The sequence below is a fragment of the Parabacteroides sp. B2-S-102 genome (assembly GCF_023656665.1).
Taxonomy (GTDB): Bacteria; Bacteroidota; Bacteroidia; order Bacteroidales; family Tannerellaceae; genus Parabacteroides; species Parabacteroides distasonis.
Window position 1 is genome coordinate 1 of sequence record NZ_JAMOKM010000015.1, and the last position, 57324, is coordinate 57324.

59 protein-coding genes, 2 tRNA genes and 3 pseudogenes (1 of these 64 only partly in view) are annotated in these 57324 nt (G+C 47.3%); 43 read left to right on the forward strand and 21 right to left on the reverse strand.

The features are described 5' to 3' along the window. Nucleotides 1-118: 118 nt before the first annotated feature. The 10 genes and pseudogenes from NBH07_RS16445 to NBH07_RS16490 all read left to right on the forward strand — a co-directional run. Nucleotides 119-1888, forward strand: a pseudogene (locus NBH07_RS16445) (helicase-related protein); the annotation flags it as partial. A gap of 662 nt (nt 1889-2550) precedes the next feature. Beyond that, complete coding sequence (gene tet(Q) / locus NBH07_RS16450; RefSeq protein WP_032595419.1) at nt 2551-4497, forward strand: tetracycline resistance ribosomal protection protein Tet(Q); 1947 nt, start codon at nt 2551-2553, stop codon at nt 4495-4497. Beyond that, the gene (locus tag NBH07_RS16455; protein WP_005809248.1) at nt 4494-5615 is read left to right on the forward strand and encodes an efflux RND transporter periplasmic adaptor subunit; all 1122 of its coding nucleotides are present in this window, start codon (nt 4494-4496) and stop codon (nt 5613-5615) included. The genes tet(Q) and NBH07_RS16455 overlap by 4 nt, the downstream gene beginning before the upstream one ends. After that, entirely contained in the window at nt 5612-8725 is a 3114-nt protein-coding gene (locus NBH07_RS16460; protein ID WP_005809243.1) for an efflux RND transporter permease subunit, read from the forward strand. The genes NBH07_RS16455 and NBH07_RS16460 overlap by 4 nt, the downstream gene beginning before the upstream one ends. Next, nucleotides 8726-10084, forward strand: coding sequence for an efflux transporter outer membrane subunit (locus NBH07_RS16465; protein ID WP_005809240.1), 1359 nt, complete (start codon nt 8726-8728; stop codon nt 10082-10084). It abuts the gene before it with no gap. Between the two features lie 121 nt (nt 10085-10205). Next, a pseudogene (locus tag NBH07_RS16470) lies at nt 10206-10433 on the forward strand (hypothetical protein); the annotation flags it as partial. A 2-nt stretch (nt 10434-10435) separates the two neighbouring features. Continuing rightward, nucleotides 10436-11479: an ABC transporter permease gene (locus NBH07_RS16475; RefSeq protein ID WP_005809236.1), complete on the forward strand. Its 1044-nt coding sequence runs from the start codon at nt 10436-10438 to the stop codon at nt 11477-11479. Beyond that, nucleotides 11479-11730 (forward strand): efflux RND transporter periplasmic adaptor subunit, encoded by a 252-nt coding sequence (locus tag NBH07_RS16480; RefSeq protein WP_005809234.1) that lies wholly within the window; start codon nt 11479-11481, stop codon nt 11728-11730. Before NBH07_RS16475 ends, NBH07_RS16480 begins: the two co-directional genes overlap by 1 nt. Nucleotides 11731-12031: 301 nt before the next feature. Further along, nucleotides 12032-12454, forward strand: a complete 423-nt coding sequence (locus NBH07_RS16485) for a dihydrofolate reductase family protein (protein WP_004291474.1) — start codon at nt 12032-12034, stop codon at nt 12452-12454. Nucleotides 12455-12692: 238 nt separating this feature from the next. Further along, nucleotides 12693-13298, forward strand: a complete 606-nt coding sequence (locus NBH07_RS16490; RefSeq protein ID WP_032543186.1) for an RteC domain-containing protein — start codon at nt 12693-12695, stop codon at nt 13296-13298. Nucleotides 13299-13379: 81 nt separating this feature from the next. On the opposite strand, the gene mobC is transcribed toward NBH07_RS16490, so the two are convergent. Genes mobC through mobA form a run of 3 tightly spaced genes read right to left on the reverse strand, consistent with a single transcriptional unit; the run spans nt 13380 to nt 17074 of the window. Continuing rightward, a complete protein-coding gene (mobC, locus tag NBH07_RS16495) occupies nt 13380-15389 on the reverse strand; it encodes a conjugal transfer protein MobC (RefSeq protein WP_032543187.1) in 2010 nt (669 codons plus the stop codon). Between the two features lie 30 nt (nt 15390-15419). Beyond that, nucleotides 15420-16667, reverse strand: coding sequence for a conjugal transfer protein MobB (gene mobB, locus NBH07_RS16500; protein WP_032543188.1), 1248 nt, complete (start codon nt 16665-16667; stop codon nt 15420-15422). Then, on the reverse strand, nt 16646-17074 hold the full coding sequence (mobA, locus tag NBH07_RS16505) for a conjugal transfer protein MobA (RefSeq protein ID WP_005809224.1): 429 nt from the start codon (nt 17072-17074) through the stop codon (nt 16646-16648). Before mobA ends, mobB begins: the two co-directional genes overlap by 22 nt. A 421-nt stretch (nt 17075-17495) precedes the next feature. Here mobA and NBH07_RS16510 point away from each other — a divergent pair, with 421 nt between their 5' ends. The 3 genes from NBH07_RS16510 to NBH07_RS16520 all read left to right on the forward strand — a co-directional run bounded on the left by NBH07_RS16510 (nt 17496) and on the right by NBH07_RS16520 (nt 18988). Next, nucleotides 17496-17699: a hypothetical protein gene (locus NBH07_RS16510; RefSeq protein WP_032538122.1), complete on the forward strand. Its 204-nt coding sequence runs from the start codon at nt 17496-17498 to the stop codon at nt 17697-17699. An 84-nt stretch (nt 17700-17783) separates the two neighbouring features. After that, nucleotides 17784-18545: a ParA family protein gene (locus tag NBH07_RS16515; protein ID WP_005809222.1), complete on the forward strand. Its 762-nt coding sequence runs from the start codon at nt 17784-17786 to the stop codon at nt 18543-18545. Between the two features lie 2 nt (nt 18546-18547). Further along, the gene (locus NBH07_RS16520) at nt 18548-18988 is read left to right on the forward strand and encodes a DUF3408 domain-containing protein (RefSeq protein ID WP_032538179.1); all 441 of its coding nucleotides are present in this window, start codon (nt 18548-18550) and stop codon (nt 18986-18988) included. 2 nt (nt 18989-18990) lie between these two features. Here the strand turns inward: NBH07_RS16520 and NBH07_RS16525 are convergent. After that, nucleotides 18991-19098 (reverse strand): annotated as a pseudogene (locus NBH07_RS16525) (IS110 family transposase); the annotation flags it as partial. A gap of 216 nt (nt 19099-19314) precedes the next feature. On the opposite strand from NBH07_RS16525, the gene NBH07_RS16530 reads away from it, so the two are divergent. From NBH07_RS16530 to metK, 19 genes are all read left to right on the forward strand, one after another. Then, the gene (locus NBH07_RS16530) at nt 19315-19668 is read left to right on the forward strand and encodes a DUF3408 domain-containing protein (RefSeq protein WP_005809216.1); all 354 of its coding nucleotides are present in this window, start codon (nt 19315-19317) and stop codon (nt 19666-19668) included. After that, a complete protein-coding gene (locus NBH07_RS16535) occupies nt 19649-19930 on the forward strand; it encodes a DUF3408 domain-containing protein (RefSeq protein ID WP_255419346.1) in 282 nt (93 codons plus the stop codon). Before NBH07_RS16530 ends, NBH07_RS16535 begins: the two co-directional genes overlap by 20 nt. Then, nucleotides 19927-20643 (forward strand): hypothetical protein, encoded by a 717-nt coding sequence (locus tag NBH07_RS16540; RefSeq protein ID WP_005809212.1) that lies wholly within the window; start codon nt 19927-19929, stop codon nt 20641-20643. The genes NBH07_RS16535 and NBH07_RS16540 overlap by 4 nt, the downstream gene beginning before the upstream one ends. A gap of 200 nt (nt 20644-20843) precedes the next feature. Beyond that, entirely contained in the window at nt 20844-21155 is a 312-nt protein-coding gene (locus NBH07_RS16545) for a DUF4134 domain-containing protein (protein ID WP_005809211.1), read from the forward strand. Nucleotides 21156-21165: 10 nt separating this feature from the next. Next, a complete protein-coding gene (locus NBH07_RS16550; protein WP_005809208.1) occupies nt 21166-21498 on the forward strand; it encodes a DUF4133 domain-containing protein in 333 nt (110 codons plus the stop codon). Beyond that, on the forward strand, nt 21495-23996 hold the full coding sequence (locus tag NBH07_RS16555; protein WP_005809205.1) for a TraG family conjugative transposon ATPase: 2502 nt from the start codon (nt 21495-21497) through the stop codon (nt 23994-23996). The genes NBH07_RS16550 and NBH07_RS16555 overlap by 4 nt, the downstream gene beginning before the upstream one ends. Nucleotides 23997-24029: 33 nt before the next feature. Further along, nucleotides 24030-24413 (forward strand): DUF3876 domain-containing protein, encoded by a 384-nt coding sequence (locus NBH07_RS16560; RefSeq protein ID WP_005809203.1) that lies wholly within the window; start codon nt 24030-24032, stop codon nt 24411-24413. A gap of 26 nt (nt 24414-24439) precedes the next feature. Continuing rightward, nucleotides 24440-25069, forward strand: coding sequence for a DUF4141 domain-containing protein (locus NBH07_RS16565; RefSeq protein WP_005809201.1), 630 nt, complete (start codon nt 24440-24442; stop codon nt 25067-25069). Between the two features lie 3 nt (nt 25070-25072). Continuing rightward, nucleotides 25073-26077, forward strand: a complete 1005-nt coding sequence (gene traJ / locus NBH07_RS16570; RefSeq protein WP_005809199.1) for a conjugative transposon protein TraJ — start codon at nt 25073-25075, stop codon at nt 26075-26077. A 31-nt stretch (nt 26078-26108) separates the two neighbouring features. Next, nucleotides 26109-26732, forward strand: a complete 624-nt coding sequence (traK, locus tag NBH07_RS16575) for a conjugative transposon protein TraK (protein WP_004308925.1) — start codon at nt 26109-26111, stop codon at nt 26730-26732. 6 nt (nt 26733-26738) lie between these two features. Next, a complete protein-coding gene (locus NBH07_RS16580) occupies nt 26739-27047 on the forward strand; it encodes a TraL conjugative transposon family protein (RefSeq protein ID WP_005809197.1) in 309 nt (102 codons plus the stop codon). Continuing rightward, on the forward strand, nt 27028-28446 hold the full coding sequence (gene traM, locus NBH07_RS16585) for a conjugative transposon protein TraM (protein WP_005809196.1): 1419 nt from the start codon (nt 27028-27030) through the stop codon (nt 28444-28446). Before NBH07_RS16580 ends, traM begins: the two co-directional genes overlap by 20 nt. A 54-nt stretch (nt 28447-28500) precedes the next feature. Continuing rightward, complete coding sequence (traN, locus tag NBH07_RS16590) at nt 28501-29559, forward strand: conjugative transposon protein TraN (RefSeq protein WP_005809194.1); 1059 nt, start codon at nt 28501-28503, stop codon at nt 29557-29559. A gap of 2 nt (nt 29560-29561) precedes the next feature. Next, on the forward strand, nt 29562-30137 hold the full coding sequence (locus NBH07_RS16595) for a conjugal transfer protein TraO (RefSeq protein WP_005809192.1): 576 nt from the start codon (nt 29562-29564) through the stop codon (nt 30135-30137). 8 nt (nt 30138-30145) lie between these two features. Continuing rightward, entirely contained in the window at nt 30146-31036 is an 891-nt protein-coding gene (locus tag NBH07_RS16600) for a DUF8464 domain-containing protein (protein ID WP_005809191.1), read from the forward strand. A gap of 11 nt (nt 31037-31047) precedes the next feature. Further along, the gene (locus NBH07_RS16605) at nt 31048-31554 is read left to right on the forward strand and encodes a DUF3872 domain-containing protein (protein WP_005809189.1); all 507 of its coding nucleotides are present in this window, start codon (nt 31048-31050) and stop codon (nt 31552-31554) included. Next, nucleotides 31551-32078, forward strand: coding sequence for a glycoside hydrolase family protein (locus NBH07_RS16610; protein ID WP_005809187.1), 528 nt, complete (start codon nt 31551-31553; stop codon nt 32076-32078). The genes NBH07_RS16605 and NBH07_RS16610 overlap by 4 nt, the downstream gene beginning before the upstream one ends. Nucleotides 32079-32238: 160 nt before the next feature. Beyond that, nucleotides 32239-33030 carry a hypothetical protein gene (locus tag NBH07_RS16615; RefSeq protein WP_005809185.1) on the forward strand — a complete coding sequence of 264 codons (792 nt, stop codon included), beginning with the start codon at nt 32239-32241 and terminating at the stop codon, nt 33028-33030. Then, on the forward strand, nt 33017-34075 hold the full coding sequence (gene metK / locus NBH07_RS16620; RefSeq protein ID WP_250833560.1) for a methionine adenosyltransferase: 1059 nt from the start codon (nt 33017-33019) through the stop codon (nt 34073-34075). The genes NBH07_RS16615 and metK overlap by 14 nt, the downstream gene beginning before the upstream one ends. 102 nt (nt 34076-34177) lie before the next feature. On the opposite strand, the gene NBH07_RS16625 is transcribed toward metK, so the two are convergent. From NBH07_RS16625 to panC, 11 genes are all read right to left on the reverse strand, one after another. Next, on the reverse strand, nt 34178-34486 hold the full coding sequence (locus NBH07_RS16625; protein ID WP_008645427.1) for a hypothetical protein: 309 nt from the start codon (nt 34484-34486) through the stop codon (nt 34178-34180). A gap of 53 nt (nt 34487-34539) precedes the next feature. Then, nucleotides 34540-34845: a DUF6956 domain-containing protein gene (locus NBH07_RS16630; protein ID WP_080594362.1), complete on the reverse strand. Its 306-nt coding sequence runs from the start codon at nt 34843-34845 to the stop codon at nt 34540-34542. Next, the gene (locus tag NBH07_RS16635; RefSeq protein ID WP_005809176.1) at nt 34785-35015 is read right to left on the reverse strand and encodes a DUF3873 domain-containing protein; all 231 of its coding nucleotides are present in this window, start codon (nt 35013-35015) and stop codon (nt 34785-34787) included. Before NBH07_RS16635 ends, NBH07_RS16630 begins: the two co-directional genes overlap by 61 nt. 21 nt (nt 35016-35036) lie before the next feature. Continuing rightward, nucleotides 35037-35294, reverse strand: a complete 258-nt coding sequence (locus NBH07_RS16640; protein ID WP_005809172.1) for a DUF8466 domain-containing protein — start codon at nt 35292-35294, stop codon at nt 35037-35039. Between the two features lie 24 nt (nt 35295-35318). Beyond that, nucleotides 35319-36602 (reverse strand): PcfJ domain-containing protein, encoded by a 1284-nt coding sequence (locus tag NBH07_RS16645; RefSeq protein WP_036872219.1) that lies wholly within the window; start codon nt 36600-36602, stop codon nt 35319-35321. Further along, complete coding sequence (locus tag NBH07_RS16650) at nt 36599-37027, reverse strand: PcfK-like family protein (RefSeq protein WP_005809166.1); 429 nt, start codon at nt 37025-37027, stop codon at nt 36599-36601. The genes NBH07_RS16645 and NBH07_RS16650 overlap by 4 nt, the downstream gene beginning before the upstream one ends. Nucleotides 37028-37043: 16 nt before the next feature. Beyond that, complete coding sequence (locus NBH07_RS16655) at nt 37044-37259, reverse strand: hypothetical protein (RefSeq protein WP_005809164.1); 216 nt, start codon at nt 37257-37259, stop codon at nt 37044-37046. 7 nt (nt 37260-37266) lie between these two features. Beyond that, nucleotides 37267-37602, reverse strand: a complete 336-nt coding sequence (locus tag NBH07_RS16660; RefSeq protein ID WP_005809162.1) for a hypothetical protein — start codon at nt 37600-37602, stop codon at nt 37267-37269. 1121 nt (nt 37603-38723) lie between these two features. Further along, a complete protein-coding gene (locus tag NBH07_RS16665) occupies nt 38724-40046 on the reverse strand; it encodes an MATE family efflux transporter (RefSeq protein ID WP_009018584.1) in 1323 nt (440 codons plus the stop codon). Between the two features lie 98 nt (nt 40047-40144). Beyond that, entirely contained in the window at nt 40145-40495 is a 351-nt protein-coding gene (gene panD, locus NBH07_RS16670) for an aspartate 1-decarboxylase (RefSeq protein ID WP_005861624.1), read from the reverse strand. Between the two features lie 13 nt (nt 40496-40508). After that, entirely contained in the window at nt 40509-41348 is an 840-nt protein-coding gene (gene panC, locus NBH07_RS16675; protein WP_009018585.1) for a pantoate--beta-alanine ligase, read from the reverse strand. Nucleotides 41349-41448: 100 nt separating this feature from the next. Here panC and NBH07_RS16680 point away from each other — a divergent pair, with 100 nt between their 5' ends. After that, nucleotides 41449-42273, forward strand: coding sequence for a glycogen/starch synthase (locus tag NBH07_RS16680; RefSeq protein WP_005865855.1), 825 nt, complete (start codon nt 41449-41451; stop codon nt 42271-42273). A gap of 11 nt (nt 42274-42284) precedes the next feature. After that, on the forward strand, nt 42285-43661 hold the full coding sequence (locus tag NBH07_RS16685; RefSeq protein WP_005861618.1) for a DUF4270 domain-containing protein: 1377 nt from the start codon (nt 42285-42287) through the stop codon (nt 43659-43661). A gap of 139 nt (nt 43662-43800) precedes the next feature. Here the strand turns inward: NBH07_RS16685 and NBH07_RS16690 are convergent, their stop codons facing one another. The 3 genes from NBH07_RS16690 to NBH07_RS16700 are packed head-to-tail and all read right to left on the reverse strand — an operon-like array spanning nt 43801 to nt 48346. Next, entirely contained in the window at nt 43801-45093 is a 1293-nt protein-coding gene (locus tag NBH07_RS16690) for a glycoside hydrolase family 57 protein (protein WP_005861616.1), read from the reverse strand. A 35-nt stretch (nt 45094-45128) separates the two neighbouring features. After that, on the reverse strand, nt 45129-46397 hold the full coding sequence (locus tag NBH07_RS16695; RefSeq protein ID WP_005861614.1) for a glycosyltransferase: 1269 nt from the start codon (nt 46395-46397) through the stop codon (nt 45129-45131). 14 nt (nt 46398-46411) lie between these two features. Beyond that, entirely contained in the window at nt 46412-48346 is a 1935-nt protein-coding gene (locus tag NBH07_RS16700) for a glycogen debranching enzyme N-terminal domain-containing protein (protein ID WP_005861612.1), read from the reverse strand. A 406-nt stretch (nt 48347-48752) separates the two neighbouring features. On the opposite strand from NBH07_RS16700, the gene NBH07_RS16705 reads away from it, so the two are divergent. From NBH07_RS16705 to NBH07_RS16720, 4 genes are all read left to right on the forward strand, one after another. Continuing rightward, nucleotides 48753-50852, forward strand: a complete 2100-nt coding sequence (locus tag NBH07_RS16705) for a M3 family metallopeptidase (protein WP_009018586.1) — start codon at nt 48753-48755, stop codon at nt 50850-50852. A gap of 80 nt (nt 50853-50932) precedes the next feature. Beyond that, nucleotides 50933-51367: a deoxycytidylate deaminase gene (locus tag NBH07_RS16710; RefSeq protein WP_008778036.1), complete on the forward strand. Its 435-nt coding sequence runs from the start codon at nt 50933-50935 to the stop codon at nt 51365-51367. 13 nt (nt 51368-51380) lie between these two features. Next, a complete protein-coding gene (locus tag NBH07_RS16715; RefSeq protein WP_008780784.1) occupies nt 51381-53114 on the forward strand; it encodes a S41 family peptidase in 1734 nt (577 codons plus the stop codon). Beyond that, nucleotides 53059-53574, forward strand: a complete 516-nt coding sequence (locus NBH07_RS16720; RefSeq protein ID WP_039849021.1) for a 5-formyltetrahydrofolate cyclo-ligase — start codon at nt 53059-53061, stop codon at nt 53572-53574. The genes NBH07_RS16715 and NBH07_RS16720 overlap by 56 nt, the downstream gene beginning before the upstream one ends. Before the next feature lie 109 nt (nt 53575-53683). On the opposite strand, the gene NBH07_RS16725 is transcribed toward NBH07_RS16720, so the two are convergent. Then, the gene (locus NBH07_RS16725) at nt 53684-53977 is read right to left on the reverse strand and encodes a DciA family protein (protein WP_005865842.1); all 294 of its coding nucleotides are present in this window, start codon (nt 53975-53977) and stop codon (nt 53684-53686) included. Nucleotides 53978-53979: 2 nt separating this feature from the next. After that, nucleotides 53980-55077 carry a DNA replication/repair protein RecF gene (gene recF, locus NBH07_RS16730; protein WP_009018588.1) on the reverse strand — a complete coding sequence of 366 codons (1098 nt, stop codon included), beginning with the start codon at nt 55075-55077 and terminating at the stop codon, nt 53980-53982. 148 nt (nt 55078-55225) lie between these two features. Here recF and NBH07_RS16735 point away from each other — a divergent pair, with 148 nt between their 5' ends. The 5 genes from NBH07_RS16735 to NBH07_RS16755 all read left to right on the forward strand — a co-directional run bounded on the left by NBH07_RS16735 (nt 55226) and on the right by NBH07_RS16755 (nt 57184). Then, complete coding sequence (locus tag NBH07_RS16735) at nt 55226-55909, forward strand: tetratricopeptide repeat protein (protein WP_005861596.1); 684 nt, start codon at nt 55226-55228, stop codon at nt 55907-55909. A 76-nt stretch (nt 55910-55985) separates the two neighbouring features. Continuing rightward, a complete protein-coding gene (gene ribH / locus NBH07_RS16740; protein ID WP_008774114.1) occupies nt 55986-56468 on the forward strand; it encodes a 6,7-dimethyl-8-ribityllumazine synthase in 483 nt (160 codons plus the stop codon). Nucleotides 56469-56522: 54 nt separating this feature from the next. Then, nucleotides 56523-56605 (forward strand) — tRNA-Tyr (locus NBH07_RS16745). Between the two features lie 60 nt (nt 56606-56665). Continuing rightward, a tRNA-Gly gene (locus NBH07_RS16750) sits at nt 56666-56738 on the forward strand. Between the two features lie 113 nt (nt 56739-56851). Beyond that, nucleotides 56852-57184: a hypothetical protein gene (locus NBH07_RS16755; RefSeq protein WP_008774115.1), complete on the forward strand. Its 333-nt coding sequence runs from the start codon at nt 56852-56854 to the stop codon at nt 57182-57184. 9 nt (nt 57185-57193) lie between these two features. Here NBH07_RS16755 and NBH07_RS16760 read toward each other — a convergent pair whose 3' ends face one another. Beyond that, a protein-coding gene (locus NBH07_RS16760; RefSeq protein ID WP_005861590.1) for a hypothetical protein crosses the window boundary here: on the reverse strand, nt 57194-57324 show its 3' portion. 70 nt of this gene lie beyond the right edge of the window; the window shows 131 of its 201 coding nt (coding positions 71-201); its start codon lies off the right edge, out of view; its stop codon occupies nt 57194-57196.

Below are 57324 nucleotides of genomic sequence, written 5' to 3' on the forward strand. Positions count from 1 at the left end.
GAGACTTTGCAGAATAAAGAAAGGGAAAGAAACTCGCTCGTTTCTTAGTCGTTCACCTTATCAGATTATATATTCTGCTTTTTATTAGTAATCAGTCGATTACATTCACCCCCATTACTTTTATGCGGAAATCACGGACTACCGCACGGCGGAGGATGTGGGCGTGGACCGTCCCAACAAAAACGAGATACTGCACCACATACCGCCCACGCCGGAGCAGGAGGACTTCATACAGAAGCTGATGCAATTCGCCAAGACGGGCGACGCCACCCTGTTGGGCAGACTGCCGCTTTCGGAAACGGAGGAAAAGGCGAAGATGCTTATCGCCACGGACTATGCCCGGAAGATGGCACTCGACATGCGCATGATAGACCCGCATTACGAAGACCACCCCGACAACAAGGCGAGCCACTGTGCCAAAATAATCGCGGAGTATTATCAAAAATACGACGCGCAGAAAGGCACGCAGTTCGTTTTCTCTGACTTGGGGACTTACCAGCCGGGCGATGGGTGGAACGTCTATTCGGAAATCAAGCGCAAACTGACGGAGGACTACGGCATACCGCCAAGCGAGGTGCGCTTCATTCAGGAGTGCAAGACCGACAAGGCTCGGAAGGCGGTGATAGATGCCATGAACGCCGGGACGGTGCGTGTGCTGTTCGGCTCCACCTCCATGCTCGGAACGGGTGTGAACGCACAGAAACGGTGTGTGGCAATTCATCATCTCGATACGCCGTGGCGACCGTCCGACTTGCAACAGCGTGACGGACGCGGAGTTAGGGCAGGTAATGAGATTGCCAAACATTTCGCCGGGAACAACGTGGATGTAATCATCTACGCGGTGGAGAAGTCACTGGACAGCTACAAGTTCAACCTCCTGCACTGCAAGCAGACTTTCATAAGCCAGCTCAAAAGCGGTGCGATGGGTGCGCGTACCATCGACGAGGGGGCAATGGACGAAAAATCGGGCATGAATTTCTCGGAATACATGGCGTTGCTCTCCGGCAATACCGACCTGTTGGACAAGGCGAAACTGGAAAAGCGGATCGCATCGCTCGAAGGGGAACGCAAGTCGTTCAACAAGGGCAAGCGTGATTCGGAGTTCAAGCTGGAGTCAAAGACCGGCGAGTTGCGCAACAACACGGCTTTCATAGATGCCATGACGGAGGACTGGAACCGCTTCCTGTCGGTGGTGCAGACCGACAAGGAGGGCAACCGCCTTAATATAATAAAGGTGGACGGAGTGGATTCCGCCGATGAGAAGGTCATCGGAAAGCGTTTGCAGGAGATAGCCAAGAATGCCACGACCGGAGGGTTGTACACGCAGGTCGGTGAACTTTACGGTTTTCCGATAAAGGTGGTGAGCGAAAGGATACTCAAAGAGGGATTGGAGTTCACCGACAACCGCTTCGTGGTCGAGGGGAACTACAAGTACACCTACAACAACGGGCATCTGGCGATGGCTGACCCGTTGGCCGCCGCCCGCAACTTCCTCAACGCGATGGAGAGGATACCCTCCATCATCGACCAGTACAAGGCGAAGAACGAGGTGCTGGAGATGGAGATACCGCAGTTACAGGAGATAGCGGGTAAGGTGTGGAAGAAGGAGGACGAGCTGAAGCAGTTGAAGTCCGAACTTGCCGCCCTTGACCGAAAAATTCAGCTGGAGCTTGCGCCACCCACGCCCGAAGTCGCAGAAAAGGAGAATGAAGGGCAACAGCTCAAGCCGGAAGCGGAAGATGTGAGGAACAGGCAGGCGCAATATCCCGAAAATGCACCGCCGCAGATACGCAGTCCGGCGGATAGTATCGTTGCCAACCATGTCATAATCGGGCGTCCGGGACTGTATGCCAAGGAGGAAACCCGGTCCAAAGGATTGAAAATATAACCTAAGGAATTTTATCTGAAGTATTAATAAGGGCTATCCCAAAAGGTCTAAAAGTAAATTTTATCCTTTCTGCAAGTATCTGTAGGATGGCAACTGCATTTTTTTTCTTTTTGGGCAGCCCTTATTAAAATTTATTCTTATTTTAGGTTATATACATTCATGTCCATTTATGTAAAAAATCCTGCTGACCTTGTTTATGTCTTGTCAGTCACCATTTGCAAAACCATATTTGACCCTCAAAGAGGCTGAATTTGATAAGCAACTTGCTACATACTCATAATAAGGAGCTAAATAGAACACGAATGGGAAATACTCAAATGCCAAACTAAAGAAGATATTGGCCAAAATAAACGTTATACCGAGAGAGAAACTTGATTTTTTTCAACTTCCTAAAACGTTGTTGTTCAAACATTTCTACTTATTTGTACTTACCAGTTGAACCTACGCTTCCCTAATAAAATGTCTATGGTAAAAAAAGTTAAAAAATCCTCCCACTTTTGTTAGATATATTTTTTTTGTGTAATTTTGCAATCGTTATGCGGCAGTAATAATATACATATTAATACGAGTTAGTAATCCTGTAGTTCTCACATGCTACGAGGAGGTATTAAAAGGTGCGTTTCGACAATGCATCTATTGTAGTATATTATTGCTTAATCCAAATGAATATTATAAATTTAGGAATTCTTGCTCACATTGATGCAGGAAAAACTTCCGTAACCGAGAATCTGCTGTTTGCCAGTGGAGCAACGGAAAAGTGCGGCCGTGTGGATAATGGTGACACCATAACAGACTCTATGGATATAGAGAAACGTAGAGGAATTACTGTTCGGGCTTCTACGACATCTATTATCTGGAATGGAGTGAAATGCAATATCATTGACACTCCGGGACACATGGATTTTATTGCGGAAGTGGAGCGGACATTCAAAATGCTTGATGGAGCAGTCCTCATCTTATCCGCAAAGGAAGGCATACAAGCGCAAACAAAGTTGCTGTTCAATACTTTACAAAAACTGCAAATCCCGACAATTATATTTATCAATAAAATTGACCGTGACGGTGTGAATTTAGAGCGTTTGTATCTGGATATAAAAACAAATCTGTCTCAAGATGTCCTGTTTATGCAAACTGTTGTCGATGGATTGGTTTATCCGATTTGCTCCCAAACATATATAAAGGAAGAATACAAAGAATTTGTATGCAACCATGACGACAATATATTAGAACGATATTTGGCGGATAGCGAAATTTCACCGGCTGATTATTGGAATACGATAATCGATCTTGTGGCAAAAGCCAAAGTCTATCCGGTACTACATGGATCAGCAATGTTCAATATCGGTATCAATGAGTTGTTGGACGCCATCTCTTCTTTTATACTTCCTCCAGAATCAGTCTCAAACAGACTTTCAGCTTATCTCTATAAGATAGAGCATGACCCCAAAGGACATAAAAGAAGTTTTCTAAAAATAATTGACGGAAGTCTGAGACTTCGAGACATTGTAAGAATCAACGATTCGGAAAAATTCATCAAGATTAAAAATCTAAAGACTATTTATCAGGGCAGAGAGATAAATGTTGATGAAGTGGGTGCCAATGATATCGCGATTGTAGAAGATATAGAAGATTTTCGAATCGGAGATTATTTAGGTGCTAAACCTTGTTTGATTCAAGGATTATCTCATCAGCATCCCGCTCTCAAATCCTCCGTCCGGCCAAATAAGCCCGAAGAGAGAAGCAAGGTGATATCCGCTCTGAATACATTGTGGATTGAAGACCCGTCTTTGTCCTTTTCCATAAACTCATATAGTGATGAATTGGAAATCTCGTTATATGGTTTGACCCAAAAGGAAATCATACAGACATTGCTGGAAGAACGATTTTCCGTAAAGGTCCATTTTGATGAGATCAAGACTATCTACAAAGAACGACCTATAAAAAAGGTCAATAAGATTATTCAGATCGAAGTACCACCCAACCCTTACTGGGCCACAATAGGGCTGACTCTTGAACCCTTACCGTTAGGGGCAGGGTTGCAAATCGAAAGTGACATCTCCTATGGTTATCTGAACCATTCTTTTCAAAATGCCGTTTTTGAAGGGATTCGTATGTCTTGCCAATCTGGTTTACATGGATGGGAAGTGACAGATCTGAAAGTAACTTTTACTCAAGCCGAGTATTATAGCCCGGTAAGTACACCTGCTGATTTCAGACAGCTGACCCCTTATGTCTTCAGGCTGGCTTTGCAACAGTCAGGTGTGGACATTCTCGAACCGATGCTCTGTTTTGAGTTGCAGATACCCCAAGTAGCGAGTTCCAAAGCTATTACAGATTTGCAAAAACTGATGTCTGAGATTGAAGACATCAGTTGTAATAATGAGTGGTGTCATATTAAAGGGAAAGTTCCATTAAATACAAGTAAAGACTATGCCTCAGAAGTAAGTTCGTACACTAAGGGCTTAGGCATTTTTATGGTTAAGCCATGTGGGTATCAAATAACAAAAGACGGTTATTCTGATAATATCCGCATGAACGAAAAAGATAAACTTTTATTCATGTTCCAAAAATCAATTTATGAATTAATACAAAACAAGAAGAAAATATGAACAAGCAATTCATTATCACGAATTTCGCCGCATTTGCTCTCATGCTGTTCCTGCCGACCGGATGCAGGCAGGCGGACGGCAAGCAGGATGCGGTGCAGAGTTATCGGGTCATAAAGGTCGCGGCAAGTCCGGTGGAAATCTCCGAGTCCTATTCCGCCGCCATACGCGGACGGCAGGATGTGGACATCCTGCCGCAAATATCCGGGCGCATTATCCGTCTGAAAGTGAAAGAGGGTGAACGGGTGAAGACCGGTCAAGTATTGGCTGTAATTGACCAAGTGCCCTATCGGGCGGCATTACGCACGGCGCAGGCCAATGTCAGCGCGGCACAGGCAAAAGTGGAAACGGCAAGAATCGAGCTGCGGGGCAAGCAGGCATTGTTTGACGAGAAGGTCATATCCGACTACGAGCTTTCTCTCGCCCGGAACCAACTGGCAGTGGCGTGTGCTGAACTCGAACAGGCAAAGGCACAAGAATCGGATGCACGCAACAATCTCTCCTATACGGAAATCAAAAGCCCGAGCAACGGAGTAGTAGGCACATTGCCCTATCGCATCGGTGCGCTTGTCGGTCCCAATATGGCACAGCCTTTCACGGTCGTGTCCGACAATGCGGAGATGTATGCCTATTTCTCCATTTCGGAGAATATGCTACGGCGATATTCGGCTCGCTATGGCTCGATTGACAGCATGATAGCCGGGACGCCGGAAGTGGGCCTGCAACTCAACGACGGCAGCCTGTACAAGGCGAAAGGACGTATTGAAACCGTAAGCGGCGTGGTGGATCCTGTTACCGGAACGGTACAAATCAAAGCCCTGTTCCCCAATCCCGACCGCGAACTGTTGAGTGGCAGCATCGGCAATGTCATCCTTCAAAACCCGAAAACGGAGGCCGTAACCATTCCCATGACCGCCACCGTGGAACTGCAGGACAAGATTATCGCTTACCGTCTGAAAAACGGACAGGCGGAAGCCGCCTATCTCACGGTGGACCGCCTGAACGACGGCAACCGGTTTATCGTAAAAGAAGGTCTTTCGGTCGGTGACACCATTGTCGCCGAAGGCGTGGGACTGGTGAGAGAAGGCATGAGCATAACCCCTAAAAACGAAACGAAATGAACCTGCGATTTTTTATAGACCGCCCGGTGTTTTCGGGCGTTATCTCGGTGGTGATTGTACTGTTGGGCATGATTTCCATGTTTTCCTTGCCGGTGGAACAATACCCCGACATCGCACCTCCGACCATCAACGTATTCGCAACTTATCCGGGAGCAAACGCTGAAACCGTGCAGAAGGCAGTGATAACCCCTCTGGAAGAAGCCATCAACGGAGTGGAAGACATGACCTATATGACTTCCACGGCATCGAATACGGGAGATGCTTCCATCAACATCTATTTCAAACAGGGAACCAACGCGGACATGGCGGCGGTAAACGTGCAGAACCGCGTGAACGGCGCACTGAGCCAACTTCCGGCGGAAGCCACCAAGACCGGTGTCACCACTGAAAAGCAGCAGAATGCCGAACTGATGACTTTCGCGCTCTATTCGCCCGATGACCGCTTCGACCAGACCTTCCTGAGCAATTACGTGAAAATCAATGTCGAGCCGAGGCTGAAACGTATCAGCGGCGTGGGAAAGGCACAGTTGTTCGGTTCCAACTACAGCATGCGACTTTGGCTGCGTCCCGACAAGATGGCGCAATACGGGCTTATCCCCGATGACATCTCTGCCGTACTTGCACGACAGAACATCGAGGCCGCCACCGGCTCCTTCGGTGCCAATCATCCTACCGCCAATGAATACACGATGAAATACCGCGGACGCTTGTCCGGAGCGGAAGAGTTCGGTGAGCTGGTCGTCAAGTCACTGCCGGGCGGCAATGTGCTTCGGTTGAAAGAGGTTGCCGATGTGGAACTGGGCGATGAATACTACAACTATTCCTCCGAGGTGAACGGGCATCCGGCAGCTATGATGCTCATCAACCAGAAAGCCGGGTCCAATGCATCAAGCACCATCAAGGAGATTCACGAAGTGCTTGACGACCTTAGCCGGGACTTGCCCGAAGGGACGGAATTCGTGGTGCTTACCGATACCAACAAGTTCCTGTATGCCTCCATCCACTCTGTCCTCCGCACCTTATTGGAAGCGATACTTCTGGTCATCGTGGTGGTGTATGTGTTCTTGCAGGACATCAAGTCAACGCTTATCCCTACCATATCCATCTTCGTTTCCATCATCGGCACATTTGCCGTGATGTCCATGATTGGATTCTCCATCAACCTGCTCACCCTGTTCGCGCTTGTGCTTGCCATCGGAACCGTGGTCGATGATGCCATTGTGGTGGTGGAAGCGGTGCAGGCGAAGTTCGATGAGGGCTATCAATCAGCAGTTCTCGCGGCTGATGATGCCATGAAAGGCGTTTCGTCGGCTATCCTGACCTCTACCATAATCTTTATGGCAGTGTTTTTCCCCGTAGCCATGATGGGCGGGACTTCGGGAGCGTTCTACACGCAGTTCGGTATCACGATGGCTGTTGCCGTGGGAATCTCGGCAGTCAATGCCTTCACACTCTCACCGGCACTTTGCGCGCTGCTGCTGAAACCCTATATCGATGAGCAGGGCAACACTAAGAACAATTTTGCAGCCCGTTTCCGTAAAGCGTTCAATGCCGTCTTCGACAGTCTGAGCCGACGCTATGTACGTGGAGTGATGTTCATTATCCATCGCCGATGGCTGTTGTGGAGCATCATAGGCATTTCTTTCGGGTTGCTGGTGCTGCTGGTCAATGTCACAAAGACGGGACTTATTCCCGAAGAGGACACCGGGACGGTCATGGTGAGCATGAACACGAAGCCCGGCACATCCATGGCTCAGACAAGTAAGGTGATGGAGCGTATCAACAGCCGTCTCGACAGCATCGGCGAGATTGAATACAGCGGTGCGGTAGCCGGTTTCTCTTTCAGCGGTTCCGGTCCCTCGCAGGCGATGTATTTCGTGACACTCAAAGACTGGGAGGATCGTAAGGGAGAGGGGCAGTCGGTGAATGATGTCATCGGAAAGATTTATGCCGCCACTTCAGATATTCCCGATGCCACGGTGTTCGCCATGTCGCCTCCGATGATTGCCGGGTACGGCATGGGAAACGGTTTCGAGCTTTATTTGCAGGACAAGGCGGGCGGAAACATCGCCGCTTTCAAGGAAGAGGCGGACAAGTTTGTCGAAGCCTTGTCGCAACGACCCGAAATCGGCGAAGTCTATTCCTCCTTTGCCACGGACTATCCGCAATACTGGGTGGATATCGATGCCGCCAAATGTGAGCAGTCGGGTGTGTCGCCCGCAGATGTGCTTTCCACATTGTCGGGCTATTATACCGGACAATATGTTTCCGACTTTAACCGGTTCTCCAAGCTCTACCATGTGACCATGCAGGCTCCGGCGGAATATCGTGTGAATGCGGAATCCCTGCACCACATGTATGTGCGCGCCTCCGATGGCGGCATGTCGCCTTTGAGCCGGTTCGTGCGCCTGACCAAGACCAACGGCCCGTCAGACCTCACCCGTTTCAACCTGTTCAACGCCATCTCGATTAGCGGGTCGCCGGCGCAGGGTTACAGTTCAGGGCAGGTGCTCGAAGCCATCGGCGAGACGGCACGTGAAGTGCTTCCGTCAAATTACACATACGAGTTTGGCGGCATTTCGCGTGAGGAAAGCAAGACGACCAACAATGCCACGCTTATATTCCTGCTCTGCATGGTTCTGGTCTATCTGATTCTGTGCGCCTTGTATGAGAGCGTGTTCATACCCTTCGCGGTTCTGTTGTCGGTGCCTTGCGGACTAATGGGCAGTTTCCTGTTTGCGTGGCTCTTCGGTCTGGAGAACAACATCTACATGCAGACCGGATTAATCATGATTATCGGCCTGCTTGCCAAGACCGCCATCCTGCTTACCGAATACGCCGGCAAGCGGCGGTCGGAAGGCATGACGCTGGCACAGGCAGCATACAGTGCGGCAAAAGTCCGCCTGCGCCCTATATTGATGACTGTGCTGTCCATGGTGTTCGGTCTTGTCCCGCTGATGATGGCGCACGGAGTGGGTGCCAACGGCAGCCGTTCGCTTGCCACAGGTGTAATCGGTGGAATGATTGTCGGTACTTTGGCTCTGTTGTTCCTTGTGCCGTCATTGTTTATTGTATTCCAATATATTCAAGAACGTGTTAAGCATAATTAAATGAAGAAGACAGTAATATATATCATATTGTCAGGATGGATGTTTGCCGGTTGTGGCACATACAGCCGGTATCATCGTCCTGACCTCTCAACGGAGAATCTGTATCGGGACGTACCGGCGGACATTGATACAACGACCATCGCGTCCCTGTCGTGGCGGGAAATGTTTACCGACCCGAAACTCCAGTCCTTGATTGAAACCGGACTTGAACGGAACACAGACCTCAATGTGGCACGGTTACGCGTGGAAGCGACAGAAGCCGTCCTGATGACTGCCAGACTATCATATCTTCCATCACTGGGACTGACTGCCGAAGGTAATGCCAATAAACATGACGGAGCAACGGCAAAGACATATAATGTGGGAGCGTCGGCAAGCTGGGAACTGGACATCTTCGGCAAACTTACGGCGGCAAAGCGTGGTGCAGCCGCCGCGTTACAAGGAAGCCGTGCCTACCGGCAGGCCGTACAGACACAGCTTGTCGCCACTATTGCAGACAGTTACTACACCCTTGCCATGCTTGACGCACAAATGGCAATAAGTAACCGGACTTTGGAGAACTGGCGGACTACCGTACGTACTCTTGAAGCGTTGAAAAAAGTGGGGAAATCAAACGAAGCCGGCGTATTGCAGGCAAAGGCGAACGTGATGCGACTCGAAGCATCCCTGTTATCCATACGCAAGAGTATTTCCGAAACAGAAAATGCCCTGTCTGCGATACTTGCCATGCCGTCACACTCGATTGGACGAAGTAATCTGGCCGAGGCTGCTTTCCCCGATACTGTCTCGATTGGAGTCCCTTTGCAACTGCTTTCCAACCGTCCCGACGTGCGTCAGGCTGAAATGGAACTGGCGCAGGCGTTCTACGCCACCAATGCGGCTCGTGCCGCCTTCTATCCCAATATTACCCTCTCGGGGACTCTTGGATGGACTAATAACGGCGGTGGCGTAATCGTAAATCCCGGACAATGGTTGCTCAATGCCATCGGTTCCCTGACACAGCCCTTATTCAACCGGGGCACAAACATCGCCAACTTGAAGATAGCCAAAAGCCGTCAGGAAGAAGCCAAACTGTTGTTCCGGCAATCATTGCTGAACGCTGGAAAAGAAGTGAACGATGCTCTGACTGCATGGCAGACGGCAAAATCGCAAATTGAAATCAATGCTCGACAGGTTGAAACATTATGCGATGCTGTGCGAAAGACAGAATCGCTTATGCGTCATTCCAATGCCACCTATCTGGAAGTGTTGACCGCCCAACAGTCTCTTCTCGAAGCGGAAGTGCAACAGCTACAAACTCGTTTTGAACGCATACAAAGTGTAATCAAACTTTATCATGTGTTGGGAGGAGGAATGTAACTGCAATAAATAGAAAAATTTGAAATTATTATTAGTGTTATTCATCTCGGATATTTTTCGTGATTCTGCCGCATGTAGATATTGTACGAAAGCAATATTTGGATTGTAAAATATCAAGCCAATGAAAATACTTTTGCAGCATAAAATATTTATAGGATACTTTCTTTTAATGGCGATCATTGGCAGCATGGTCGCTATTGTTCTGCACGAGCGTAGTCGTGTACAGAAAATAGAGAATGAATCAATCGCTATTTTTCAAACCCAGCACAATATCAATACCACACACCGCTATGTGACCACGTTAGTAACTTATGGTGAATCCGTCATGGTATGGAATGATGAGGATTCTGGGTGAAGTATAAGAATATCAGAGAAGGGGAACAATTGCATTTCGATTTGCATTTTCTTAACCGCATAAAGAAACAGTTCCCGGGGATAAAAGCTATTTCGCCTGAAATAACAGGACCTTATTCGCAAGTGATGAATAAAGCTAAAAGCGGACTTTTTAAGATTATAGGAATCAATGAAAACTATATGGGAATTAAGATACTTAAAATCAACGAAGATGGACGATATTTTAATAAAGGAGATGACGAGAATACCCGTAATGTTACCATTATCGGCGAAAATGTCAGTACGACCTTATTTAATAATCAAAAAGCGTTGGGTAAGTCGATCAACATTGCCGGTATTGATTTTAAGGTGATAGGCGTACTAAAGAATGATGATATTTTCAGCGCTTCGGAAATCAATTCGGTATATGTGCCCTTCTCAAGTTACATAAACTGTATTGACAATAAGACTCCATTGCGCGCTTTCTGTTTATATCTGAACAAAGAAGTTGATTCCAAGCGATTTGAGAATGAGCTGAGAGCCTTCATCGCTAATAAATACCAATTTGCTTATTCTGATAAGCAAGCCTTACAGATAATCAATTTTGAGACACAAACATCTGCTTTTGAGGGACTCTTTGATGGATTGAAAATGTTTATCTGGATCGTAGGAATTTGTTTTCTGATAAGTGGTATTGTTGGAGTAAGCAACATCATGTTTGTCGTGATCAAAGAAAGGAGTAGCGAAATAGGCATCCGTAAGGCTGTAGGAGCAACTCCTAAATCCATTCTTGTGTTAATGCTGACGGAATCTGTCATCATAACTGTAATCTCCGGTATCATCGGATTGATATCAGGTGCAGCTATTCTTGAGATTATAAATTGGTTGCTCGAAAGCGCCCGTCACGCGACAATGATAAAGCATGCAGAAATAGATATAAATGTAGCTGTTCTCGCTTTGGTTATCTTGATTTTGTCCGGTGTCATTGCCGGAGCATTTCCGGCTATGAAAGCATCTGTTATACAACCCATTGACGCCATTAGAAACGAAAATATAGGATAATGAAGACATTTAAGATTATATTAATTTGCATCTTTTCCGCCACACTGGCATTTGTTGCTTTTCGTTCTTCGCTAAGAGGTACAAAGGCAATTTACGAAACTACACAACCACAATATCGCGAGATCAAAGAGGAAATAAACATATCCGGCAATGTTTTTCCGATGAAGGAGATCGAAATAAAATCGCAGATATCGGGAGTCCTGGACAAGATTAATGTTTCGATAGGAGATAAAGTGCGCATAGGAGATTAAATATAAATTCAAGCAATCATAGCCCGTAATTCACTGAATTTGGCTATCTTTGCATAACATTTGAGAAAAACGGCGATTGGCAGGAGCTTTTCGCCGCCAACATATAGGATAAGACCGCAAGGCGTTTCAAGCGAAAATCTGGTAAATTGGAACTACGGAGACGATTGCGTGATGCTTATGCTATGCTTACGCATAGCGTGCATTCACGTACTCTCCGTAAAGGCTTTACCAGAGCCATCGCTTGAAGGTAGTGTGAATTGCACGCTACTTTTTTACCCTTGCCTAACGAAAGGAAACGATTATGGGTAAAGTTCAGATTCTCGCCGTACTGACGATGGACGGATGTCTTTCTTCAGAGTTATATGATAAAGCACATCAGGATTTGTGCCTTGACCGTTGCGGTCTTGATGAAATCAGGAAGAAAGCCTTTTACCGTGTGACACCGGACTATTCCATTTCAATGCTGCACGAATGGAGAAAAGACTGCACAAACATCCGTTACCTCGCGGAAGCCACACCGGACACGGCAGACTATATAAACGGACTGCTGCGGATGCACGCTGTGGATGAAATCATACTATACACCGTTCCTTTCATATCCGGAAGCGGACGACATTTTTTTAAGTCGGCTCTGCCAGAGCAACACTGGACGCTTTCCTCTTTGAAAAGCTATCCCAACGGTGTATGTCGCATTATCTATATCCTTGATAAAAAAGCAAGATAGCCAAAATGTGCGGCAAGCATACATTTCTATTTTCAGGAATAGAATAAATGTTCCGATTACAAACAATTTAAGTCGGAGATAATTTGTCCTTGTGAAAAAATACTGAATTTTATACCTCTGAAATCCAGCACTTTGTAAAATTGAGTGTTGGATTTTTTATTTTCTGCCGCGTTTTTTGCCAATTATATTCATGTGCGCACGCAGAAAACAAAGTGTAATTTTCAAAATTGACAGAACCATGAATTATTTCTTGCTGGCGGAAACCGACTTTTTCCGCCTGATAAACGAAGCCGGCGACTGCAATATGGAAACGGCATACACGGCTTTCGCCACCCAAGTGATCGAACTGTGCAACGGCGGCATGGACATGAACCTTACCGTCATCGCGCTTGCCTACATCGAAATCGAGTTGCAGCACCATCCCGTACGTAATCTGTCAGAAGAAAAAAGAGAGATTGCCGCCTACGTCAGCAAGGCTCTGTCTTTCGTAAGAAAGATGCAGAAATTCCTTGCCACGCCCCAAGTGCCACCACTAATATCCGCCAACAACGCAACAGAAACCACCGCCAGCCTTCTTCAATGGACGGGCAATGCCATCGACCTCGTGGAACTTATCTACGGCATAGACGTGATGGGCTGCATCAACAACGGCAATATGCCGCTCAAACAGCTCGCCCCACTTCTCTATAAGATATTCGGGGTTGATTCTAAAGACTGCTACCGCTTCTACACTGATATCAAACGCCGGAAGAACGAAAGCCGCACCTACTTCCTTGACAAAATGCAGGAAAAACTGAACGAGAAGATGCTCCGTGACGAAGAGATGGAGCGTATGAGAAGATAGACTAAGAATCCCTAAAGAATAACGGGCGGAGCAAGTTTGATACTTTGTTCCGCCCGCTTTCATTGCCTCACGTCAGCCCGGTTATTTCTGCTGTAACAGGTGTTTCAGATTGTCGTCGTTGGCAATCCGCTCCAGTTCCTCCTGAACAATCTGCTTGACTTCCTCCTTGATGCGCCTGTAATTCGCCTGCACCGTTTCCTTCATGTGGTCGTTGCCATCCTCGTCCGTGAAGTCGGTAATGACGGGTATCTTCTTGTAGGCTTTTTCCTCGCGTTTCACCTTCTCTGCATCCACGACAATCTCGCAGTGAAAAATCTTCTGTTCAATGCGCTCGTTGAAGTTATCGGACACAGAACCGACAAACATTCCCTGCGTCAAGCCGGAAATCTTGCTGGGCGGGATAAGCGCGTCCATCTGCGTATTGATAGAGGTGGAAACGTCCTGCCGGTTGATGGAAATGGACTGCCGTTTCTGCAAGACCTTTCCGAAGCGTTCGGATAGCGTCTTGGCGGTTTCACCCACCACCTGCCCGGAGAAGATATTACCGACGGTGTTCATCACGACTTTAGCTTCCTTATCGCCATAGTCGCGCACCAACTGGCTGAAATCCTGAAAGCCCAGACACACGGCAACCTTGTTGCTTCGTGCGGTGGCAATAAGGTTGTCCAGCCCCTTGAAATATATCGTCGGTAGTTCATCTATAATGACCGACGACTTCAGCATCCCCTTCTTGTTGATGAGCTTTACGATACGGGAGTTATACAGACCGAGAGCCGCACCATAAATATTCTGACGGTCGGGATTGTTACCCACGCACAGGATTTTCGGCTCTTCGGGATTGTTGATATCCAGCGTAAACTCGCTGTCCGACATTACCCAATAGAGTTGCGGGGAAATCATGCGCGAGAGCGGAATTTTCGCCGATGCTATCTGCCCTTGAAGCTGCTCAGCCGCCCCACCGAGCCAAGCATCCATGAATGGTGAGAGGTAGTTTTCAAGTTCGGGATATGAAGAAAGAATCGGGAAAATATCCTCGTAACGGCGGTTCAGGAACTCAATGGCATGGGGAAACGTGCAATACTTACCACCCTTATAGATTTTGAGATACCATATAATACTGGCAAACAAGATAATAGGTGATTCCACGAAGAAGTCACCCTGCTTCTGCACCCACGTTTTATTGAGATTGAGCATAATCGTGTACGCACTCTCGTAAGCGTCTGTAATATCCTCCATGAAATCCGGGTGAATGGGATTGCACCGATGAGAGCGTCGCGGGTCGTCGAAGTTGATCACATAGAACTTCGGCTTTACCTTGTAGCCGTCCGGGTGGTTCAGCAAATGGTTGTAGGCAATAGTAGATAGGTCGGGATACTTGAAATCGTAGATGTATTGACTAAAGCCCTTTTCAATCTGTTGCTTGATAAAATTGTTTACCACGGCATAGGACTTGCCGCTGCCCGGCGTACCCAACACGATGGACGCACGGAAGGGATTAACTACATTGATCCAACCGTTGTTCCAGCGTTTCCTGTAATAGAAACGTGTCGGCAGATTGACCGAATACTCACTTTCTATGAGCCGTGTTTCCTGCATGAAACTCTCGTTCTCGTTGTTGAATACATCGTCCATGAGGTTGTGCTTCAACAGGCGGCTCATCCACAGACCACCCATCAACAGGCAGACATAGCCCGTTCCAATGGTAAGGACATACAGTCCCGTCACCGCTTCAAGCGGCAGCGGCAGGGGCAGCAACCACCAGTTCAGGAAAAACAGCACGAACCCGACGGCAAATGCTGTCCAGATTCTCCCCCAAGTGATTTTCTCACCCTTGACACCCTTCGTACCCAGACAGGACAAGGCAAGCAAAAGGACGGAAAACAGCTTCGTGTAGAGAATGGAATGGAACAGCCCCGCCGTGCGGTCGAAGTTCAGAAGGATTTTGTCCACCACGCCGATGTTCACGCCCCACAGCCGGATGGCTTCGTAGCAGAACCAGTACACGTTCATGACCACTAAAATGATACTCACGGCACGCAGAAAATCCATGATTTTCGCCAATGCCCTCAAATCGTCTTCTTGTTGTGACATACATTGATTTTTTAATTGTTGATACTCTGATTACATACCCAAGCCCTTGCGTTTTTTCTTCTTTTTGCGCTTCATCGCCCGGATGAAGGCTTCCTCTTCAGCGTCCACTGCCGGACCTTCGGGGGCAAACAGGTTCATGCCGCTGGAATGGCTTTCGTATTCCCCTCCGGAATATCCTTGCCTGTTCTCCAGTTCCTCCACCGGAACGGAGAGCGGAATCGGCGGCTGTCCGGCATAAGGCAGCGTGAAGTGTTCCTGCAAGGCGTTGGCAGAAAGTTCCTTGCCCATGCGTGAGCCGTTTAACACGCAGCCCGTGCGGTGGTCGATGAACGTGGCTCCATAGATGCGCCCTTCCTCCGTGTAGCGTAGCACGGTGTCGATGCCCTTCCTTTTGAGCGTGGCAACAAACTTCTCCTTGTCATACGTGCCTTCCAGCACGGAAAAGACGGTGCGTTTCGTCATGTCAGCAAGTTTCCTGTCCTTAATCTCCTGCTTGGAACGGGCAAACTTCTTCTGTACGGCTTCATAGCCGACGGACTTCCCGAACAGTGAGGACTTGAAAGGATTACCGACCTTGTTACCCTTATCGTCCGTGACGGAATAGACCAGCCCGTGATACTCACGTCCGCGCACATTGCCATGCGCTTCCTCCACCGTCATATTATATAAGGAAAGAAGGGCGCGGTATTCGCCCATCGTCTGAAACTTGTATCTGCGGTTCAGTTCTCTAATCAGATTCCCCGCCTGCTTCTTCACGTCGCCCGCAGAAGCGTCCACTTTGCGCAGCGGCGTATCAAGACGGCGGTTCTTGCGTTCCGCGTCGTGCAGCCCGTATTTCCGTTCCAGTTCGCGTGTTATCTGCTTGCTCCGGTAAAAGTTATTCCGGGTGTCTATGCTCCTGCCTTCCTCGTCCACCCTGACCGTCACAATATGCAGATGGTGGCGGTCGATGTCCTCATGCTTGAAAACGAGATACGGCTGGTTGCCGAACCCCATCTTCTCCAGATACTCCCGTGCGATGTCCTGAAGTTCTGTGTCCGTCAAAATATCGTCGGGATGCGGATTGAGCGAGATATGCACCACCGGTTTCTTCACCTTCGACCGCACGGGCATCAGAGCGAGAAAGTCCTCCATAGCCCGGTGGATATCCACCGTCCCCGAACCGTCATTGTAGATGCGGTTGGTTGTCAGAAGCCGCCCTTTCGCCTCGTTGATCTTTTCCCCGTTGTAGGCAAGTGCGCCGTACAACGAGTTTCCTACACTGATTTTTGCGACCATTTTTCCTGCATCTCTCTTGAAAGTTCCACAATCCGGCGGCTCAGTTTCACGAGTTCGACGGTCTGTTGCTCCAGCTTGTAGAGCAACGCCATCGCCTTTTTCTCGGAAAAATGCAGCCTCAGTTCCTTCACGACTTGGTTGTAGTTCGTGCCTATCGCGCGGAACTGCGCATGAAAATCGGACAGTTTGGTGTAGTAATCCACCAGCGTCTTGTCCACTTTCAGCACTTTGAACGGCTGCCCGAAGAAGTGCGCTTTCAGGAAGACCGACTTGGCGTAAACGCCCGACTTCTCGAACATGGAGAGGAAACGGTTGTGTTCCTCCTCGCTGAAACGGACGGTGTAGCGGAACACCGCCGGATCGAGTTTGGGATTTCTCCCGCCTTTGTTTCTTCTTTTTTCACTCATATTACTTTGGATTTAGCGGTTTGACGGCATAAGCCGCCGCTTCGAGGCACAGCACCGCAGGTTTGAGAGGCTTCCCGACTTCGGAGGGTAAGCCCGCCCCCCTGCAAGGGCAAGGCGTTTTCGTGGCTGCTCAAAATATTTTGAGCGGCTGAAAACATACCTTGCTATGTTCAGGTGAACATAAAAATCCGTCGGGGACGGATTGGGGGAATGCCTTTCAAACCCCGGGCTGCGCCACCTGCGGCGAACCCTGCCGTTCGGGTGCAAAGTTACGCCCTTAACGCGGTATCGGACAGAGGCTTGACCCGGACAATCAGTGCCAACCGGCGCAACGTGCTGCCACTTGCCGGAGAAGTGATACAGATTCAAAAATATCCTTGTTTATTTGCAGCATGATTCAAGAAACGAACGATTTGAAGATATGGAAAAAGGAACTTTCAGATACCCGGCAAACCGCTTCGGCGGATATTTGCCAAACCGAATATCCGAACCGTCGGATACCCGGTTTTCCAGTGACGTGGTGATTCACGGATTCAATGACTTCATGACGCAATGCCGTCATTCACCGGTTATCCGAATCCCGGCTTCGCCATTGAAGCGGATACGTGACGGACCGCCCGGATAATGATTCACGGACGCGGATATGTATGTCACCGCTTCCGTACAGGAACAGGAAAACAATTTATCAACCATTAAAAGCAATAGAACCATGAGTAATGAAATCTTCGTTGCATTCGCAACACAAAAGGGAGGTATTGGAAAATCGACCGTCACGGCTCTTGCCGCCAGCTACCTCCACAACGTGCAAGGTCACAATGTCGCCGTCATAGATTGCGACGCCCCGCAACACAGCATCCACGGACTGCGTGAACGTGAAACGAAACTTATCGACGAGAGCCTCTATTTCAAGGCACTCGCGTGTGACCACTTCCGCAAAATAAAAAAGAACGCCTATCCGGTCATTGCAAGCGACGCCCTCAACGCCCTTGACGATGCCGAAAGGATGCTTGCCGAAGAAGATGCGAAACCGGACATCGTGTTCTTCGATATGCCGGGAACGCTGAAAAGCAACGGTGTGGTAAAGACCCTCTCACAGATGGATTACATCTTCGCGCCCATGAGTGCCGACCGCTTTGTCGTGGAAAGCACCCTGCAATTCGCCGTGATGTTCCGTGACAACCTCATGACGACGGGGCAGGCGAAAACAAAAGGGCTGTACCTGTTCTGGACGATGGTGGACGGCAGGGAGAAGAACGGGCTGTACGACCTGTATGAAGATGTGATTGCCGAAATGGGGTTGTCGGTGTTGTCCACCCGCCTGCCCGACAGCAAGAAGTTCCGGCGTGACCTCTCGGAAGAGCGCAAGAGCGTATTCCGCTCTACCATCTTCCCGATGGATGTGTCCCTTCTGAAAGGGAGCGGTATCCGTGAGTTCTCGGAAGAAATCAGCCGTATCATCAAACCTCAATGAGCATGGGCAGCAGGAAAGTGAACACCGAAGGCATTGACGAGGAACTGTTGATAGCCTCCATCGGCAGGCGCAAGCAGGACGGGACTCTGTACCGCGCACAGGAGCCGCCCGTGCCTGCCCCCGAAGAAGAGAGCGTCCCGGAAACGGAACCACCGCCCACGGCATCCCCGTCAAGGGAGAAGGTGCAGAAAGACATCGCCCGCCGCAAACGGCAAGAGGACGACTATTCCGGTCTGTTCCTCCGCCGCAACGAGATAAAGACACGCCAGTGCGTCTATATCAGCCGGGACGTACACAGCAAGATTCTTAAAATCGTGAATGACATCGCCGGACGGGAAATCTCGGTAGGCGGCTACGTGGACACCGTGCTGCGCCAACATCTGGAACAGCACAAGGAGAAAATAAACGAACTGTACAAGAAACAACGTGAAGACTTAATTTGAATATGAACACCTTTGGTCGTGTTCTTGAAAGTCTTGGTCTTACTGTTCTTGGCAGAAGAATAAGCCACGACGAAAGTAGCCTTACTGACATCAATTCCAACGTAGGTCATAGTCTTAACAACTTATTGAGACAACATCTATACATCTTGAACCACCATTGCGAATGCGGGGTCAAAAGCCCATTGAACTATCCGGTTTCTGATGTAAAAGTGTGGGGGCAGAACATATTCTACGGTCTTTTTGACTAATGGATACTCGGTCTTATTCCACACTTTGATGTTGAATGTTTATGCAAAAGTATAAAGAGTAAATAATATACAATGGATATGAATCAGGAAAAGAATCAGAAAAACAGAAGTCCGCACCATGACGGCGGAGGTTTGCTTGCCCAAGTGCAGGCGAGTGTGGAAATCCTGTCGCCCGTGCCGGTAGGCGGCAAATGCAGAGAAAAGGACTATGAACGGCTTTTCATCCGTGAACCCGAAGTAAAGGCACGCGAGGGGAAGATGGCATACGTGCGCCCGGAGTATCACGACCGCATCATGCGCATAACCCGTGTAATCGGGCATGACAGGCTTTCGCTGTCCGCCTACATCGACCATGTGCTTACACACCACTTCAACCAGTGCGAAGAGGCGATAAAGAGCCTTTACGCCCGGAATTACGACGCAGTATTTTAATCATCAAAAAGAAAAAGAAATGAGAAGAAAAAAGAATGATTATCGTGCCTTCCTGAAAAAATCAGGTTTCAAGGCAAGGGAAGGGAAACAAGTGTCCATCAGCAAAGAGACCCATGACAAGGTTGCCATGATTGTCCGCTGGCTGGGTGATGGTGAAGTCACAATGGCCGACTTCACTGAGAACGTGGTAAGCGAGTTTCTCCGTACACACCGTGACGAACTGAACCGTATGTTAAACGCAGTCCCCAGAGTAGAATTATGAACATGACTGACATTCTCCTGACCGTATCGGTCGGCTGCAACCTGTGGTTCCTGTTCCTGCTGCTCTACGACCGCATCATGGAAACGAGATTCGTCCGCTTCCTTAAAGGCATTGCCGGGTTTTGGCGGTCATTGGGCGGCACGGAGGTGAAGCAGGAAACGGCACGGGAAACACCTCCCGGAGAAACATCGGACATCATCGGCAGGAGCCATTTCAAGATGGCATCAACCCGGACAACCGCTGCCATACTGACGCAAGAAGCCGCCACTTCGAAAAAAGGCATTGAGCTGTCGGAGGAAGAGGCTACTTTTGACGATGGAAACACGGAAACCGTGTCCCACCCGGCACAAGTCCCGGAGGAAAAACTCGATGAAACCTTCACGAGCATCCCGCCTTCGGAACTGGAGTTCGGGGAGGATGAACCGGAGGACGGAACGCCCGACACACCGAGAGCTACGGGAAGCAGTTTTGACGAGATAGACGATGCGGTCAGGGCAGCCAAGAACCCGGAAGCGACAACGGCAGAACGGGAACGTGCGGCAAAGGTCTTCTCCGATATGGAAGGAACGGAACTGTACGAGAAACTGATGTCCGGCTCGACGGAACTGAGCATCCGTATCAAGGGGCTTATCGAAGTCCGGCTGAAGAAGCCGAAAAAGGAATTTACCGTACCCGACAACATTGACGAGTTCAATATCCGGGACTATGTATAACGGCTAAAAAAGAGTGGAAATGAAAACGTAAGACGGCATCACACCATGCGCACGGCAGTACAAGGTACAGCCAACCCGCAACGGACACACCCAAGTCCGTGGAAACAAACGGGCAACCACTAAACCAAAGTAAAGTAATCAAGTATCAACCGCCCGAAAAAGGACTATCCACCCTTTGGACGGCACAAAAAGAACAGTTTATGAATAAGAACATCAGACAAAAGTTCATCATCTCTGCGGCACTTATGATTGCCGCAACCGCCTCCGCATTTGCGCAGGGAAACGGCATCGCAGGCATCAACGAAGCCACCTCTATGGTGAGTTCGTATTTTGACCCCGGCACGAAACTTATCTATGCCATCGGCGCGGTGGTCGGTCTTATCGGAGGCGTAAAAGTCTATGGCAAGTTTTCATCCGGCGACCCGGATACCTCGAAAACCGCAGCCTCGTGGTTCGGCGCATGTATTTTTTTAATTGTAGCTGCGACTATCCTGCGCTCATTCTTCCTTTAATAAACAATGTATGGCTGAATACCCGATAAACAAGGGTATCGGTCGTCCGGTCGAGTTCAAGGGTCTAAAGGCTCAGTACCTCTTCATCTTCTGCGGAGGCCTGCTGGCACTCTTCATCCTGTTCGTCATCCTCTATATGGTCGGCATCGACCAGTGGATATGTATCGGCTTCGGCGCGGCATCGTCTTCCGTCCTCGTATGGCAGACCTTCGCGCTGAACGCCCGGTACGGCGAACACGGGCTTATGAAATTAGGAGCTATAAGGAGCCATCCCCGATACCTTATCAACCGGCGGCGGATCACCCGATTATTCAAACGGCAACGAAAGGAAGAAACGACATGAGAAATACATCCAAAATGACAACACTGGAAAACAAGTTCCCCCTGCTGGCTGTGGAACATGGCTGCATCATTTCCAAAGACGCCGACATCACGGTGGCTTTTGAGGTGGAACTGCCGGAGCTTTATACCGTGACGGGCGCGGAGTACGAGGCGATACACGGCTGCTGGTGCAAGGCTATCAAGGTACTGCCGGACTTCTGCGTCGTGCATAAGCAGGACTGGTTCATCAAGGAACGCTACAAGCCGGAGTTACAGAAAGACGACATGAGTTTCTTGAGCCGTTCATTTGAACGACACTTCAACGAGCGTCCGTACCTGAAACACTCCTGCTACCTCTACCTGACCAAGACGACAAAGGAGCGTAACCGGATGCAGAGCAATTTCAGCACGCTGTGCCGTGGGCATATCATCCCGAAGGAGCTGGACAAGGAAACCGCCGGGAAGTTCATGGAGGCCGCTGAACAGTTCGAGCGCATCATGAACGACAGCGGCTTCGTGAGACTCCGCCGCCTCTCCATCGATGAGATTGTCGGGACGGAGAAGTCCGCCGGGCTGATAGAGCGTTACTTCTCGCTCATGCCTGAAGGCGACACGACCTTGCAGGACATCGACCTCTCGGCAAAGGAAATGCGCATCGGCGACAACCGCCTGTGCCTGCACACCCTCTCCGACGCGGAGGATATGCCCGGAAAGGTGGCTACCGACATCCGCTACGAGAAACTCTCCACCGACCGCTCGGACTGCCGTCTCTCCTTCGCCTCACCCGTGGGGCTGCTGCTCTCCTGCAACCACATCTACAACCAGTATGTGATTATCGACAACAGCGAGGAAAATTTACAGAAGTTCGAGAAGTCCGCGAGGAATATGCAGTCGCTATCCCGATACAGCCGGAGCAACAGCATCAACCGCGAGTGGATAGACCAGTACCTGAACGAAGCCCATTCCTACGGGCTGACATCGGTACGGGCGCACTTCAACGTCATGGCGTGGAGCGATGACACGGAGGAACTGAAACATATCAAGAACGACGTGGGCAGCCAGCTGGCGAGCATGGAGTGCGTGCCGCGCCACAACACCATCGACTGCCCGACGCTCTACTGGGCGGCGATGCCCGGCAACGCGGCGGACTTCCCGGCGGAAGAGAGTTTCCACACCTTCATCGAGCAGGCTGTGTGCCTCTTTACGGAGGAAACTAACTACCGCAGTTCGCTATCGCCCTTCGGTATCAAGATGGTGGACAGGCTAACGGGAAAGCCGCTGCACCTCGACATCTCTGACCTGCCGATGAAGCGGGGCATCACCACCAACCGCAACAAGTTCGTATTAGGTCCTTCGGGCAGCGGCAAATCCTTCTTTATGAACCACCTCGTGAGGCAATACTACGAGCAGGGTACGCACGTAGTGCTGGTGGACACGGGAAACTCCTATCAGGGCTTGTGCGAGATGATCCGGCGCAAAACAAACGGGGCGGACGGCGTGTACTTCACCTACACGGAGGAGAAACCGATTTCGTTCAACCCGTTCTACACCGATGATTACGTGTTCGACGTGGAGAAGAAGGACAGTATCAAGACATTGCTGCTGACGCTCTGGAAGTCGGAGGACGACAAAGTGACGAAGACGGAGAGCGGCGAACTGGGCAGTGCGGTGAACGCCTATATCGAGTGTATCAGGGCTGACAGGAGCATCATCCCCTCGTTCAACACCTTCTACGAGTATATGCGTGACGACTACCGCCGCGAACTGGCAGAACGTGAGATAAAGGTGGAGAAGTCCGATTTCAACATCGACAATATGCTCACCACCATGCGGCAGTATTACCGGGGAGGACGCTACGACTTCCTGCTCAACTCCACGGAGAACATCGACCTGCTCGGCAAGCGGTTCATTGTCTTCGAAATTGACAGTATTAAGGAAAATCGCGAACTTTTCCCTGTGGTAACAATCATCATCATGGAAGCCTTCATCAACAAGATGCGCCGTCTGAAAGGCGTGCGCAAACAGCTGATAGTGGAAGAGGCTTGGAAGGCTCTCTCTTCGGCGAACATGGCTGAGTACCTGCGCTATATGTACAAGACCGTGCGCAAGTATTACGGGGAGGCAATCGTGGTGACGCAGGAGGTGGACGACATCATTTCCTCGCCCGTCGTCAAGGAGAGCATCATCAATAATTCCGACTGCAAGATACTCCTCGACCAGCGGAAGTACATGAACAAGTTTGATGCCATACAGTCCCTGTTGGGGCTGACGGAGAAGGAGAAGTCGCAGATACTCTCCATCAACATGGCGAACAACCCGTCAAGGCTCTACAAGGAAGTCTGGATCGGACTGGGCGGCACGCAGTCGGCGGTCTATGCCACCGAAGTTAGTGCTGAAGAGTATCTGGCGTACACCACTGAAGAAACGGAGAAGGTGGAGGTTTACCGTCTGGCGGAGCAGCTGGGCGGCGACATCGAAGCCGCCATCCGGCAGCTTGCCGAAAGACGAAGGAATAAGTAAAAACAGATTCATCAACTAAAAAAGAAAATGCGTATGAGTATATCAAGAACGAAAATGCTGCAAGTCAGCAAGTGTTTAATCGGGCTGGCGGTCATGATGCTGCAATCCTGCGATGTAGCGGACAATCGCCGTGATCTGCTTTGCGGGAACTGGGAAAGTGTGGAAGGCAAGCCCGACGTGCTTATCTACAAGGAGGGCGAAGCCTATAAGGTGACGGTATTCAAGCGGAGCGGCATCCGCCGCAAACTAAAGCCGGAAACCTATCTCTTGCAGGAGGAGAACGGCAACCTGTTCATGAACACCGGCTTCCGTATCGACGTGTCCTACAACGAAGCGACGGACATCCTGACCTTCTCGCCGAACGGGGACTACGTGCGTGTGAATCCGAAACCGGACCATCCGATAAGCGAGCAATAACGATAACCACTAAAATCCAAAGTAACATGAGAACAAGAATAACATTTATTATCTGCCTGTGCCTGTTTGCAGTCGGCAGGGCAAGCGCACAGTGGGCGGTGATAGACCCGTCCAACATCGCGCAGAGCATCGTGAACACTTCCAAGAACGTGGTACACACTTCCACGACCGCCCAGAATATGATAAAAAATTTTCAAGAGACGGTGAAGATTTACGAGCAGGGCAAGAAGTATTACGACGCACTCAAATCCGTGAACAATCTGGTAAAGGACGCCCGGAAGGTGCAGCAGACCATCCTGATGGTGGGTGACATCACCGACACCTATGTGACCAGCTTCCAGAGGATGATGCGTGACGACAACTTCACGGTGGAGGAACTGGGAGCCATCGCCTTTGGCTACACCAAGCTGTTGGAGGAATCCAACGACGTGCTGACGGAGCTGAGGAACGTGGTGAACATCACCACGCTCTCCATGACGGACAAGGAGCGCATGGATGTGGTGGAACGCTGCTACTCCAAGATGAAGCATTACCGCAACCTCGTGAGCTACTACACCAACAAGAACATCAGCGTGAGCTACCTGCGGGCGAAGAAGAAGAACGACCTCGACCGCATCATGGGGCTGTACGGGAACATGAACGAAAGATACTGGTAGCCTATGAATTTCGACAACCTTCACCAGATTCTGCGCTCGCTCTACGAGCAGATGATGCCGCTATGCGGGGACATGGCGGGCGTGGCGAAAGGCATCGCCGGGCTGGGTGCGCTGTTCTACGTCGCCTACCGGGTGTGGCAGTCGCTGGCGAGAGCCGAACCGATAGACGTGTTCCCCATGCTCCGCCCCTTTGCGATAGGCTTGTGCATCATGTTCTTCCCGACGGTGGTATTAGGCACGATAAACAGTATCATGTCGCCCGTTGTGCAGGGCACGGCAAAGATGCTGGAGGCGGAAACGCTGGACATGAACCAGTACCGTGAGCAGAAAGACAAACTGGAATACGAGGCGATGATGCGCAACCCCGAAACCGCCTACCTTGTGTCAAACGAGGAGTTTGACAAACAGCTGGAGGAACTGGGCTGGTCGCCCGGCGACATGGTAACGATGGCGGGAATGTATATCGAACGTGGGATGTACAACATGAAGAAAGGCATCCGCGATTTCTTCCGCGAGATACTGGAACTGATGTTCCAAGCCGCCGCCCTCGTGATAGACACCATCCGCACCTTTTTTCTCGTGGTGCTGGCGATACTCGGTCCGATAGCCTTCGCCATATCGGTATGGGACGGCTTTCAAAGTACACTCACACAGTGGATATGCCGCTACATACAGGTTTATCTGTGGCTGCCCGTGTCGGATATGTTCAGCACCATACTGGCGAAGATTCAGGTGCTGATGCTGCAAAGCGACATCGAGCGCATGCAGGCTGACCCGAACTTCTCGCTGGATTCGAGCGACGGTGTGTATATCGTCTTCATGATCATAGGAATCATCGGCTATTTCACCATCCCCACGGTAGCAGGCTGGATTATCCAAGCCGGAGGCATGGGAAGCTACGGTCGCAACGTGAACCAGACGGCAGGACGAGCCGGAAGCATGGCGGGCAGCGTGGCGGGTGCAACCGCAGGAAACGTGGTCGGACGTGCCGGGAAACTGCTGAAATAATCAACTGACAATTAAAAACGAATAAATAACAATGGAATTTAAGTCACTTAAAAACATCGAATCATCGTTCAGGCAGATACGCCTGTTCGGTATCGTCTTCCTCTCGCTGTGCGCCGTGATAACGGTATGGAGCGTGTGGAGTTCCTACCGCTTTGCGGAACGGCAACGGGAAAAGATTTACGTGCTGGACAACGGCAAGTCGCTGATGCTGGCTCTCTCGCAGGACTTGTCGCAGAATCGTCCGGCGGAGGCAAGGGAACACGTGCGCCGCTTCCACGAGCTTTTCTTCACACTCTCACCCGAAAAGAGCGCGATAGAGCATAACGTGAAACGCGCCCTGCTGCTGGCAGACAAAAGCGTGTACAACTACTATTCGGACTTCGCCGAGAAGGGATACTACAACCGCATCATCGCCGGAAACATCAATCAGGTGCTGAAGGTGGACAGCGTGGTATGCGACTTCAACGGCTATCCCTACCGTGCCGTGACCTACGCCACACAGAAGATCATCCGGCAAAGCAACGTCACCGAGCGCAGCCTCGTGACCACGTGCCGCCTCTTGAACTCGTCCCGTTCGGACGACAATCCCAACGGTTTCACCATCGAGGGATTCACCATCATCGAGAACAAGGATTTACAAACCATCAAAAGGTAAACGGATATGAAGAAAATCAGAAAATCATTTTGGCGTGCGTACTGGAGGATCCACGACAAAAAGAAAATGCTGGTGGCAAGGCTCAAAGGCTATCTGGACGGTTTGCCCCCGAAGACACGCAAACGCATCGTGCTGGCGATGCTCGCCGCTTTCGCGGTGCTTGCCCTCTACACCTTCGGCAAAGCCGTCTATGACATCGGCAGGAATGACGGCAGCCGGATAGCAACAGACCATGCCGGACAGGTGGAACTGTCCGTAAAGCCGGACAACAATCATAATGTAATACTTTATTTATATGGAACAGACGAAGAATGAACCTAAAAACGAGAACAAGGCGGCTCCCGACAACGGGAAACCGAAGAACCGACGCCAAGCCGAGAGCCATCAAGCCTGCTTGAATGGCCAAGGCGCGAAGGAGGAAGGCAAAGCCAAGGAGCGCAAGCCGCTGACCGAAGCCCAAAGGCTGAAACGTCAGAAAATGATAGTGCTGCCCGCTATGGTGCTGGTATTCATCGGGGCGATGTGGCTGATATTCGCCCCATCTTCCGACAAGGAGCAGCAACCGGGGACGGGAGGTTACAACATCGAAATGCCCGACGCAGACAAGGCGAACCGTCAGATTATCGGCGACAAGGCGAAAGCATACGAACAGGGGGCGATGGAGGAACGGCAGGAGAACCGCAGCCGCGCCATGCAGGAACTGGGCGATATGTTCGACCGCGAGGTGGCGGAAACGGACAGCGGCAGGGACTTCGACCTTGCCAATCCCGGAGGAACGGAAGAGAACGTGAAGTCCGCACCGAAGACCATCCAATCCTCCGCAGCCGCCTACCGCGACCTCAATGCCACGCTCGGCAACTTCTATGAGCAACCGAAGAACGACAATGCGGAAATGGATGAACTGTTGGAGCGTATCGCCTCGCTGGAATCGGAATTGGAAAGCGAGAAAGGCAAGGTGTCCGCTATGGATGACCAAGTGGCACTCATGGAGAAGTCCTATGAACTGGCGGCAAAGTACATGGGCGGACAGAACGGCACACAGCCACCTGTCGGACAGGCGGCAGAGCCTTGCCCCGTGCAGAAAACCGGAAAGAACACGGCTGCACCTGTCAGGCTGGTGGCGCATCAGGTTGTATCCTCGCTCTCACAGCCGATGAGCAACGCCGAGTTTGTCGCCTCCTTCTCGCAAGAGCGTAACCGCAGTTTCAATACGGCGGTGGGCGTCACGACCGTATCGGACAAAAACACCATATCGGCGTGCGTTTATGGGGCGCAGAGTGTGACGGACGGGCAGGCTGTCAAGCTCCGTCTGTTGGAGCCGATGGCGGTAGCGGACAAAATCATCCCCCGTAATGCGGTGGTGGTAGGCACGGCAAAGATTCAGGGCGAACGGCTTGATATTGAAATCACGTCGCTGGAATATGCTGGTACGATTATCCCGGTAGAGCTGGAGGTGTATGACACGGACGGGCAGCCCGGTATCTTCATTCCGAACTCTATGGAAATGAATGCCGTTAGGGAGGTTGCCGCCAACATGGGCGGATCGCTGGGCAGCAGCATCAATATATCCACCAACGCAGGGGCACAGCTCGCCTCCGACTTGGGCAAGGGGCTGATACAAGGCACGAGCCAGTATATCGCCAAGAAGATGCGTACCGTCAAAGTGCATCTGAAAGCCGGGTACAAGGTCATGCTCTATCAGGACAGAAATTGAAAACAGAAAAAGCAACAACAATCCAATTTTTATTTACCACTAAAATCCAAAGTAATGAGAAAAGTAATCATCATGTTTGCCCTCGCTATGGGCATCGTAACTGCCAACGCGCAGGAGAACGTAACCGTTGGAACGGACAATGGAAGTGAACCGACGAACGAAGCGAGAGCAGAGGCAAGCTCGCTTGACTATGCCTTGCAAGGAGGAGGAAGGCAAAGCCAACAACCGACCTTGACAAAGGAGGTCTATCCGCAGAAGGAGGCGGACGGCGACCTGTATCACGGGCTGACAAAGAAGCTGACCTTCGACCGCATGGTTCCCCCGCACGGTTTGGAAGTGACCTACGACAAGACCGTCCACGTCATTTTCCCCTCGGAAGTGCGTTATGTCGATTTAGGCTCGCCCGACCTGATTGCGGGCAAAGCCGACGGAGCGGAGAACGTCATCCGCGTGAAAGCTACCGTGAGGAACTTCCCGAACGAAACCAATATGTCCGTTATAACGGAGGACGGTAGTTTCTATACCTTCAACGTGAAATATGCAGCCGAACCGCTGCTGCTCAACGTGGAGATGTGCGACTTCATCCATGACGGCGAGAAGGTAAACCGCCCGAACAACGCGCAGGAAATCTATCTGAAGGAACTGGGTAGCGAAAGCCCGATGCTGGTGCGCCTTATCATGAAGTCCATCCACAAGCAGAACAAGCGCGAGGTGAAGCACATCGGCTGCAAGCGATTCGGCATCCAGTACCTGCTTAAAGGTATCTACACGCATAACGGTTTGCTCTATTTCCATACGGAGATAAAGAACCAGAGCAACGTGCCTTTCGATGTGGACTACGTCACATGGAAAATCGTGGACAAGAAGGTGGCGAAGCGTACCGCCGTGCAGGAGCAGATCATCTTGCCGCTCCGTGCGCAGAATTACGCCACGCTCGTGCCGGGCAAGAAGAGCGAGCGCACGGTATTCACGATGGCGAAGTTCACCATCCCCGATGACAAATGCATCGTGGTGGAACTCAACGAGAAGAACGGAGGTCGCCACCAGTCTTTCGTGATTGAAAACGAGGACTTGGTACGTGCCAATACCATCAACGAACTTCAAGTGCGCTGACCATGAGAAAGTACATCGCAATAATCATCGCGTCGCTTGCCCTGTGTACGGGGCAAGCGCACGCCCAGCGATGCCTGCCGAAGATGCAGGGCATCGAGGTCAGGGCGAATATGGCGGACGGCTTCAATCCCGGCGGCAACGACGGCGGATACAGTTTCGGGGCGGCTCTTTCCACCTACACGAAAAAGGGGAACAAATGGGTGTTCGGTGGCGAATACCTGTTGAAGAACAACCCTTACAAGGACGGGAAAATACCCGTGGCGCAGTTCACGGCGGAGGGCGGATACTACTTCAAAATACTTTCCGATGCCCGAAAAATCGTGTTCGTCTATGCAGGGGCTTCGGCTCTTGCCGGATATGAATCAGTGAACTGGGGCGAGAAGGTGCTGCATGACGGCTCCACGCTCCATGACCGGGACGCCTTCATCTACGGTGGTGCGCTGACGCTCGATATGGAGCTTTACGTGGCTGACCGTATTGCTCTGCTTGCCAATCTCCGGGAGCGTTGCCTGTGGGGTGGCGACACGAGGAAGTTTCATACGCAGTGGGGCGTGGGCATCAAGTTTATCATTAACTAACGCACTGCATGGAACGGACGGAAATCGACGCCATGAGGCAGATACCCCTTGCGGACTTCCTCGCACGGTTAGGACATGAGCCTGTCCGAAGAAGCGGCAACGAGTTGTGGTATCGTGCGCCATACCGCAATGAGCGCACGCCCTCTTTCCGTGTGAACGTGGCAAAACAGCTTTGGTACGACTTCGGAACGGGCAAGGGCGGTGACATCTTCACGCTTGCCGGGGAGTTTATCGGAAGCAACGACTTCATGGAACAAGTGAAGTTCATAGCGGAAACCGCCAATATGCCTATGCCTGTTCCCGAAGTGAGTAAACCGACTTTCCTGCCTAAACGGTCAGAACCTGCCTTTGAGGGTATGGAAACCGCCCCACTGCTTCATTCTCCACTGACGGACTATCTGGCGGAACGTGGCATCCCTTACGGCATTGCATCCCGGTATTGTTGCCGACTGAATTATAGAGTGCGTGGCAAGCGGTATTTCGCCGTCGGTTTTCCGAACGTAGCGGGCGGCTTTGAAATCCGCAGCCGTTTTTTCAAAGGCAGCGTGCCTCCGAAGGATGTGTCGCTGGTCAAAATGGAAAGTTCTCAGGCTGATGTGTGCAGCGTGTTCGAGGGCTTCATGGACTTTCTTTCCGCCGTCACGCTCGGATTGGAAACGGGCGACTGCCTTGTGCTGAACTCCGTCGCCAATGTGGAAAAGGCTATGAGGTATCTGGACGGTTACGGGCGCATAGACTGTTACCTCGACCGTGACGAAGCCGGACGGCGGACGTTGGAAATGCTGAAAGGACACTATGGGGAACGTGTCTGTGACCGTTCCGCCCTCTATGACGGTTGCAAGGACTTGAACGAGTATCTGCAACTGACAACGAAAAAAGAAATGAACAATAACTTATAAATCAAAAGACAATGAACATACTGAACAACAAGAACAAGAGAATATCAATCTTCAAGGCGTTGGCACTCTGCCTGTTCGCCGCCGTGTCGCTCACGCTTATTTCGTGTGACGACGATATGGACATCCAGCAATCCTATCCTTTCACGGTGGAAACTATGCCTGTGCCGAACAAAGTGACGAAGGGACAGACGGTTGAAATACGCTGTGAGCTGAAAAAGACGGGCGACTTCGCCAATACCCTCTATACTATCCGGTATTTCCAGTTCGAGGGAGAAGGAACGCTGAAAATGGACAACGGTATCACGTTCCTGCCCAATGACCGCTACCTGCTCGAAAACGAGAAGTTCCGGCTGTACTACACGGCGGATGGTGAGGAGGCGCACAACTTCATCGTGGTAGTGGAGGACAATTTCGGCAACTCCTATGAGTTGGAATTTGACTTCAACAACCGAAACGTGAAGGATGACGGGGTTATCACTGTTGTCCCCATCGGGAACTTCAAGCCCCTTACACGATGATGCGTGTATTCATGGCTATCCTCTGTTCGCTTCTGACGGTCTGTTCCGTGTCCGCACGGGACAGCCGCCATGAGGGAACGGACGGGCAGGCGGCTATCTACCGGCTGCCACCATTCGAGAGGGCAGTACGATGCACGAAGTATTTTGAGGGCTGGCATTCGGAAAAACATCACCCGTATGTAGGATATGGACATCGGTTGCAGCCGGGCGAAAGGTATTCGGCACGCACCATGACGAAGCGGCAGGCGGACGCGCTTCTGCGGAAAGACCTGCGGAAGTTCTGCGCGATGTTCCGGCAGTTCGGGAAGGATTCGCTCTTGCTTGCCACGCTCGCCTACAATGTCGGTCCGTACCGTCTGTTGGGAAGCGGAAAGATACCCAAAAGCACGCTGATCCGAAAGTTGGAGGCAGGCGATAGGAACATCTATCGGGAGTATATCGCTTTCTGCAACTACAAGGGTAAACGTCATGCCATGCTGCTCAAACGGAGAAAGGCGGAGTTTGCGCTACTGTATGTACCATAAAAAGTAAGTGTCCGACAACATAAACTCCGATGAAGTTGGGGATGCTTTATCGGAGTTTATGTTATATCAATATTTTAATTGATGGTCAGTACTTGATTTTACAAGTGACTCATTCAAGTAGTTTCGCTTTTTTCATGTAACTTTGCAAAAAATAAAGGATATGGATAGACAATTACCGTATGAGATAAGCTACAAGACGATTGCTTTTTGGCGCAATATCGAAAATGGATTCCTCTGGAGTACATTCATATGTTCAATATTACTCCAAACGTTCCAAATAAATTGTATAAGCCATTCATTAGATTCTATAAAATGGATTGCTAATTTGTTTAATGTTTTGAATTATATTTCTATTATAGGGTATGGTATATTATATATAATCGTAGAAATTATAATGCAACCTATGGCTGCTAATGAAAGACGGAAAGGATTTATCGACAATTCATTAGGCACGAAATTGCTGGAAAAGCCAGTTTTGAATTATTACGATAATGATTCTATTGAGAAAGGACCATATAAAATGTTGGTTAATTGTTATGAGAATTGTTTTTTTACATATAATATCATTAAAGTGATGTTGCCTAAAATGGCAATAAAGAACACAATACTATTTGGTTTGCTTTTGATATTTGCATACTACGGAATAAAAGATAACGTCGTTGCCATACCATTCTTGCAACTATTTTTATCGTCATTGTTCTTAATAGAACTGATATACCACATAGCATTCTTTTTTAGATTAAAGAATTTGTGTGATAAATTCAAACAAATTTTTAGCACACCTAAATCAACTAAAAATAAAACTATTCAGGATGCTATATATATGGTACTTGAATATGAAACGACATTGGCATATAATAAATCTCCGAATAGTAATTCTGTGTACAAAAAACTAAACAATAAATTAACAGAAGAATGGAGCTGTATAAAACAGAATTATGATATTCGATAATTTAGACAAATATACAACAGAAAGTGTATTACAAGGACATCCCGATAAAATATGCGACCAAATAAGTGATGCTCTTTTGGATGCTTTCTTGATGCAAGATTGTAATGCCCATACAGCAATAGAATGCTTGGGAAGTGGTAATAATTTAATTGTTGCTGGAGAAATTAGTACTCAAAATAAAAGGGTTTATATTGAGAAAATTGTCAATGATGTATATCAATCCATAGGCTATTGTGAAAAATTAAACATACTGAACTTTTTGACTTCACAATCAAGACAACTAAATGATGCTGTTATGAACGGTGGAGCTGGCGACCAAGGTATTGTGTATGGTTATGCTATAAACAATCAATATAATTATCTTCCGTATGGTGTATATTTATCTAATTTAATAGCCAAAGAGATTGATACGTATAGAAAGAGCGTAGATTATCTCCTCCCTGATGGGAAAGTACAAGTCACAATTAGCGAAAATAATCTTGAACAATTGATAATCAATGTACAGCATAAGGAGAATATTCATCCAGATTTCATTGAAAATGAAATAAAACAGAAGGTTTTAACTCAACTGATTGATTGTATAAATGTAGATATTCAGATAAATAGGAAATCAAAATTTTATAAAGGTGGGTTTGTTAACGATACAGGATTAACTGGTCGTAAAATAATGATAGACACTTATGGCGGTTTGGTAACACATGGCGGAGGTGCTTTTTCTGGAAAGGATCCGAGCAAAATAGATAGAAGTGCTGCTTACATGGCTCGATTTGTTGCAAAAAACATAGTCGCAAACGGATTAGAAAAAGAATGCAAAATAGCAGTGGCTTATTTGTTTGGAGAAGAACAGCCTACCATGCTAAATGTTTCCACAGACAAAGAATCCAATTCTACAAAATTGAAACAATTTATTCTATCAAAATTCGATTTTAGACCTAATGCAATAATTGAGTTGTTAAAATTAAAGAATCCTATATATCAACCAACTTCTATATACGGACATTTCTCTAATCCTAATTACAATTGGGAACAAATCATATCTTTATAAGACTGGTTTTATCGAAGATTGGCACAGAGGTTTCTTTGCTACTTTCTTTGTCCGCCATCATGCTCACTGAAAGAAAGTAGGGCGGCTTTCGCCGCCCACCTCTCAAAAACGGGTGTAAAGCCCCGTCACCATCGTGAACATTTCCTCCAGCATATCGCAATATATCCCCTCGTGCGTTTCAATGTCCTTCGTCTTACACTCGAATGTCTTTTTACTGAACGTCCTGCGGTAGAAGCGCATATTGTAGAGGTCTGCCCCTGCATCATAGATGATGTCAAGGCGGTTGGCACTCGTCTTGTTCCTCGCAAGGCTCATGCGTAAGCCGTTGCCCATGTCTATGAAGTCTTTGCTTCCCGTCATGGCGGCAAAGCGTCTGCCACCTATCTGCTCCAAAATCGTCTTTGCTATCATATTCATTCTTCTTTGGGTGTTATGTTCGGGCGGTGCGGACACCGCCTAAACGCTCAAAATTCTGTTTTCTCGGCTATTGGTGTGTTCCGTTCCAACCATGTTTTCACACACTCCATATTGTACTCGCTCGTTATGACTGCCGTGTGGCTGTCAATGGCGGTAAACCGACTGCTCTCATAGTCCTCTATCCACCCTTTAAGGGTTTCCACTCCCCACGCTTCGGCATCGTCAAAGATGCCGTCCAATTCCGTGATAGGCTTGCCGAACTTGACTATCAGCGTTTGGTAGCCTGCTTCGTTCATTGCTTGTCCTCCTTTCCTCTTTTTGCCGTCAGCCACTTGTCCCGTGTGGCTCGGCACTCGTCCAACGTGGGTTTCACACAAGAGAACAATTCCCCGTCCGTGTGGCGGTAGTCGTATTGCACAAGTGTCCGCTTGCGTCTGCCGATGCCTGTTTGGAACTTCTCGTATTTCTCTGTCCCTGCTTTCGTGCAGGTGCTTACTCCGTTGATGGTCATCCGTGTACTCATAATCGTTGTTTTTTTAGATGGTTAGAAATGTACTGACAAAACTCTGTTCTGCATCACCATTTCGGGATTGCTTGTGTAGCGTTGGTGCATGTAGAAATGGTGTGAGCCGAAGCCGTAAAGGAAGAACTTGTCAAGTTCGTGCTTCTCGGCAAAGTCCTTGACACTTGCCCTTAACTGCTCCTCACTTTGACAAAAAGTGAGGAGGTTCATAAACTCAAGGAACATCGTGGGAATTTTATCGTCCCACAAGCAAACCATACTTTCAAATCTTACTTCCATATTGTTCTGTATTATAGGTTAATGTTATGCTGCGTTCATCCGCTGACGGATAAGTTCGGTATTGTCCTCCACAAGCCGGATGATGCGGTCATGGTACTCGGTATTGGAATTGCATACCCCTCTGCTCTGTACCACTTTCAGCGTTTTCAGTGACACTTCTATCGTTTCAATCCGTTTGCCGTCAATGGTGGCGGATAGGATAAGGGAGTTTGCCTTGTTATGATAACCGCCCACACAATGGTGCATCATCCGTCCTTCCTCTACCATTTCCTCAACGCTCTCTATGACCTTGATGCAGATAAGGCTGTCAGAGAACACAAGTCCGAAGAAGATGCCTTTGGCTTTCAGATAGTTCTTCTCGTCTTCAATCGCCTTTTGCCGTTGCTGTTCCGTCCGCTCACGCTCCCTTTGCAGGTTGCGTTTTCTCACCAACTTATCGTGTTCCGCTTTGAGGTCGGCAGGGCAGACGTATTTCGGGCTGTTCGTGTCCTTGCCAAAATGACGCAGGAGGTCAATGGTGTCGCACCATACGGAGCCGTCCGAAATGGTGTAACCGTTGCGGATGCAAATCTTGACGGATGCCCAATACCGTCCCATATCAAAGGAACTACGGATATAATGCCGCAACATGGCATATTGCCCTGCTTTCAAGAGTGTTTCGGCTCGGCTGTCGGAAAGGATAGCCGTGAAAAGGTCATACGGCAGTGTGTTGTGATAGTCCCCATTGAAGCCGTTGCGTTTCAGTTCGGGGATGAAACGCTGTCGGGGATAGGTACACATAGGTGCTATATCGTATGCGTGAAGCCTGTTGTTCTTGCGTACCTCCATGTCGCTGTATTCAGACCATTGGTCATAATACAACATTGACATTCCACGCAGTCGGGCAACGGTCGTTGTCTTTCCATCGGGCGAAATCCACCTCTGCACCACTTCATAAATGGAATACTCGGCTGCCTGCCCTGCCTTGTATCGGGACTTGACGAAGAAGAAGCGTATCACTTGGTATTGCTTGCTGGTGGTGACGATGGAGAAGTATTCGTTTTCGCTGAAAACGCTCTTTCGGGTGCGCAACGCTTCCAATGACATACCGCAATGGGGGCAGGTACATCCGCAAAGGGTGTCCGCAAGGTCGTGGTCGCTCTTCCACGAATGTCCGCACTCAGTGCAGATGTTCGTGCCGTCCGCTCTCTTGATTGCGTAATGCTTGAAGCAATGGCGGAAAGCGTATGCCTTTTGCGTGGCGGTCAATCTCGGTAGTCGCTTGCTCAGCCGTGCGACTTCCTGCTGTATCTGTGTTCTCGGTTTCATAAGCCTAAATCAAATAATGAGGGTTGTTGTACTTCTTGGGTGGTCGCTTTGGTGGCGGTTCTCGGCTTGTTGCGGTTCTGCAACTTGCGGACTTCCTCCTCTTGATATTGTCGGAGAGCCTTCTGACGTGCCTCCGCCTTTTCCTCTGTGGTGAGTTCCACCACGTGGTTCACGGCTATCTGACACTGGATAGGCTTGCCCACCTCTATCTCGTTCTCGTCATAGTAGTGTACGGCTTGTCCGTATATCTCCCCGTCCGTGAAGCCGTTGCAACCGCTTTTCTGCACATAGTTCAGAATGTAGGTCACGCAGTCATCTATGTTCTTGGCAGGGTTGCGGTAGTTCTTCGCAAAGAGCGCATCTTCCGCTGCACGTTGCTCCAAATACATCTGTATCGTTCTCTTGAAATGGTCTGTCGTTTTCATATCGCTGTCGGTAAGATTAAAGGGTGAATAACCAAAGGATGAAGCCGAATAAGGCGATTGTGGAGAGGATAGCCACGATTATGCCTATCGCCACTCGGAACACTCCGTTTACTATCTCTCTGACGATGCCCCAAAGGATGCCGGATACCCAAAGGACGATGCGCATGATTAGGGTGCATATCGCAAGCCCTATGTATTGCGCCACTTGTTTGAAGTCTGCCGTTGCTGTCATATCCTCGCTATTTTTCAAGTTCTACAATGTTGTCTATCCTGCCGTATAGGTATCTGCGAAGTCCGGTCTTGTCTGTTGCCTTGTATTCCGTCCAATGTCCGTATTGGCACACGATAAACGTGCGGAGTACATCGGAGAAGTCAAACCTCCAGCCTTGCAGGAGTATTGCGCTCTTGAAATAGGTGTTGCTGTTCACGTTGCGTGTAAGCCAATCCTTTTCCTCTCGGTTCATCTGTCCTCCGTTGTTCAGTTTCTCACGAAGAATGTAAACCTTACTGCCTTTTAGTGCTTCCAATGTTGGCACTTCCCAAGCCACGAATTTTGTTGCCATTGTTGTTCCCATATCCGTTCTGTTTTTGATTTTTTGTTTTTAATGCGGATTCAAGAGCTGAGGGAGTTGAGTTTCAAACTATCTTATCTGCCTCTCGTTTATCCGACATTTTTTTTATGCGTCTTTCTGTCGCATCGGTCGTTTTCGTTTCGGGTGCTTAAAAAGGTAGGGATTAGGGAATGCAAGTTTTTTCGGGAAAAATACTACCCGAAGGGCTGGAGATTTTTCCCGAAAACAGGAGGCTTGACCTTGCTTTCCCGTCAAATCCCGGAGTTACCTTTGCGCCCAGAACGGAAATGACTGCCTGATGCGACTCACTGAAAGGCGCGAAAATGGAGGTAAACGGAAGTAGAGGCAGATTAGACAGAAAACTTCAAAAGAGAAATCCGTGAAAAAAGGAAGTCCCCCCAAAAAAGGACATAGTCGGTAGCGTGAAACCGGGCAAACCACCTGCAAGGAAGTATGGTTTTATCTGTCTGGCCGGACGTGTCGGGGCGGGCAGATAAAATCATTCTTCCCGGTTTGCCAGCTGTGGGTGACGGCTTGTTCCATTTATGGGCAAACGGTCATACACGGCTTTCCGCTTCCGGCTCAAAAGAACAGCGAAAAAGAAAAATCATCTGAAAAACCGTAAAAGCACCTCTTCGGCATAAGCACAAAAGAAATGGGCCTTGCCTCATCAGTCTAAACTGTCGTTTAGGCGTGAGGCAAAGCTCTTTTCTCCGCTTATGCAGTAGTCGGCACACGTTCGTTCAAAATCCTTTTGGGCGATGGTGTGCCGACGAATAAAGCCGCTTTTACGGAAAAACTTGTATGAGATAGAAAAAAATCAGGGAGATTCATATCAAAATCTCCCGTTTTATTGTTACTTTTGCATACGAAGAGTTCTTTGAAGGTTACGCAACGCGCAGAAGAATAATGCAGCAGATAACTAACTAAATCGTAACCTATTACTATCATGAGCGATTAACATATGCTCATTTCCAATAAAATACACTATTTTCGTAACTTCGTCCTACAAAAATACGAACAATTTCCCAATATTCACAGTTCAAAAAAACACGTACATGTTTTTCAGAATTCACGTACGTGTTTTCGAAAAAAGACGTACGTGTTTTTTCCCCCTCATATACTTATATTCTTTTATTTTGCCAAGAGGCTTTCTTTAAATAGATTACGCTAGCGACGAGCAATCCACTATAGTAAATAGCCTCTGTCAAGAAGCATACGGCTACCGGCAAACGCAAACGTATCCCCGCGACATATACAAAAAGCACATACAGAATCAATACCGCCGCTTCCATAAAAAGCGCAGAACGTGTATTTCCCGTACCCGACACCCCGTTGAACGCCACATTAGCTACCGATCCGATCAATAAAGAACCGACAATCACGTAGACGGATGGAACCGAGGCCGCCACTAATGAAGCGTCATTCGTATAAACAGACACGACCCATCCCGGCATCAAACTGACAATAGCGGCAAACACGACCATAATGCCCAACGATAACTTACAGATCTTCCAGATAGTCGGTATAACTTGATTGATCGCTCCCGCCCCGATACTATTACTCACGAACGTGTTTGTCGTGGTCGCCAAGGAATTAACGGGAATCAACATCACGACGTAAATACTACGTACGATATTCGCCACCGCCAACTCCCGTTGCCCCAAATGCTCCACAGCGATAAAGAACATAAACCAAGTAGCGATAGACAAAAAATATTGCAGCATCGTGAACACGGAAATATCCAGCACCCGTTTCAACAAGCCAAAATCGAAAGAACGAATCTGGTTAAGCGCATATTTACGTATATCTACGGTAAGTCTCGTGTAAACCACGAAAAAGAGAATCGATACCGCCTCGGCTATGACGGAAGCGATAGCCGCCCCTTGAATACCCATCTTTGGGAATCCGGCATGTCCGAAAATCAAAAGATAATCCAGTAAGACATTCGTCATTGCCATCAAGACAGCGTTCAATGTCAACACCTTTGTACGGGTAATACCAATAAAAAGAGCCCGGAACATCACGTTCACGAAAGAGAAGAAGAAGCCAAACACACGCCAATCCAAAAATTCCTCCGTGGCATTCAAGATAGCGTCCGAAGAAATCAATACACGCATCACGTCTCCCGCGAAAAAACGAGAAAACAAGAACAATATAGCAGCCAGCGACAATAGGAAGAAAACGCCTTGTATCATGACAGGCCCTATCTGGTCATAACGTCCCTCTCCGTTTCTACGGCCAATCACGATTTGAGATCCCGTACTAAAACCGAAGGCGATCGTAAAAGCGCAGATATAATAAAGTCCTCCCATAGCGGAAGCCCCCAACTCGACTTCACCAACCCTACCTAGAAAAGCCGTATCAGTCACGTTTATCACGTTTTGCGCCAACAAGCTCAAAAAGATCGGGTAGCTAACATTCCATATATTCCTGTTCGTGTACATAACTCGCTTATTACTTAAATTTATGAAGATAAAAAAAGCCCGCCGCATCCCGACGAGCTTTTCTTATGATTAGAGATCTCTACAAAGCCTAGCGTCTGCTATATCAACTTATTTGTCGCCGTATCGGGAAATACCACGGAAGGCTTGAATGTTTTCGCCTCCTCGAAATCCATCATGGCATACGACATAACGATAATAATATCTCCGGGTTGAGCCTTACGGGCAGCCGCTCCGTTCAAGCAAACCACTCCCGAGCCACGTTCGCCCTTGATAATATACGTCTCAAAACGTTCTCCGTTATTATTATTCACGATCGAGACCTTCTCGTTCGCGATCAAATTAGCGGCGTCCAACAAATCCTCGTCGATAGTGATGCTACCGATATAGTTTAAGTTCGCTTCCGTTACCGTTACCCGGTGAATTTTTGACTTTACTACCTCTATAAACATGTATGACTTATAATTAGTATTTGATATTGTCGATCAAACGTACTTCTCCGCAATATACCGTGATGCAACCTACCGGATAATCGGTATCCGACCAGTTCTTGATAGACTCTAACGTATTGCCATCTACGATCTCGTAGTACTCAACTTCCATGACAGGATCGCTATTAATCGTATTGACAACATAGTCAATCACTTCTTGTACGCTTTTTCCGGGCACAAAGGTAGTACTTTCTTTTAACGTACGAGCAATTAACGGAGCTTTTTGACGTTGTTCCGGTGTCAAACGGGTATTCCGGCTACTCAAGGCCAAGCCATCGCCCTCACGAACGATCGGACAAGCATTGATCGTTACAGGGATATTCAATTGTCTCACCATCGCCCGGATCACAGCGATCTGCTGGAAGTCCTTTTCTCCGAAATAAGCGTTATCCGGCTCCACGATATAGAACAATTTACTTACCACCTGCGCTACACCGTTAAAATGCCCCGGACGCTTAGCGCCTTCCATTACCTCAGATACCGTTCCCAAATCAAATGTACGGGTATCTGGCTCCGGATACATCTCTTCTACAGAGGGAGCGAATACATAGTCACAGCCGGCAGATTCTAATAACACACAATCAGCCTCCAACGTACGGGGATACGTTTCCAAGTCGTGTTTGTCATTAAATTGGGTTGGATTTACAAAAACACTGACTACACATACATCATTGTTTTTCACGCAATGTTGTACCAAGCTAAGATGTCCATTATGCAGTGCTCCCATGGTAGGAACAAAGCCAATTTTCTTATTATCCTGCTTTGCCTCAGCAAGATAAGCCTTCAAATCTTTAATACTATTTACTATTTTCATCAGATAGATGCTTAATTGACGGTGCAAAGCAACTAAATAATTACCGTAAATAAAAGATTTTTCGTATCTTTGTAGCGTCTTTATAAAACTAGTTTACAGAATGGATGCAAAAAAAATCTTGTTTATAGCCCAAGAAATCACTCCCTACCTTCCCGAATCCGAGATCGCGACAATATGTAGAAATTTGCCGCAAGGAATTCAGGAGCGTGGTCGCGAAATCAGGACATTCATGCCAAAATTCGGAAATATCAACGAGCGCCGCAATCAGTTGCACGAGGTTATCCGTCTGTCTGGTATGAATCTTATTATTGACGACACGGACCATCCTCTGATCATTAAGGTAGCATCCATTCAATCGGCCCGGATGCAGGTTTACTTTATTGACAACGAGGATTTCTTCCAACGGAAATCCACGGTCAGCGATGAGAATGGAAATGAGTATGAAGATAATGACGATCGTTCGATCTTCTATGTACGCGGAGTATTGGAAACCGTAAAAAAATTGCGTTGGATTCCTGATGTAATCCATTGCCATGGCTGGATGTCAGCGTTAACGGCTCTTTACATCAAGAGAATGTATGCCGATGACCCGTGCCTGCGTAACGCGAAAATCGTTTATTCGATCTACAACGATGACTTCAAGAACCCGCTAAACAAAGATTTCGCGACAAAACTGAAGGCGGACGGAGCCAAAGAAGCTGACTTGAAGTTAATCAAGGCAGATACAAGTTTTGTGGCCTTAACCAAATTAGCGATTGATTTCGCTGATGGTGTAATCCAAGGTAGCGAGACGATCAATCAAGAAGTCCTTGATTATATCTCTGCCAAGAAAGATACTCCATTCCTTCCCTATCAGTCACCGGAAACTTATATGGACGAGTTCAATAAGTTCTACGACGTGGTATTGGATTCTAACACGAAATAATAAATGTAGTAATGAAAATCAAGCTTTTAATACTTGGACTTGGCCTTGGTGCTAGCATTTTGGCCGGGTGTAATGATGATTTTAGTTCGATAGGAACAAGTATTCAGCCAGGCGACGATACAATTGCGGTATATATGGACACGTTCCAGATACAAGCCACTACGGTGCAATTAGATTCTATTTACGCAAGGTCTACTAGCGCCCAGTTGGGTGAACTCTACGATCCGCTGTATGGTAACCTTGTATCGGATTATATGTGCCAATTCTATTGTCCGAGTGATTTTCAATTTAAGCATACACCTTATGAGGGAAAAATTGATTCGGTGGAATTCAATATATATTATAATGGTTCCAATAAAAACGGTGTATGGGTAGGAGACTCCTTGGCGCCTATGCGTGCGGAGATCTTTAAAATTACAAGTCCGTTACAAAAGAATTTTTATACAAATATTGACCCTAAGCAATATTGCAATATGCAAGAGTCAATGGGTGCTCAAGCTTATACAGCTTATAACACAAGTATATCCGACTCCCTTAGAAACTCTGATGGTTACAGCCCTCATGTAAGCATTAAAATGCCTACTGAGTTCGGACAAAAATTTTATGATGAAACGATTAATAATCCGGGTACATTCAAGAATCAAGAAACTTTCAATGAGTTTTTCCCGGGGCTTTATGTAACAACTACCTTCGGTAGTGGTAATATATTGTCCGTGGCTAGCTCTGTCCTTAAGATATATTATAATTATGCGGTTAAAAGCACAGCAGGAAAAGACTCTTTAATAACCACGTGGGAAGCTTTCTCCGTCACTAAAGAGGTCATTCAGCTAAGTCGTTTCAAAAATACGGATATGAGTCAATTGCTACAACCGAACGACAGCTATGCATTTTTTAAGACTCCTGCCGGCGTTTGTACACGCATCGTTCTTCCGACACAGGAAATTACTCCGATCATGGAAAAACGTATCGTGAATAATTTACCACTAGAGTTAAAAGCGATGCCGCAAGAAGATTGGCAATATGCGCTGGCTCCTCCTCCTTATTTATTGATCTTGCCGGAGGATTCTGTAAAGAGTTTCTTTGAGGGTAGTCAAATTGACAATAATGTAACCTCGTTTCTATCCAAGGCTTACGATGCGACTACTCGTACGTACTCATTCCCGAATCTTGCCAATTTATTAAAATATCAGATGGAGAATAATCCGGACAAAGATTTGAGTTTACTTCTTATCCCTGTTCAACGGACAACGACCACAGGTAACAGTTACGGTCAAAGTACAGTTGTTACAACAGCCATCACGAATTATCTAGCTCCCTCAGGTGTAAAGATACGAAAGGATGAAGAGGTGATGAAAATTGGTATTACATCATGTAAATATGTCAGATAGCAAAGAATCTATATAATAAAAAAAGCGAGATGAAAAACATCTCGCTTTTTTTATATCCGTATCTCTAAGGCAAAAAATAACGGGTCCCTAAAAGGACCCGTCACTCTCCAAAAATAGTCTAGTCAAATCAATTAACGACTTATTTCTTCGCCGCCTTCTTTTTTAATTTATCTAATTCTTTCTGTAGACTCTCGATTTCCTCTCCTTGATTCTTAATCGTAGAAAGCAATGAATTCAATTCCTCATTCTCTATATTCTCCGGGAATTCCGCATTTACACGAACAATGAAATCGGAAAGAACATTCATATAGTTATTAAATGCATCATACGGATTATCGTAAGGGCTAAAGCCACCTTGTCCCATATGCTTTGTACTCATATAATAGAAATGGTCACTGCTCTGCAGATAGTACCAGTCCTGACGGATACGACGAGTCTGAGACAAACGAACACGTTCACCGATCTCATTAATCTTACGGAACGCTTCCTGCTGCAATACATTTCCTAACCAAGAACTACAATCTCTCTCCTCATCTACCCAAGAGATCGGATAAGGAACGGAGATAGAGTCTACCGGCTTGATCAATGTAAATACTTCCGATGGAGTAGAGAAGCTAATCCCCTTATCCGCAGCAAAACGAGGCAAAGCCTTGAAGAACTCAAAAATACCGGTTGAAGCTGGATGCAAAGATCCCAGCACCTCATAATTCATAAACAAATTAATGATTTGCTCTGAATCCGGAGTAGCAGCGATCCATGACATATACTTATCGGCTGTCAAAGGATACTCATTCCAACTATAATCACTGAAACGGTTCGATAAATCCTCGCTGAAACGGTCATTCTTCAATAATAAACTCAACTTCGGAGCTACGCAAGAAGAATACATATAGTTCGGACTCTTCCAACCTAAGATATGCTTAGCACCCTCCGTCAACATCCCCTTATAGCCCATCTCAGAAACCATAGCGGAAATATCATCCGAGTAAATCAACTCCGTATTACGGAACACTTTCGGTTTAACCCCGAATAAAGTCTTGATCTTATCTTCTTGTTTCTTTACTTGATGCTTGAACTCCTCCGGATCTCCCAAGGAAGAAAGAGAATGAGCATAAGTCTCAGACAAGAATTCCACATTCCCCGTAGCCGCCAATTCCTTAAAGCTATCGATCACTTCCGGAGTATAAATCTCCATCTGCTCCAACGCTACGCCGGAAATAGAGAACGCTACCTTAAACTTACCACCACTGGTCTTAATCATCTCCAAAATAGTCCGGTTAGCCGGCAAGTAACATTGTTCAGCTATACGATGGATAATCTCCTCATTCTGGAAATCATCGTAATAGTAATGGTCGTTACCTATATCGAAGAAGCGATATCTTTTTAAACGGAACGGCTGATGTATTTGAAAATAAAAGCAGATCGTTTTCATAATATTGTTTGTTTTATTTTTGTCTTGTCGTTAATTTATTTGTTACCTATCACATTGTCGTAAATACGACGAACCTTTTGTCCGGCATATTCCCATTTGATATTATCCACCTCTTTCTTACCTTCCACTTTCAAGAACTCATGCATGGCAGGATAAGTAATAATAGAATACATGGCATCCGCTAACGCCTCAATATCCCAATAATCCACCTTAATCGCATAATCCAAGATCTCGGCGCAACCGGATTGTTTAGAAATGATAGAGGGTACACCACATTGCATGGCTTCCAACGGAGAGATACCAAAAGGCTCAGAAACCGAAGGCATCACATATACGTCACTGGCTTTCAACACCTCATAGACCTGCTTGCCCTTCATAAATCCGGTAAAGTGGAAACGATCTGAAATATTACGTGCTGCGGCCAAACGAATCATTTGATCCATCATATCACCACTACCAGCCATCACGAAACGTGCATAAGGAGCCTTAGCCAAAACCTTTGCGGCAGCCTCAACGAAATATTCCGGCCCTTTCTGCATCGTGATACGACCTAAGAATGTAATAACCTTATCCTTTACACCCTTTTTATCTGGGATCGCTAAAATCTCAGGACTTAAAGGCTCTACGGCGTTATGTACGGTCGTTACCTTAGCGGGATCTTGATGATATTTCTCGATCACCGTCTGACGAGTCAAATTACTCACCGTTATGATATGATCTGCATTGTCCATACCATTCTTCTCAATCGCATAGACATCCGGATTCACATTACCACGGCTACGATCATAATCCGTAGCATGAACATGGATTACCAAAGGCTTACCACTCACATTTTTAGCGTGAATACCCGCCGGATAAGTCAACCAGTCGTGCGCATGGATGATATCATACTCTTCCGTACGAGCGATTACTCCCGCAACGATCGAATAGTTATTGATCTCTTCCAGAAGATTATCCGGATAACGTCCGGAAAACTCAAGGCACCCTAAATCAGTCACATGACGATAACTGAAATCCGCATAAATATGATCCCTGTACTTATAATACTGGTCAGCGTTCATTCCCGCTTTGGAAACCCGTTGCTGCACATATTCACGGTCAACATCCTTCCAAACAATCGGAACTTGGTTGACACCCACTATCTTTAGAAAGCTCTGGTCTTCATCGCCCCAGGGCTTCGGTATACAAAAAGTAATATCCATATCGGGCTGCATTGCCATGCCTCGTGTCAAACCGAAACTGGCCGTTCCTAAACCGCCCAAGATATGAGGAGGAAATTCCCATCCAAACATTAATGCTTTCATAATGGTACTTAGTTTTATTCGGCGTTATACTTCTTCAACAAATCCACAACACGGAGGATAGCCGCAACATTCATCGCAAAAGAGACAGCTCCACGTCCGGTAAACGGTGGGTTACCATCAAACAATTCCGGGATCGTCCCGATACAGTGTAATGACATCTCCTCCTCCAAGCTTATCAACATACGTTCAGCAAAAGCAACGCCACTCTTTCCGAATACACGCAAATAAGCTTCCAAATAGGCGCCTAACAACCACGGCCAAGCAGTACCTTGGTGATAAGCCAAATCTCGTTCATATTGCGGCCCCACATAATACGGGCGATATCCTTCGCTCTTCGGACTCAAGGAACGCAAGCCCTTCGGGGTAAGCAACTCTTTCGTCACGATATCCACTACGGCACGTTTCTGCATCCTCGTCAATGGGGAATAAGGCAATGCCACAGCGAAAATCATATTAGGCCGTACGCTCCAATCTACCGTAGAACCATTCACGGAATCGAACAAATAATTATACCCGTTCACAAAGGTTTCCGGGAACGATTTATCCATCGACTTGATAATCGGATCAATACCCTCGACAGGTACTCCCCCCATCAATTCTGTATAGAAACAAAGAGCATTATACCAAAGAGCGTTAAATTCCACTATATAACCGGAACGAGTTACAACAGGTTTTCCGTTTACGGTAGAATTCATCCAAGTAATCGCCTTATCTTTTCCATTAGCGAAAAGTAAACCATTCTCCATCAATTTCATATCGGGATGTTTCTGGTCCCGTATATAATCGATAACTTCTTTCACGAAATCGCCATATAGCTCACGTGCCTTTTCAACGCCTTCATGCTTAGCATACTGTTGGATCGCCCAGATCGCCCATAAAAAGACATCCGGATGCTCGATCTCACGAATCACCGCATCGAAACGCCCATTCTCCATATACGCCCGCATCGCCGGCATCGCCGTATGCATGATCTTCTCAAAACGAACCGGATCATCGATAGACAACGTACTACCCGGAAGAGCTACGAACAAATCTCTCGCACGTACTTTAAACCATGGATAGCCCGCTAATAGATAAGCGTCGTCTTCCTTGGGACGAAAATAAAATTGCTGAGCGGAATTCTTCAAGCAATTGAAGAAGCTAGTACGAGGTGTACGAGCTACGACCTCATTCTCATACAGTGCCTTCAAGCGGGTAGTTGCCACTGCACTATCGCCAGCGCTGAAAATAATAGTCTCCCCTTTTTTGATAGGGACCTCGAAATATCCGGGAACATACAAATCCTCCTGATAAGGATATCCCCTCTCTTGTTCTTTCGGATACTCGATGCCATTGTACCAATACGGCTCATACACAAATTTAACTTTCTTGTTAAATTGCATATACAGTTCCGGATAACCGGGATACATACATGTCTTGATTCCGTTTGTGACTTCCTCGTAAGATTGGTTCACGTTACCATTGGCTTGCGTTAAGTTCTTCACGCTACGGAAAGCGAGGAAAGGACGGAAACGTAAGGTCGTAGCGGAATGAGCATCTTCCAACGTATACTTAATCATGATACGATTCTCGTACATGGAAAACACTTTCTCTTTCGAGAAGATCACACCTCCTACACGGTAAAGCGTACGAGGTACTGTCTCTGAGCTATACTCGCGGATGTACTTATGTCCCTTGGGACTGAAATTATCGCCTGCATATTTATGCAACCCAAGATTAAATTCGGCACCATGTTGAATTACCGTCTCATCAAAAGAAGATAGTAACACATGGTTGTCATCATCAATCGCAGGCACAGGCATAACGAGTAGTCCGTGGTATTTCCTGGTATTACAATCAACAACAGTAGTGCAGTGATAGGCTCCCAAACGGTTGGTTCGAAGCACCTCACGAGTCAGCGACTCTTCCAGGTTTATCATTACTGTTTTGTCAAATTTAAGATAACTCATATGTGTATTTGGGTTTTAAGTTACTTTCTTTAATATCAAAATGAAATTATTTTCGTTTCTGAGAATCAAAAGTATTATTTAATAACTAAAAAAACAAACTGTCTTTTATATTTATTTAGAAAAAAAGGCATCCTTCTTCTACGATAAACTTATAGATCAAGGCTTTAAAAAGAAAGGTGCTCTAAAGGAGTGTTTTCAAACATATAAATTTTTGTTAAATCAATCCTATTATCATATTCATCAAAGCTCAAAATCAAGGTACAGCCCCCCGAAAACAAGCCTCGGTTTAGTCATAGGAAATGTTCTATTTTTCATTTTAAATCAATCTGAATATAAAAACAGATGCCTATAATGTTCCTGTGATTAAAATGCCTACCTTTGCGGAAATTTTCAAACAATTTTTAATATGAGGAAGTTATTATATAATGTAGTAATTTTATTAAGCGCAATTCAAATGACACACGCAGCAAATAACCCTTTCTTCGGGAAGTTTAAAACACCGTTCGAGACCCCTCCTTTCGATAAGATCAAGATCGAGCATTATGAGCCCGCTTTCGACGAAGGAATCAAGCAAATGGAAAAAGAGGTGCAAGAGATCGCCAATAACCCGCAACCGGCTACTTTCGAGAATACGGTAGTAGCTCTGGAACGTAGCGGCAAATTATTAGAAACAGTCTCTTCTGTTTTTTTTAATGTATTAGGGGCAGAGGCTAACGACGAAATGATGGAAATCTCGCAACGTGTCTCCCCGAAGTTATCCCAGACATCCAATAACATCTTCTTAAATGAGAAGCTACTTGCTCGGGTCAAATCAATCTATGATAAAAAAGAACAATTGAACCTTTCTACCGAGGATGCTAAATTGCTGGAAGACCTTTACGAGTCGTTTAAAGCGAATGGGGCTACGTTAAATAAAGATGACAAGGAAAAATACCGCAAGCTAAGTATGGACCTAAGCATGTTAACCTTGCAGTTCGATCAAAACGCCTTGAAAGATAAAAACCGATTCGAATTACTAATAACGGACGAGAACGAACTATCCGGCTTACCCGAAAGTGCTCGTGACGCAGCGGCCATGTTAGCCAAAAGTAAAGATAAAAATGGATGGTTATTCAATCTCTCGGCTCCGAGTTACATTCCATTTATGCGTTATTCCGACAAGCGTGATTTGCGAGAAAAAATGTATCGTGAATACATGAGCGTAGGAAATAAAGGGGATGAGTTCGACAATAAGGACATTATCAAAAAGATCGTTAATATCCGCCTAGAGATCGCCCAGTTGATGGGATTCAAGAATTACGCCGAATATGCGCTGGAACACACGATGGCTAAAAACTCAGCGAACGTATACAAATTATTGAATCAGTTACTCGAAGCTTATAAACCGATAGCGATCAACGAATACAATGCAGTAGAAGGATTCGCATTAGGTACAGAGAAAGAGAATATCACCGTTATGCCTTGGGACTGGAGTTATTATTCCGAGAAGTTACGGGATATCCGCTTCAAGGTAAACGACGAGATGACTCGCCCTTATTTCGAGTTAAGCAACGTAAAGAAAGGCGTATTCGGATTAGCTACCCAGCTCTACGGTATCACCTTTAAGGAAAACAAGAAAATCCCGGTTTATCATCCGGAAGTAGACGCTTATGAGGTATACGATGCCGATGGTAAGTTCCTTGCTATCCTTTATACGGATTTCTTCCCTCGTGACGGAAAACAATCCGGCGCTTGGATGAACAATATCAAGGCTCAATACAAAGATAAAGACGGAAAAGATAGCCGTCCTCAGATCGTTATCGTGATGAACTTTACCCGTCCGACAGACACGAAGCCCTCTTTGTTAAGTTTCGACGAGGTGAACACGCTCTTGCATGAGTTCGGGCACTCCTTGCACGGCATGCTAGCGCAAGGAACCTATTCCAGCCTTTCGGGAACCAGCGTTTATCGTGATTTCGTAGAATTACCTTCCCAGATCATGGAGAACTGGTTGACTGAAAAAGAGTTCTTAGATCAGATCGCCGTTCATTACCAGACCGGAGAGAAAATCCCGCAAGAGATGATACAAAGCTTGGTAAACGCCTCTAACTTCAACGCCGGCTACCTTTGCTGCCGCCAATTAAGCTTTGGCTTGCTGGATATGGCATGGCATACGTTGGAGCAACCTTTCGACGGTGACGTAGCGACATTCGAGAAAAAAGCTTGGGCTCCGACGGTAATCGTACCGGAAGTACCGGAAGCCTTGATGGGCACAAGCTTCGGACATATCTTCTCCGGAGGATACGCGGCAGGCTATTACGGATATAAATGGGCCGAGGTATTAGACGCCGACGCTTTCTCCGTTTTCAAATCGAAAGGAATCTTCAACAAGGAGGTCGCGAAATCTTTCCGTGACAATATCTTATCCAAAGGTGGTACAGAAGATCCCGCCGTGTTATACAAGCGTTTCCGTGGACAAGAGCCTACGATAGACGCCTTATTAATCCGTAATGGTATTAAGAAGTAATAATTTACCGGGCTTATCGCCCGGTAAATCTAAATAATCACTACCTTTGTGTCTGGATTAAAAGACAAAAGAGTAAACAAATGTGCGAGAAAACAGAAAAACAGCACGAATTAGATAAACGTTACCTGCGAATGGCCGCTATCTGGGCCGAGAATTCGTACTGTAAACGACGCCAAGTGGGCGCATTATTAGTAAAAGATAAAATGATCATATCCGACGGATACAATGGAACACCCGCCGGTTTTGAAAATGTTTGCGAAGACGAGAACAATGTCACCAAGCCTTATGTTCTACACGCGGAGGCTAACGCCATCACAAAAGTGGCAGCCTCATCGAACAGCAGTAAAGGAGCGACCATTTATGTGACCTCCTCCCCTTGCATTGAATGCGCAAAATTAATCATACAATCCGGGATCAAGCGAGTGGTCTATTCCGAGAATTATCGCATAGCGGACGGCTGCGAATTATTGAAGCGTGCCGGTATCATAGTAGATTATATAGATTTGAACGAATAAATAAAACGTTTTTATGGATAAAAACAAAAGACTGACCGTATGGCTCCCGGTTATCATCGCGGCTAGTATCGCTTTAGGTATCTTTATTGGGAACCATTATTTATCTATCAGTCAAGGAAAAAAACGGTCCTACTCCAGCGGTAACAAGATAAATGCCATCTTGGACATTATCGACGAGCAATATGTTGACACGGTTAGCATGTCTAAGCTGGTAGAGAGTACGATCCCGAAAATATTCAGTGAATTAGACCCTCACTCCGTATATATCCCCGCCGAAGACGCTTCCGTGGTGAATGAGGAGCTGGAAGGTTCTTTCAGTGGTATTGGCGTATCATTTAATATGCAAACCGATACGATCCTAGTGATCAGCGTAATTAGCGGTGGTCCCGCAGAGAAAGCAGGTTTACTGCCCTTCGACCGGATCATCTCGATCAATGATTCTATTTTCTCCGGTAAGAAAAAGAACCAAGGAGAGATCATGAAGACACTCCGGGGCGCAAAGAACAGTACGGTGAAACTAGGCGTACAGCGAGGAAATTCTCCTGAGTTGCTCTATTTTGACGTAACCCGTGGAGATGTCCCTGTTAATTCGGTCGATGTTTCTTTCGAAGCGGCTAAAGGTATAGGTTACATCAAGGTTAGCAAATTCGCCCGGAATACTTATAATGAGTTCATCACGGCGATCGCCAAGCTGAAACAAGCGGGCTGTACCTCTTTCGTGATCGACTTACGGGGTAATACCGGCGGATATATGGATGCCGCTATCAATATGATTAACGAGTTTATGCCGGAAGGACGCTTGATCGTCTACACGGAAGGTAAGTCGTTCCCCCGTTCCGACGTATACGCAAACGGAACCGGAACTTGTAAAGACGCCCCGATCGTAGTATTGACCGATGAGATCTCGGCTTCCGCCAGTGAGATATTCTCCGGAGCGATCCAAGATAACGACCGGGGTACGATTATCGGACGAAGAACGTATGGCAAGGGTCTGGTACAAACTCAAATGTCATTGAGCGACGGTTCAGAGATGCGATTGACCATCGCCCGTTACTACACGCCGTCCGGTCGCTGCATCCAGAAGAAATATGAGATGGGTAATACGGACGCTTACGACCAAGATATCTATAACCGATATATGCACGGCGAGTTTGACTCGGCCGATAGCATCAAGATGGATGATTCCTTGAAATACCAGACCGTAGGCGGACGTACCGTATACGGCGGGGGCGGTATCATGCCGGATATCTTTATCCCTCGTGACACGAGTGGCGTTACCTCTTACTACTCAAATGTGGTAAATAGCGGCGTGCTTTACCTGTATGCGCTCGAGTACTCAGACCGCCATCGGGAGAAACTAGGCTCATTCAAGACTTGGGAGGAATTATATAATTACTTGCAGCAACAACCGCTCCTTTCCGACTTCGTGAACTTCGCCGCTACCAAGGGCATCAAGAGACGTCCTACATTAATTAATATATCCGGCAAGTTAATCGAGAACCAATTGCAAGCGTATATCGTAAGGAATTTCTTCGACGAGGCGGGCTTCTACCCCATTTTCCTAAAAGATGACGTTACCTTATTACGTGCGATCAAGATCTTGCAAGAGGGAAAATCTGTGCCGAATGCGGAACTATTAAAACAATCAGCGAATGGAGACTTACACAGCCAAGCAGGCCCTACGAAAAGATATGGCCTCTCGAAAAAAAGAATATTCGAGGATTACCTTGTGCGAGCTATCGGATAAGATCATGGACCGCTTGGAACAGACGGAACTGTTCCAAGCGGCTTCTTGCATCGCCCTTTATCACGCCATACCGGGAGAAGTACAGACCGCCGGCTTTATCGAGAAATGGTACCAGAAGAAAAAGCTTCTGTTGCCCTTGATCGTCGGTGATGATTTGAGATTGCTTCTTTACGAAGGACCGGAATCCCTAAAACCCGGACCTTTCGGAATATTAGAGCCTAAGGCGGACGGCATAGAAGTTCCAAAGAATGAGATAGACTTGATTATCGTGCCCGGAGTCGCCTTTGACAAAGACAAGAACCGCATGGGACGAGGGAGGGGATTCTACGACCGCCTTCTTTCCACGCTCAACGCTCCCAAGGTTGGCATATGCTTCGGGCTCCAGATGATACCACAGGTTCCGGTAGAGCCATTCGACAAGAAAATGGATTACGTAATAACAGAAGACACCATCTATTGATCTCTCCGCAGAATATATACTTACTGGGTCAAGCCATATATACTTACCGGGGCTGGGCAGTATATGTTACTTGACCCAGTAAGTAATATTGCGAATGGTAAAGCCACACTCAATGAAAAACGATATTGGTAATGACCGAGGCACCCGCATAATCATTCAAGCTTTTCACCAACCGTTCCCGGCAAAGCGTCAACTCACTGCGGAGCACGGAGGAAGTCAATGAGACATGAAGCACCTTATCACGTACATATATATTACGTGTGTACTGCATGATCGTAGGCCCTAAAACTTCTCCCCACGCACGTTGGACCCGGATCTCCATCATTTTCTCGTACAACTCGGTATTATCCTCGAAAAAGTCACGAAGCACTTCCCCCAATGTCTGTGTATTTCTTCTCTGCATTCTTATTCCTCCATAGGTTGTACCTCGCCACGTTCCACACGGAAGAGAGCATAGTCATGATTCATAGCCAATAAGATCTCATCCAGATACTTCCGGTTCGTATCTGTAATAAAAATCTGCCCGAAGCCATTCTCGCTGACCAGTTTGATGATCTGCTCCACACGGCTAGCGTCCAGCTTATCGAAAATATCATCCAACAGCAAGATAGGTGTAGTCTGTCCCCGTTTATTTAGGAAAGCGAACTGAGCGAGTTTCAAGGCGATCAGATACGTCTTATTCTGTCCTTGCGAACCAACCCGGCGAATCAGGTACCTGCCCAACGTCATTTCCAGCTCATCCTTATGGATACCGGAAGAGGTATAGCCCAATATACGATCCCGTTCCCGGCTCATCGCCAATTTACCGGCAAGCTCCGTTTCCTCCAATTGCGAGATATAATGTAGCCCTACCTCCTCGGCAGAGCCGCAGATCGTCTGGTAGTACTCATTAAAGATCGGGGTAAAATCCTCCACCAGTTTTTTCCGCTTCTCGTAAACGATTTGGCCGTACATACCCAGCTGCATCTCCAATACCTCATAAAGAGAGGCATCCATGCTCTGATCTTTCAGCAACGTATTCCGTTGGAGCAACGCTTTATTATATTGGATAAGCGCATGCAGATAAGGCTTGTCCTGCTGCGAGATGATTAAGTCCAGAAAACGGCGTCGCTCATCGCTTCCCCCCCGGATCAAGTCGGCATCAGCCGGAGAAACCATGACCAACGGTAATAGGCCGATATGCTCGGACAGCTTGTCGTACTCCTTCTTATTCCGTTTGAACTGTTTGCGTTGCCTACGCCGCATGGCACAGAAAATCTCCTCCTCACGTCCCTCATAATCATAGTTACCCTGCACCACGCAAAGATCTTGATCACTGTTTATTATCTGGCTATCAGGCGTATTGACATGACTCTTGCAAAATGAGAGATAATGAATGGCATCCAATAGATTCGTCTTCCCCATCCCGTTATTGCCGAAAAAGCAATTCATCTTGGGCGAGAAAATAACCTCGGACTGAAGTATATTTTTGTAATTGAGAACAGAAAGCTTCTTTAGTATCATCTAAACCGTATTAATCGTACAAAATTAAAAAATATACTTCTAAGTATAGATTATATCAGCAAAAAAAACTACTTTTGCGCTTTGAATCGCCAACCATATGGTATGGCTTAAAATCAGCGATAAAATTAATAAATAACTATAACACATTATGGCTACTAAAGAAAAGGACACCAACAAGGAGTTAGAAGTAGAAGAGATTGTCTCCAAATCGGAGCAATTCATTGAAAACAATTCAAAGAAGATTATTTACGGTATAATAGCTGTCGCACTCGTTGTTGGAGCTGTTTTGGGAATCAAGCATGGTTATTTAGTTCCTCAGGAGAAAAAAGCCGCCGCCGCCATGTTCAAGGGCGAGCAATACTTCGCCAGAGATTCTTTCGCCTTGGCTTTAAACGGCAATGGAGCTGACTATGAAGGTTTCGAGGCTATCATCGACCAATATGGAAGCACGGACGCCGGAAACTTGGCGAAGGCTTACGCAGGTATCTGTTACTACAAGATGGGCGATACACAGAAGGCGCTCGATTTATTGAAATCTTTCAGCGGAAAGGACCAAATGGTATCTCCGGCGGTTACAGGCTTGATCGGTGATTGCTACGTGAACATGGGTAATACGAAAGAAGGAATCAGCTATTTCGAGAAAGCCGCTAAGGAGGCCGACAACGAGGTTATCAGCCCGATTTACTTGAAGAAGGCCGGTATCGCTTACGAGAACTTGAAAGAGTATGACAAGGCTGTAAAGGCTTACACGACTATCAAGGACAAGTATTACACTTCCATGGAGGCATCCGATATCGATAAGTATATCACCCGTGCTTCGGCAGGAAAATAAATAAACAGTATATTATATAGTATAACAGAGGATGTCTCGGTCAAACAAGGCATCCTCTTCTTTTAAAGAGACAAGTATGGCTACAGCTTATCAGAATTTATCCGAGTACGACTTCAACAGCGTACCCGATGCTTCAGAGATGAACATCGGCATCGTAGTTGCGGAATGGAACAAGAACATTACCGAGAAGTTATTGGAAGGTGCTTGCAACACGCTTGAAAAGCACGGGGTGAAACCGGAGAACATCGTAGTTAAACGAGTTCCGGGTAGTTTTGAACTGACTTTTGGAGCCAAAAGATTGGCCGAGACTAAAGAATTAGACGCCGTGATCGTTCTGGGATGCGTCGTAAGAGGCGATACACCACATTTTGATTACGTTTGTTCCGGCGTTACGCAAGGCATTACAGAATTGAATTTAATGTACGATATTCCTTTCATTTTCGGCCTGTTAACTACCGACACCATGCAGCAATCCGAGGATCGTGCGGGAGGTAGATATGGCAATAAAGGGGACGAGGCAGCGGTTACCGCAATAAAAATGGTAAATTTTTCTGCCTAAACGCTTGCAGGTTTCAAAATAAATCGTACCTTTGCACTGCAATTAAGAACAAGGGGGCAGTTACCAGAGTGGCCAAATGGGGCTGACTGTAACTCAGCTGGCTTTCGCCTTCGGTGGTTCGAATCCATCACTGCCCACCTTAATTGATCGGTTCACTATGTGAACCAATTCTTTCGAAAACCGAAAGAATACATATTGCGGAAGTAGCTCAGTTGATAGAGCATTAGCCTTCCAAGCTGAGGGTCGCGGGTTTGAGCCCCGTCTTCCGCTCTAGGAAAAGAGGAAAATCGAAAGGTTTTCCTCTTTTTTTATATCCTCACGATACTATATATCCGGGATAATGTCTACTTTAGCCCCCAATACAACAAATAACAAAAAGAGAGATGAAGATGGTGAAAGGGATATACGTGTTGCTGACAATGTTCCTATTGATGGGATGCGCTACGGTAATGAATCCTTATAAAATGGATAACCGGATGCATAAGATAGAGTTAGGGATGACCAAGCAAAAGGTTATATCGATACTAGGAAAGGATTTTGAGTCGGCTGGCGCACGAATAACCCCGGACGGCCCCATAGAGAGTATCAGTTATAAGACGGTCACCATGACGATAGCCGACTACTCTGAAGGCTACTACATCCTAAGCTTCAAGAATGGGATACTGGTAGAATGGTTCAAGGAAAAGACACCGATCAATAACAATACAGCGAACTAAGGTCTCCTTTTAGGCTACTAAAAACAAATAAGGCAGATGCCTCTGGGCATCTGCCTTCATTCTTTTACGATTATAAACTTTCTTCGATACATGAATCCGGTTATGACTGACCGGCCTGCCGTGGTTTTCTAACTCGGCCT

Excerpts from the sequence above, each read along its gene's own strand:
- NBH07_RS16695 (WP_005861614.1), bottom strand. The coding sequence starts at position 46,397 with ATGAAAGCATTAATGTTTGGATGGGAATTTCCTCCTCATATCTTGGGC.
- NBH07_RS16650 (WP_005809166.1), bottom strand. The coding sequence starts at position 37,027 with ATGAAAACGACAGACCATTTCAAGAGAACGATACAGATGTATTTGGAG.
- NBH07_RS16710 (WP_008778036.1), top strand. The coding sequence starts at position 50,933 with ATGTGCGAGAAAACAGAAAAACAGCACGAATTAGATAAACGTTACCTG.
- NBH07_RS16465 (WP_005809240.1), top strand. The coding sequence starts at position 8,726 with ATGAAGAAGACAGTAATATATATCATATTGTCAGGATGGATGTTTGCC.
- traJ (WP_005809199.1), top strand. The coding sequence starts at position 25,073 with ATGAATTTCGACAACCTTCACCAGATTCTGCGCTCGCTCTACGAGCAG.
- NBH07_RS16715 (WP_008780784.1), top strand. The coding sequence starts at position 51,381 with ATGGATAAAAACAAAAGACTGACCGTATGGCTCCCGGTTATCATCGCG.
- NBH07_RS16530 (WP_005809216.1), top strand. The coding sequence starts at position 19,315 with ATGAATCAGGAAAAGAATCAGAAAAACAGAAGTCCGCACCATGACGGC.
- NBH07_RS16490 (WP_032543186.1), top strand. The coding sequence starts at position 12,693 with ATGAATTATTTCTTGCTGGCGGAAACCGACTTTTTCCGCCTGATAAAC.
- NBH07_RS16545 (WP_005809211.1), top strand. The coding sequence starts at position 20,844 with ATGAATAAGAACATCAGACAAAAGTTCATCATCTCTGCGGCACTTATG.
- NBH07_RS16515 (WP_005809222.1), top strand. The coding sequence starts at position 17,784 with ATGAGTAATGAAATCTTCGTTGCATTCGCAACACAAAAGGGAGGTATT.
- NBH07_RS16580 (WP_005809197.1), top strand. The coding sequence starts at position 26,739 with ATGAAGAAAATCAGAAAATCATTTTGGCGTGCGTACTGGAGGATCCAC.
- NBH07_RS16720 (WP_039849021.1), top strand. The coding sequence starts at position 53,059 with ATGGCCTCTCGAAAAAAAGAATATTCGAGGATTACCTTGTGCGAGCTA.
- metK (WP_250833560.1), top strand. The coding sequence starts at position 33,017 with ATGATATTCGATAATTTAGACAAATATACAACAGAAAGTGTATTACAA.
- NBH07_RS16640 (WP_005809172.1), bottom strand. The coding sequence starts at position 35,294 with ATGGAAGTAAGATTTGAAAGTATGGTTTGCTTGTGGGACGATAAAATT.
- NBH07_RS16665 (WP_009018584.1), bottom strand. The coding sequence starts at position 40,046 with ATGTACACGAACAGGAATATATGGAATGTTAGCTACCCGATCTTTTTG.
- NBH07_RS16595 (WP_005809192.1), top strand. The coding sequence starts at position 29,562 with ATGAGAAAGTACATCGCAATAATCATCGCGTCGCTTGCCCTGTGTACG.
- NBH07_RS16550 (WP_005809208.1), top strand. The coding sequence starts at position 21,166 with ATGGCTGAATACCCGATAAACAAGGGTATCGGTCGTCCGGTCGAGTTC.
- panC (WP_009018585.1), bottom strand. The coding sequence starts at position 41,348 with ATGAAAATAGTAAATAGTATTAAAGATTTGAAGGCTTATCTTGCTGAG.
- NBH07_RS16690 (WP_005861616.1), bottom strand. The coding sequence starts at position 45,093 with ATGAAAACGATCTGCTTTTATTTTCAAATACATCAGCCGTTCCGTTTA.
- NBH07_RS16485 (WP_004291474.1), top strand. The coding sequence starts at position 12,032 with ATGGGTAAAGTTCAGATTCTCGCCGTACTGACGATGGACGGATGTCTT.
- NBH07_RS16560 (WP_005809203.1), top strand. The coding sequence starts at position 24,030 with ATGAGTATATCAAGAACGAAAATGCTGCAAGTCAGCAAGTGTTTAATC.
- NBH07_RS16455 (WP_005809248.1), top strand. The coding sequence starts at position 4,494 with ATGAACAAGCAATTCATTATCACGAATTTCGCCGCATTTGCTCTCATG.
- NBH07_RS16625 (WP_008645427.1), bottom strand. The coding sequence starts at position 34,486 with ATGATAGCAAAGACGATTTTGGAGCAGATAGGTGGCAGACGCTTTGCC.
- NBH07_RS16755 (WP_008774115.1), top strand. The coding sequence starts at position 56,852 with ATGAAGATGGTGAAAGGGATATACGTGTTGCTGACAATGTTCCTATTG.
- NBH07_RS16600 (WP_005809191.1), top strand. The coding sequence starts at position 30,146 with ATGGAACGGACGGAAATCGACGCCATGAGGCAGATACCCCTTGCGGAC.
- NBH07_RS16645 (WP_036872219.1), bottom strand. The coding sequence starts at position 36,602 with ATGAAACCGAGAACACAGATACAGCAGGAAGTCGCACGGCTGAGCAAG.
- NBH07_RS16725 (WP_005865842.1), bottom strand. The coding sequence starts at position 53,977 with ATGCAGAGAAGAAATACACAGACATTGGGGGAAGTGCTTCGTGACTTT.
- NBH07_RS16610 (WP_005809187.1), top strand. The coding sequence starts at position 31,551 with ATGATGCGTGTATTCATGGCTATCCTCTGTTCGCTTCTGACGGTCTGT.
- ribH (WP_008774114.1), top strand. The coding sequence starts at position 55,986 with ATGGCTACAGCTTATCAGAATTTATCCGAGTACGACTTCAACAGCGTA.
- NBH07_RS16705 (WP_009018586.1), top strand. The coding sequence starts at position 48,753 with ATGAGGAAGTTATTATATAATGTAGTAATTTTATTAAGCGCAATTCAA.
- NBH07_RS16655 (WP_005809164.1), bottom strand. The coding sequence starts at position 37,259 with ATGACAGCAACGGCAGACTTCAAACAAGTGGCGCAATACATAGGGCTT.
- NBH07_RS16680 (WP_005865855.1), top strand. The coding sequence starts at position 41,449 with ATGGATGCAAAAAAAATCTTGTTTATAGCCCAAGAAATCACTCCCTAC.
- NBH07_RS16565 (WP_005809201.1), top strand. The coding sequence starts at position 24,440 with ATGAGAACAAGAATAACATTTATTATCTGCCTGTGCCTGTTTGCAGTC.
- NBH07_RS16480 (WP_005809234.1), top strand. The coding sequence starts at position 11,479 with ATGAAGACATTTAAGATTATATTAATTTGCATCTTTTCCGCCACACTG.
- mobC (WP_032543187.1), bottom strand. The coding sequence starts at position 15,389 with ATGTCACAACAAGAAGACGATTTGAGGGCATTGGCGAAAATCATGGAT.
- NBH07_RS16660 (WP_005809162.1), bottom strand. The coding sequence starts at position 37,602 with ATGGGAACAACAATGGCAACAAAATTCGTGGCTTGGGAAGTGCCAACA.
- NBH07_RS16540 (WP_005809212.1), top strand. The coding sequence starts at position 19,927 with ATGAACATGACTGACATTCTCCTGACCGTATCGGTCGGCTGCAACCTG.
- recF (WP_009018588.1), bottom strand. The coding sequence starts at position 55,077 with ATGATACTAAAGAAGCTTTCTGTTCTCAATTACAAAAATATACTTCAG.
- traK (WP_004308925.1), top strand. The coding sequence starts at position 26,109 with ATGGAATTTAAGTCACTTAAAAACATCGAATCATCGTTCAGGCAGATA.
- traN (WP_005809194.1), top strand. The coding sequence starts at position 28,501 with ATGAGAAAAGTAATCATCATGTTTGCCCTCGCTATGGGCATCGTAACT.
- mobB (WP_032543188.1), bottom strand. The coding sequence starts at position 16,667 with ATGGTCGCAAAAATCAGTGTAGGAAACTCGTTGTACGGCGCACTTGCC.
- mobA (WP_005809224.1), bottom strand. The coding sequence starts at position 17,074 with ATGAGTGAAAAAAGAAGAAACAAAGGCGGGAGAAATCCCAAACTCGAT.
- NBH07_RS16555 (WP_005809205.1), top strand. The coding sequence starts at position 21,495 with ATGAGAAATACATCCAAAATGACAACACTGGAAAACAAGTTCCCCCTG.
- NBH07_RS16685 (WP_005861618.1), top strand. The coding sequence starts at position 42,285 with ATGAAAATCAAGCTTTTAATACTTGGACTTGGCCTTGGTGCTAGCATT.
- NBH07_RS16635 (WP_005809176.1), bottom strand. The coding sequence starts at position 35,015 with ATGAGTACACGGATGACCATCAACGGAGTAAGCACCTGCACGAAAGCA.
- NBH07_RS16700 (WP_005861612.1), bottom strand. The coding sequence starts at position 48,346 with ATGAGTTATCTTAAATTTGACAAAACAGTAATGATAAACCTGGAAGAG.
- NBH07_RS16460 (WP_005809243.1), top strand. The coding sequence starts at position 5,612 with ATGAACCTGCGATTTTTTATAGACCGCCCGGTGTTTTCGGGCGTTATC.
- panD (WP_005861624.1), bottom strand. The coding sequence starts at position 40,495 with ATGTTTATAGAGGTAGTAAAGTCAAAAATTCACCGGGTAACGGTAACG.
- NBH07_RS16605 (WP_005809189.1), top strand. The coding sequence starts at position 31,048 with ATGAACATACTGAACAACAAGAACAAGAGAATATCAATCTTCAAGGCG.
- NBH07_RS16520 (WP_032538179.1), top strand. The coding sequence starts at position 18,548 with ATGGGCAGCAGGAAAGTGAACACCGAAGGCATTGACGAGGAACTGTTG.
- NBH07_RS16735 (WP_005861596.1), top strand. The coding sequence starts at position 55,226 with ATGGCTACTAAAGAAAAGGACACCAACAAGGAGTTAGAAGTAGAAGAG.
- NBH07_RS16615 (WP_005809185.1), top strand. The coding sequence starts at position 32,239 with ATGGATAGACAATTACCGTATGAGATAAGCTACAAGACGATTGCTTTT.
- traM (WP_005809196.1), top strand. The coding sequence starts at position 27,028 with ATGGAACAGACGAAGAATGAACCTAAAAACGAGAACAAGGCGGCTCCC.
- NBH07_RS16510 (WP_032538122.1), top strand. The coding sequence starts at position 17,496 with ATGGAAAAAGGAACTTTCAGATACCCGGCAAACCGCTTCGGCGGATAT.